Source organism: Kitasatospora sp. NPDC051164 (genome assembly GCF_044455625.1).
Classification (GTDB): domain Bacteria; phylum Actinomycetota; class Actinomycetes; order Streptomycetales; family Streptomycetaceae; genus Kitasatospora.
The window spans coordinates 27684-85354 of the sequence record NZ_JBITFB010000004.1 but is presented as its reverse complement, the minus strand read 5'-3'; the positions used below and the strand labels follow the sequence as shown (position 1 = coordinate 85354).

48 protein-coding genes, 1 pseudogene and 1 riboswitch (1 of these 50 only partly in view) are annotated in these 57671 nt (G+C 72.7%); of the genes and pseudogenes, 35 read left to right on the top strand and 14 right to left on the bottom strand.

Annotated elements, in window-relative coordinates; translation table 11 throughout:
* Positions 1-552 carry the start of a glycine oxidase ThiO gene (thiO, locus tag ACIBEC_RS07440; RefSeq protein ID WP_360492378.1) on the bottom strand. 627 nt of this gene lie to the left of the window's left edge, so 552 of the gene's 1179 nt are visible here — the first part of the coding sequence; its start codon is at positions 550-552; its stop codon lies off the left edge, out of view.
* A 3-nt stretch (positions 553-555) separates the two neighbouring features.
* A riboswitch (TPP riboswitch) is annotated at positions 556-668 on the bottom strand.
* Positions 669-809: 141 nt separating this feature from the next.
* Here thiO and ACIBEC_RS07435 point away from each other — a divergent pair.
* From ACIBEC_RS07435 to thiE, 3 genes are read left to right on the top strand one after another with little or no spacing between them, the layout of a single operon-like run.
* On the top strand, positions 810-2018 hold the full coding sequence (locus ACIBEC_RS07435) for an FAD-dependent oxidoreductase (RefSeq protein ID WP_360492375.1): 1209 nt from the start codon (positions 810-812) through the stop codon (positions 2016-2018).
* 42 nt (positions 2019-2060) lie between these two features.
* Entirely contained in the window at positions 2061-2426 is a 366-nt protein-coding gene (locus ACIBEC_RS07430) for an Rv2175c family DNA-binding protein (protein ID WP_360492372.1), read from the top strand.
* Positions 2426-3079 carry a thiamine phosphate synthase gene (gene thiE, locus ACIBEC_RS07425; RefSeq protein WP_360492370.1) on the top strand — a complete coding sequence of 218 codons (654 nt, stop codon included), beginning with the start codon at positions 2426-2428 and terminating at the stop codon, positions 3077-3079. The genes ACIBEC_RS07430 and thiE overlap by 1 nt, the downstream gene beginning before the upstream one ends.
* Before the next feature lie 112 nt (positions 3080-3191).
* Here thiE and ACIBEC_RS07420 read toward each other — a convergent pair whose 3' ends face one another.
* Entirely contained in the window at positions 3192-4331 is a 1140-nt protein-coding gene (locus ACIBEC_RS07420) for a polyprenyl synthetase family protein (protein WP_360492367.1), read from the bottom strand.
* Between the two features lie 163 nt (positions 4332-4494).
* Between ACIBEC_RS07420 and metF the strand changes: the two genes are divergently transcribed.
* Together metF and ACIBEC_RS07410 are read left to right on the top strand one after the other, a co-directional pair.
* Positions 4495-5409, top strand: a complete 915-nt coding sequence (gene metF, locus ACIBEC_RS07415) for a methylenetetrahydrofolate reductase [NAD(P)H] (protein ID WP_360492364.1) — start codon at positions 4495-4497, stop codon at positions 5407-5409.
* 217 nt (positions 5410-5626) lie between these two features.
* On the top strand, positions 5627-6514 hold the full coding sequence (locus ACIBEC_RS07410; protein WP_360492361.1) for a hypothetical protein: 888 nt from the start codon (positions 5627-5629) through the stop codon (positions 6512-6514).
* A gap of 62 nt (positions 6515-6576) precedes the next feature.
* Here ACIBEC_RS07410 and ACIBEC_RS07405 read toward each other — a convergent pair whose 3' ends face one another.
* Positions 6577-8070, bottom strand: coding sequence for an NAD(P)/FAD-dependent oxidoreductase (locus tag ACIBEC_RS07405; RefSeq protein WP_360492358.1), 1494 nt, complete (start codon positions 8068-8070; stop codon positions 6577-6579).
* 274 nt (positions 8071-8344) lie between these two features.
* Positions 8345-8965 (bottom strand): DUF4126 domain-containing protein, encoded by a 621-nt coding sequence (locus tag ACIBEC_RS07400; RefSeq protein ID WP_360492355.1) that lies wholly within the window; start codon positions 8963-8965, stop codon positions 8345-8347.
* Positions 8966-9528: 563 nt separating this feature from the next.
* Between ACIBEC_RS07400 and ACIBEC_RS07395 the strand changes: the two genes are divergently transcribed.
* From ACIBEC_RS07395 to ACIBEC_RS07385, 3 genes are all read left to right on the top strand, one after another.
* Positions 9529-10104, top strand: a complete 576-nt coding sequence (locus ACIBEC_RS07395; RefSeq protein ID WP_396287814.1) for an SAV_6107 family HEPN domain-containing protein — start codon at positions 9529-9531, stop codon at positions 10102-10104.
* A gap of 96 nt (positions 10105-10200) precedes the next feature.
* A complete protein-coding gene (locus ACIBEC_RS07390) occupies positions 10201-10953 on the top strand; it encodes a methyltransferase domain-containing protein (protein WP_360492350.1) in 753 nt (250 codons plus the stop codon).
* Between the two features lie 468 nt (positions 10954-11421).
* Positions 11422-11811, top strand: coding sequence for a DUF3040 domain-containing protein (locus ACIBEC_RS07385; RefSeq protein ID WP_360492347.1), 390 nt, complete (start codon positions 11422-11424; stop codon positions 11809-11811).
* 97 nt (positions 11812-11908) lie between these two features.
* Here ACIBEC_RS07385 and ACIBEC_RS07380 read toward each other — a convergent pair whose 3' ends face one another.
* The 4 genes from ACIBEC_RS07380 to ACIBEC_RS07365 all read right to left on the bottom strand — a co-directional run bounded on the left by ACIBEC_RS07380 (position 11909) and on the right by ACIBEC_RS07365 (position 17507).
* Positions 11909-14350, bottom strand: a complete 2442-nt coding sequence (locus ACIBEC_RS07380) for a DUF3488 and transglutaminase-like domain-containing protein (protein WP_360505355.1) — start codon at positions 14348-14350, stop codon at positions 11909-11911.
* Complete coding sequence (locus tag ACIBEC_RS07375; RefSeq protein WP_360505357.1) at positions 14347-15669, bottom strand: DUF58 domain-containing protein; 1323 nt, start codon at positions 15667-15669, stop codon at positions 14347-14349. Before ACIBEC_RS07375 ends, ACIBEC_RS07380 begins: the two co-directional genes overlap by 4 nt.
* Before the next feature lies 1 nt (position 15670).
* Positions 15671-16615 carry a MoxR family ATPase gene (locus ACIBEC_RS07370; protein ID WP_360505465.1) on the bottom strand — a complete coding sequence of 315 codons (945 nt, stop codon included), beginning with the start codon at positions 16613-16615 and terminating at the stop codon, positions 15671-15673.
* A gap of 349 nt (positions 16616-16964) precedes the next feature.
* On the bottom strand, positions 16965-17507 hold the full coding sequence (locus tag ACIBEC_RS07365; RefSeq protein ID WP_360505359.1) for a carbonic anhydrase: 543 nt from the start codon (positions 17505-17507) through the stop codon (positions 16965-16967).
* Positions 17508-18044: 537 nt separating this feature from the next.
* On the opposite strand from ACIBEC_RS07365, the gene rsmH reads away from it, so the two are divergent.
* The 16 genes from rsmH to ACIBEC_RS07285 all read left to right on the top strand — a co-directional run bounded on the left by rsmH (position 18045) and on the right by ACIBEC_RS07285 (position 36702).
* Positions 18045-19019 (top strand): 16S rRNA (cytosine(1402)-N(4))-methyltransferase RsmH, encoded by a 975-nt coding sequence (gene rsmH, locus ACIBEC_RS07360; protein WP_360505361.1) that lies wholly within the window; start codon positions 18045-18047, stop codon positions 19017-19019.
* A 155-nt stretch (positions 19020-19174) separates the two neighbouring features.
* Positions 19175-19702, top strand: a complete 528-nt coding sequence (locus ACIBEC_RS07355; protein ID WP_360505363.1) for a cell division protein FtsL — start codon at positions 19175-19177, stop codon at positions 19700-19702.
* A complete protein-coding gene (locus tag ACIBEC_RS07350) occupies positions 19699-21960 on the top strand; it encodes a penicillin-binding transpeptidase domain-containing protein (RefSeq protein ID WP_360505365.1) in 2262 nt (753 codons plus the stop codon). Before ACIBEC_RS07355 ends, ACIBEC_RS07350 begins: the two co-directional genes overlap by 4 nt.
* Positions 21961-22053: 93 nt before the next feature.
* On the top strand, positions 22054-23619 hold the full coding sequence (locus tag ACIBEC_RS07345; RefSeq protein ID WP_360505367.1) for a UDP-N-acetylmuramoyl-L-alanyl-D-glutamate--2,6-diaminopimelate ligase: 1566 nt from the start codon (positions 22054-22056) through the stop codon (positions 23617-23619).
* The gene (murF, locus tag ACIBEC_RS07340; RefSeq protein WP_360505369.1) at positions 23616-25019 is read left to right on the top strand and encodes a UDP-N-acetylmuramoyl-tripeptide--D-alanyl-D-alanine ligase; all 1404 of its coding nucleotides are present in this window, start codon (positions 23616-23618) and stop codon (positions 25017-25019) included. The genes ACIBEC_RS07345 and murF overlap by 4 nt, the downstream gene beginning before the upstream one ends.
* On the top strand, positions 25019-26080 hold the full coding sequence (gene mraY / locus ACIBEC_RS07335) for a phospho-N-acetylmuramoyl-pentapeptide-transferase (RefSeq protein WP_360505467.1): 1062 nt from the start codon (positions 25019-25021) through the stop codon (positions 26078-26080). The genes murF and mraY overlap by 1 nt, the downstream gene beginning before the upstream one ends.
* Positions 26077-27510 carry a UDP-N-acetylmuramoyl-L-alanine--D-glutamate ligase gene (murD, locus tag ACIBEC_RS07330; RefSeq protein WP_360505371.1) on the top strand — a complete coding sequence of 478 codons (1434 nt, stop codon included), beginning with the start codon at positions 26077-26079 and terminating at the stop codon, positions 27508-27510. The genes mraY and murD overlap by 4 nt, the downstream gene beginning before the upstream one ends.
* 106 nt (positions 27511-27616) lie before the next feature.
* Complete coding sequence (gene ftsW / locus ACIBEC_RS07325) at positions 27617-28921, top strand: putative lipid II flippase FtsW (protein WP_360505469.1); 1305 nt, start codon at positions 27617-27619, stop codon at positions 28919-28921.
* 6 nt (positions 28922-28927) lie between these two features.
* Complete coding sequence (gene murG / locus ACIBEC_RS07320; protein WP_030239918.1) at positions 28928-30034, top strand: undecaprenyldiphospho-muramoylpentapeptide beta-N-acetylglucosaminyltransferase; 1107 nt, start codon at positions 28928-28930, stop codon at positions 30032-30034.
* Positions 30027-30803 carry an FtsQ-type POTRA domain-containing protein gene (locus ACIBEC_RS07315; protein WP_360505373.1) on the top strand — a complete coding sequence of 259 codons (777 nt, stop codon included), beginning with the start codon at positions 30027-30029 and terminating at the stop codon, positions 30801-30803. Before murG ends, ACIBEC_RS07315 begins: the two co-directional genes overlap by 8 nt.
* Positions 30804-31166: 363 nt before the next feature.
* The gene (ftsZ, locus tag ACIBEC_RS07310) at positions 31167-32393 is read left to right on the top strand and encodes a cell division protein FtsZ (protein ID WP_360505375.1); all 1227 of its coding nucleotides are present in this window, start codon (positions 31167-31169) and stop codon (positions 32391-32393) included.
* Complete coding sequence (gene pgeF / locus ACIBEC_RS07305; RefSeq protein ID WP_360505377.1) at positions 32390-33121, top strand: peptidoglycan editing factor PgeF; 732 nt, start codon at positions 32390-32392, stop codon at positions 33119-33121. Before ftsZ ends, pgeF begins: the two co-directional genes overlap by 4 nt.
* Positions 33121-33930, top strand: a complete 810-nt coding sequence (locus tag ACIBEC_RS07300) for a YggS family pyridoxal phosphate-dependent enzyme (RefSeq protein WP_360505379.1) — start codon at positions 33121-33123, stop codon at positions 33928-33930. Before pgeF ends, ACIBEC_RS07300 begins: the two co-directional genes overlap by 1 nt.
* Positions 33931-34237: 307 nt before the next feature.
* The gene (locus ACIBEC_RS07295; RefSeq protein WP_360505471.1) at positions 34238-34852 is read left to right on the top strand and encodes a cell division protein SepF; all 615 of its coding nucleotides are present in this window, start codon (positions 34238-34240) and stop codon (positions 34850-34852) included.
* Positions 34853-34951: 99 nt separating this feature from the next.
* Positions 34952-35233, top strand: coding sequence for a YggT family protein (locus tag ACIBEC_RS07290; protein ID WP_030060143.1), 282 nt, complete (start codon positions 34952-34954; stop codon positions 35231-35233).
* Between the two features lie 59 nt (positions 35234-35292).
* Positions 35293-36702 carry a DivIVA domain-containing protein gene (locus tag ACIBEC_RS07285; protein WP_360505381.1) on the top strand — a complete coding sequence of 470 codons (1410 nt, stop codon included), beginning with the start codon at positions 35293-35295 and terminating at the stop codon, positions 36700-36702.
* Between the two features lie 185 nt (positions 36703-36887).
* Here the strand turns inward: ACIBEC_RS07285 and ileS are convergent, their stop codons facing one another.
* Positions 36888-40019, bottom strand: coding sequence for an isoleucine--tRNA ligase (gene ileS, locus ACIBEC_RS07280; protein WP_360505383.1), 3132 nt, complete (start codon positions 40017-40019; stop codon positions 36888-36890).
* A 677-nt stretch (positions 40020-40696) separates the two neighbouring features.
* Between ileS and ACIBEC_RS07275 the strand changes: the two genes are divergently transcribed.
* From ACIBEC_RS07275 to ACIBEC_RS07230, 10 genes are all read left to right on the top strand, one after another.
* Positions 40697-41161, top strand: a complete 465-nt coding sequence (locus ACIBEC_RS07275; protein WP_360505385.1) for a TraR/DksA family transcriptional regulator — start codon at positions 40697-40699, stop codon at positions 41159-41161.
* A gap of 172 nt (positions 41162-41333) precedes the next feature.
* Positions 41334-41969, top strand: a complete 636-nt coding sequence (gene lspA / locus ACIBEC_RS07270; RefSeq protein ID WP_396287813.1) for a signal peptidase II — start codon at positions 41334-41336, stop codon at positions 41967-41969.
* Between the two features lie 61 nt (positions 41970-42030).
* A complete protein-coding gene (locus ACIBEC_RS07265; protein ID WP_360505388.1) occupies positions 42031-42969 on the top strand; it encodes an RluA family pseudouridine synthase in 939 nt (312 codons plus the stop codon).
* A gap of 1 nt (position 42970) precedes the next feature.
* Entirely contained in the window at positions 42971-43444 is a 474-nt protein-coding gene (locus tag ACIBEC_RS07260; protein WP_360505390.1) for a GNAT family N-acetyltransferase, read from the top strand.
* Between the two features lie 210 nt (positions 43445-43654).
* Positions 43655-46432: an alpha/beta fold hydrolase gene (locus ACIBEC_RS07255; protein WP_360505392.1), complete on the top strand. Its 2778-nt coding sequence runs from the start codon at positions 43655-43657 to the stop codon at positions 46430-46432.
* On the top strand, positions 46429-47301 hold the full coding sequence (locus ACIBEC_RS07250) for an ABC transporter permease (protein WP_360505394.1): 873 nt from the start codon (positions 46429-46431) through the stop codon (positions 47299-47301). Before ACIBEC_RS07255 ends, ACIBEC_RS07250 begins: the two co-directional genes overlap by 4 nt.
* A 119-nt stretch (positions 47302-47420) precedes the next feature.
* Positions 47421-48008 (top strand): dienelactone hydrolase family protein, encoded by a 588-nt coding sequence (locus ACIBEC_RS07245; protein WP_360505396.1) that lies wholly within the window; start codon positions 47421-47423, stop codon positions 48006-48008.
* A gap of 517 nt (positions 48009-48525) precedes the next feature.
* A complete protein-coding gene (locus tag ACIBEC_RS07240; protein WP_360505398.1) occupies positions 48526-50253 on the top strand; it encodes a carbamoyltransferase C-terminal domain-containing protein in 1728 nt (575 codons plus the stop codon).
* A 129-nt stretch (positions 50254-50382) separates the two neighbouring features.
* A complete protein-coding gene (locus ACIBEC_RS07235) occupies positions 50383-51108 on the top strand; it encodes an HAD family phosphatase (RefSeq protein WP_360505400.1) in 726 nt (241 codons plus the stop codon).
* 157 nt (positions 51109-51265) lie between these two features.
* Complete coding sequence (locus ACIBEC_RS07230) at positions 51266-52408, top strand: MFS transporter (protein ID WP_360505402.1); 1143 nt, start codon at positions 51266-51268, stop codon at positions 52406-52408.
* Positions 52409-52495: 87 nt separating this feature from the next.
* Here the strand turns inward: ACIBEC_RS07230 and ACIBEC_RS07225 are convergent, their stop codons facing one another.
* From ACIBEC_RS07225 to ACIBEC_RS07210, 4 genes are all read right to left on the bottom strand, one after another.
* Positions 52496-53539, bottom strand: a complete 1044-nt coding sequence (locus tag ACIBEC_RS07225) for a hypothetical protein (protein ID WP_360505404.1) — start codon at positions 53537-53539, stop codon at positions 52496-52498.
* A 346-nt stretch (positions 53540-53885) separates the two neighbouring features.
* Positions 53886-54665, bottom strand: a complete 780-nt coding sequence (locus ACIBEC_RS07220) for a VOC family protein (RefSeq protein ID WP_360505406.1) — start codon at positions 54663-54665, stop codon at positions 53886-53888.
* Between the two features lie 158 nt (positions 54666-54823).
* Positions 54824-55306: a hypothetical protein gene (locus ACIBEC_RS07215; protein ID WP_360505408.1), complete on the bottom strand. Its 483-nt coding sequence runs from the start codon at positions 55304-55306 to the stop codon at positions 54824-54826.
* A 141-nt stretch (positions 55307-55447) separates the two neighbouring features.
* A complete protein-coding gene (locus ACIBEC_RS07210) occupies positions 55448-55651 on the bottom strand; it encodes an EF-hand domain-containing protein (RefSeq protein ID WP_360505410.1) in 204 nt (67 codons plus the stop codon).
* 499 nt (positions 55652-56150) lie between these two features.
* Here ACIBEC_RS07210 and ACIBEC_RS07205 point away from each other — a divergent pair, with 499 nt between their 5' ends.
* Entirely contained in the window at positions 56151-56816 is a 666-nt protein-coding gene (locus tag ACIBEC_RS07205) for an MOSC domain-containing protein (protein ID WP_360505412.1), read from the top strand.
* Between the two features lie 88 nt (positions 56817-56904).
* On the opposite strand, the pseudogene ACIBEC_RS07200 reads toward ACIBEC_RS07205, so the two are convergent.
* Positions 56905-57432: pseudogene (locus ACIBEC_RS07200) on the bottom strand (hypothetical protein); the annotation flags it as partial.
* Positions 57433-57671: the final 239 nt, after the last annotated feature.

The window sequence follows — 57671 nt, the reverse complement described above, 5'->3', positions numbered from 1 at the left end:
CAGCTCAACCGCCTCGGCGGCCCGGACGACGACGCCGGCGCGCTCCCCGGCCGACAGCAGCGCGGTGAGCATCCGCCGGCCGTCCACCTGGTGGTCGTCCGCGACGTGCAGGCCGCCGCGCACCCCGGGGGCGAGCATCGGCTCCAGCCTGCGGGCCTCCCGGCCGGTCAGCCAGGTCGAGTCCAGGCCCAGCCGCCGGTGGAATGCGTGCAGTTCGCGCAGTTCCTCGCGGTCGTCGGAGTCCAGCGCGACGGCGATCGTGCCGCACTGGCGGTAGCCGGTGTCCTGGCCGCCGCTCGCCTCCGTGAGTTCGGCGACGAAGTCCGCGTACCGCTCGTTGGAGGCCATGCCGAGGCGCAGCAGCGGCTCCTCGCCGTACTGGAGCTCGGTGACCGGGGCGAGCATCCCGGCCGCGACCTTGCCCGCCCCGCCGCCGGGGGTGGGGTCGACCACGACGGTCCGCAGCCCGCGCTGCGCCGCCCGCCAGGCGACGGCGAGGCCGATGATGCCCCCGCCGATCACCAGGACGTCGGGTGGGGCGCCTGATGGCATGCGTGTCAAAGCTGCTCTTCTCCCTTCGCCGGTATGACCCGGATCAGGTTCGGACGGTCGCAGGCCGTGCCAGCCCGCCTCTCAGCCCGGTTCGCCGGGCTCCCGTGATGGTGTCCCCACCATAACGCCGGGGCCCGGCCCGGCCGAAGGGCCGGACGAAGGGTGGACCGGGGGAGGCGGAAGGGGGCCGCTCGGCGCGAGGCCGCGCCTGAACGAAGGGTGGACGGCCCGGAAGCGGTGGCGTCGCGCTGAGTACAGTGACGGGCGTGGCAGAGCTGAGCGGGACGGATCAGGTGGTCGTCGTCGGGGCCGGGCTGGCCGGGGCGCAGTGCGCCCTGAAGCTGCGGCAGGGCGGTTGGCGGGGGCGGATCACGCTGGTCGGCGAGGAGCCGCACGCGCCGTACGACCGGCCACCGCTCTCCAAGGACGTGCTGCTCGGCAAGAGCGACAGCACCACCCTGGACATCGACTACGCGCACCTCGGCATCGAGGTCCGCACCGGGCGCCGGGCCACCGGCCTCACCCCCGGCGTGCTGCACACCGACGCCGGCGACCTCCCGTACGGCTCGCTGGTGATCGCCACCGGCGCCGTCCCGCGCGCCCTGCCCGGCGCCGAGCGGGCCCACCTGCTGCACACCCTGGACGACGCGCTGGCGCTGCGCGCGCTGCTGCGCCCCGGCCTGCGGCTGGTGCTGGTCGGCGCGGGCTGGATCGGCGCCGAGGTGTCCACCGCCGCCCGCGAGGCGGGCTGCGAGGTGACCGTGGTCGAGGCGGGCCCGGCGCCGCTGCCCGGCGCGCTGCCGACCGCGATCGGCTCGGCGATGGCCGCCTGGTACGCCGAGGCCGGCGTCGACCTGCGCTGCGGGGTCGGCGTGGCCGCCGTCGAGCCCGGCGCGGTGCTGCTGGCGGACGGCTCGCACCTGCCCGCCGACGAGGTGGTGGTCGGCATCGGCGCCCGGCCCGCGACCGAGTGGCTGGCTGGCTCCGGCGTCGAACTGGACGGGACCGGCGCCATCGTGGTGGACGCGAGGCTGCGCACCAGCCTGCCCGGTGTCTTCGCGGCCGGGGACTGCGTCAGCTACCCCTCGGCCCGGGCCGGCGGCCGGCTGGCCGTCCAGCACTGGGACCACGCGCTGCAGTCCGGCGAGGCGGCGGCCGCCGCCGTCCTCGGTGCGGACGCGCCGCCGTACGACCCGGTGCCGTACTTCTGGTCGGAGCAGTTCGGGCGGATGGTCCAGTACGTGGGCCGGCACGCCGAGGGCGACGAGCCGCTGTGGCGGGGCAGTCCGCAGGACGGCTCCTGGGCGGTGCTCTGGCTGCGCGACGGGGTGCCGAGCGCGCTGCTGACCGTGGACCGGCCGCGCGACCTCACCCAGGGCCGGAAGCTGATCGAACGCGGTACGGCGCTGGACCCGGCCCGCGCGGCGGACCCCTCGGTTCCGCTGAAGTCGGCGGTCGCCGGGTAGCGGCTGGTGCGCGGCGGGCCGCGGAGGTGGCAGTCTGGTGGCGTGAGTGAGATCGAAAGCAAGATTGAAGCCCTGGTCGCCGAGTGGATGTACCTCCCCGACATCTCCGAGCAGTGGGGGGTGCGCGTCACCGAGGTGCGCGACCTGGTCCGCAGCGGCGGCCTGATCGCCGTCCGGCGGGGCCCGAACAAGTCGCTGCAGGTCCCTGCGGCGTTCATCGACGGCCAGGGGCTGGTCAAGCACCTGTCCGGCACCCTGACCGTGCTGCGCGACTGCGGGTACAACGACGTGGAGATCCTGGAGTGGCTCTTCACCGAGGACCCGTCGCTGCCCGGCAGCCCGATCCAGGCACTGCGGGAGAACCGCGGCACCGAGGTCAAGCGCCGCGCCCAGGCGATGCTGATCTGATGGCGGCGGACACGCCGCGCGCCCGCCTGGCGGACGCGCGCCTCTACCTGTGCACCGACGCCCGCCGCGAGCAGGGCGACCTCGCCGAGTTCCTCGACGCGGCGCTGGCGGGCGGGGTGGACATCGTCCAGCTGCGTGACAAGGGCCTGGAGGCCAAGCAGGAGCTGGCGGCCCTGGAGGTCTTCGCCGACGCCTGCCGTCGGCACGGCAAGCTGCTGTCCGTCAACGACCGCGCCGACGTCGCCCACGCGGCCCGGCCGGACGTGCTGCACCTCGGCCAGGACGACCTGCCGGTGCCGGCCGCCCGGGCGATCCTCGGCGAGGACGTCCTGATCGGCCGGTCCTGCCACGCCGAGTCCGAGGTGGACGCGGCGGTCGCCGAACCCGGGGTGGACTACTTCTGCACCGGCCCGGTCTGGCCGACCCCGACCAAGCCGGGCCGCCCGGCGCCGGGCATCGGCCTGGTCTCGTACGCGGCGAAGCAGGCCACCGACCGGCCGTGGTTCGCCATCGGCGGGATCGACCTCGGCAACCTGGACGAGGTGCTGGCCGCCGGTGCCCGCCGGATCGTCGTGGTCCGGGCCATCACCGCCGCAGAGGACCCGCGGGCGGCCGCCGCCGAGCTGTCCCGCCGGGTGCGCGCGGCGCTCTGACCGCCGCCGAGGACCGCCTTTGAGGCCGTCGCCGTCCGCCAGTACTCGCGGACGGTGGCGGTCTCGGCCACTTTCTCAGTACTTGCGGACGGTTGCGGCCTCGGCCACGTCTTCAGTACTTGCGGATGGTGGCGGCCTCGGCCAGTGCCAGCAGCACCCCGCGGGCCCGTTCGTCCACCAGCGGGGCCGCCTGCAGCGCGGCCAGCGACTGCCGCATCAGCTCCTCGATCCGGTGCTCCACCAGCTCGGGCGCGCCGCTGTGGGCGACCAGTTCGCGCAGCCCGGCAACCTCCTCGGGTGCCAGGTCCGGCGCGCCGAGCCGCTCGTCCAGGTGCCGGGCGTCGGCGGTGGGCAGGCCGCGCATCGCGTGCGCGACCAGCAGGGTGCGCTTGCCCTCGCGCAGGTCGTCCCCGGCCGGCTTTCCGGTGACCGCCGGGTCCCCGAAGACGCCGAGCAGGTCGTCCCGCAGCTGGAAGGCCTCGCCCAGTGGCAGCCCGAACGCCCCGAGGGCCTCGACCAGCTCGGGTCCGGCCCCGGCCAGCAGTGCTCCGACCTGCAGCGGGCGTTCGATCGTGTACTTCGCGGACTTGTAGTGCAGCACCGTCTGCGCCCGGTCCAGCGCGCCCTCGTCCGTCGAGTCGCCGGCCACCGGCTCCAGCACGTCCAGGTACTGGCCGAGCATGACCTCGGTGCGCATCAGGTCGAACACCGGCTTGGCGGCCAGCACGGCGGCCGGCTCCAGGCCGGACCGCAGGAACAGCTCGTCGCACCAGATCAGCAGCAGGTCGCCGAGCAGCACCGCGGCCGAGGCGCCGTACTGCTCGCGGTCCCCGCGCCAGCCGCTGTCGCGGTGCAGTGCCTCGAAGCGGCGGTGGATCGAGGGCAGGCCGCGGCGGGTGTCGCTGCGGTCCATCAGGTCGTCGTGCACCAGGGCACTCGCCTGGAGCAGTTCCAGGGCGGCGGCCGCGTTGGCGATCCCGTCGCCCCCGTCGCCCCCGTCGCCCCCGTCGCCCCCCGGGCTGGCCGGGCCGCCGGCGGCCCGCCAACCCCAGTAGCAGAAGGCCGGGCGCAGCCGCTTGCCGCCGTCGAGCAGGAAGTCGCGCAGCGCGTCGGACGCGGGGACCAGCTGGGGCGAGATCTTGCCGAGCAGCGCGGACTGGCCGTCCATGAACGCGGCGAGCGCGGCGTTGACGCGTGTGCGGACGTCCTCCACGTCAATGGGGTTGGCCGGCCGGGTGCTGGACGAGGTCACGATGGGGCTCCGCTGGTTCTCTGGGGTGCAGCAAGCGTAGCTGGGCGGCTGGGAACGGGCGTGCGAGCGGCCCTGCGGGGTCAACCGGAATGCCGTCCACTAATTGTCTCAATCCGTGGAATCGGGTTGTCCGGCCTCCATGAGGGGCGGATAGCCTGCCAGCATGGCACTCGGTATCGCTTCCACGAGAACGGATCGCGCACTGACCGTCCGCGAACTCCTGGCGGCCGGCAAGCGCTCCTTCTCCTTCGAGTTCATGCCGCCGCGCACCGAGGTCGGTGAGCAGAAGCTCTGGGACGCCATCCGTCGACTCGAACCGCTCGACCCGAACTTCGTCTGCATGACGTACGGCGCGGGCGGCTCCTCGCGCGAGCGCACGGTCAACATGGTCGGCCGGATCGCCACCGAGACCACGCTGACCCCGGTCGCCCACCTGACCGCCGTCGACCACTCGATCGCGGAGCTGCGCAACATCATCGGCCAGTACGCCGACCAGGGCGTGCGGAACGTCCTCGCCGTCCGGGGTGACCCGCCGGGCGACCCGCTGGGCGAGTGGGTCAGCCACCCCGAGGGCGTCACCTACGCGTACGAGCTGGTGGAGCTGATCAAGGGCATCGGCGACTTCTGCGTCGGCGTCGCGGCTTCGCCGAACATGCACCCGCGTTCGAGCAACTGGGACGACGACATCCGGCACTTCGTGGCGAAGATCCGCTCCGGGGCCGACTACGCGATCACCCAGATGTTCTTCGAGGTGGACGACTACCTGCGGCTGCGCGACCGGGTGACCGCCGCCGGCTGCGAGACGCCGATCATCCCGGAGATCATGCCGGTCACCAACGCCAAGCAGCTGGAGCGTTTCCCGCAGCTCAGCGGCTCGCCCTTCCCCGCCGACCTGGAGGCCCGCCTGCGGGCGGCCATCGACGACCCGGCGGCGCTGCGGGCCGTCGGCATGGAGCACGCCACGGCGATGGCCGAACGGCTCCTGGCCGAGGGTGCGCCCGGTCTGCACTTCATCACGCTGAACCACTCGACGGCGACGCTGGAGATCTACCAGAACCTGGGGCTGCACAAGCGCTGAGCCGCAGCCCGCCGCCTGCGCGTGGTCCTGCCCGACTGCCGTGCTGACGTCGGGTGTTCACGAGTCCGTCACCGTTCCGACGGGGACGGGCTCGGTCGTGTGCGGCCGGTTCCGGGTGCGGTGGGAACGCAATGCGGTACCCCGGCCGTTGAACCGGTACAGTCGCCGGACACGCGCGGCGTGGACGCGCGGGCACGCGACTGGAGGTAGCGGGCGGATGGGCATCGGATACCTGCTGCTGTACGCCGCGTTGGCGGTGGTGGCGCTCTGGCTGGTCGCCGAGGTGCTGCTGCAGAACCGGGCGCCGTTGCACTGGCGGGCCCTGGCCCTGGTCGGCTTCCTGGGCGTGGCCGCCGGGATGAGCCTCGGGTCGGTCGTGGTGATCGGGGCCGGCGCGGTGCTGTTCGCGGTCGGCCAGACCTTCGTGACGCTCTCGGTCAAGCGCGGCTACCGGGACGGCTGGTCCCTGCGGAAGGCCGACGGCAGCTTGCCGGGCCCGCTCGCCAAGGTGCCGCTGCTCAGCGCCCTCACCGGCGGCGGGGCCGCGGTGGCGGCCGTCGCGGTCGCCAAGGAGCGGATCGGCGAGGTCAGCGCCGTCGAGGAGCCCCCGGCCGTCCAGCCGGTGCCCGAGGAGCTGCCGGAGGTCGAGCAGACCGCCGCCTTCGCGATGCAGGAGCTCGCCCAGGACGGCATCTACGCCCCCGCGTACTACGAGCAGCAGCCGCAGCAGCAGGCCCAGGACCCGTACGCCACCGCCTACCAGGGCGGCTACGACCAGCAGCAGTGGCAGACCCAGCAGCAGCCCGCCTTCGCCTACGACCAGTCCTACGGCGCCTACCCGCAGCAGCAGGACCCGCAGCAGATCCCGCAGCAGCAGGACCCGTACGGCGCCTACCCGCAGCAGCAGAGCCAGCAGCAGATGCCGCAGCAGGACCAGTACGCGGGCTACCAGCAGCACCAGCAGGCCTGGGACCCGAACGCCCAGCAGCAGCACCAGCAGCAGTGGCAGCCCCAGCCCGACCCGCAGACCCAGGGCATCCCGCCGCAGCCGGTCTACGACCAGAACTACGGCTACCAGCAGCAGAACACCTGGCACCAGGGCTGACGCGACCGGACAAGGCGAAAGGGGGCCGATATCGGCCCCCTTTCGCCTTGTCCGGGGCGCGCTTACGCCGGGCCCACCAGGTTGGCGGCGATGCAGGCCGACATGCCGACGCGGGCGAGCCCGCCGCCGGGGTGGGCGGTGCCGCCGATGAGGTACAGGCCGGGGACGGGGGACTCGTTGGCGGTCTTCAGCCAGTCGCCGTCGGTTCCGGCGAGGACGGGCAGGGCGACCGAGCCGCCCGGGGCGCCGGTCTCCCGGCGGGTGTCCTCCGGGGTGCGCACGACCCGCCACAGCACCCGCTCGCGCAGGCCCAGGCCGGCCGCGTCGACGTGGGCGAGCAGCCGGTCGGCGTAGCGCTCGGCGACACCGGGGGCGGTCCAGTCGACGACGCCCTGGGCCGGGACGGTCGCGGTCAGCACCACGCTCTCGTGCGCGTCGTCGGGGCGCAGCGCGGGGTCGTCCGGGCGCAGCACCTGCACGGTGGGGCGCTCGCAGAGCGGGGCCAGGCCGGTCAGGGCCCGCTCCTCGGCGGCGAGGTCGGCCGCGTGCACCACCGTGCGGTGCGCGGTGCCCTCCGGTCGGGGGCCGCGCAGCGCGAGCAGCACGCCGAACCGGGCGGGCGCCCCGGACGGCGTCCACGCCTCGGCGGGCTTCCCCGGCCACTCGGCCAGGCCGTGGCCGAACAGCGCGTCGGAGTCCATCGCCGAGAGCACCAGATCCGCGTCGATCCGGCCGTCCGCCGTCTCGACGCCGCGCGCCCGGCCGTCCTCCACCACGACCCGGGTGACGGGCGTGGCGAAGCGGAAGTCGACCCTGCGCAGCTCGCAGCGCCGGTACACCGCCTCCGCCAGGGCGCGCAGGCCGCCCCGGACGTACCAGACGCCGAAGGACTGCTCCATGTACGGCAGCACGGTGGCCCCGGCGGGGGCCAGGCCCGGGGCGAAGCCGTACCGGACCGCGGACTCGAACAGCAGGGCGGTCAGGCCGGGGTGGCCGTCCAGTTGGCGCGCCGCCACGTCGTGCAGGGTCCACGGGACGGCGCGGCGCAGCCGGGCCAGGCCGGTGCGCGGCGGGACGGGGTACGGGTCGGTGCCCAGGAACGCCCGGTCGGCCGGGAGCGGCTCCTCCAGCAGCGGGCGGCGGGTGGCCTCCCAGACCGTCCGGCCGTGGTTCATCACCGCACTCCAGCGGGCGCCCGAGCCGGCCCCGAAGGCCGCGTCCAGGGCCTGGCTGACGCCGCCGCGGGAGGCGTTGGGCAGGGCGACGGCGGTGCCGTCGGGGAACAGGTGCCGGCTCTCCGGATCGACCGGGGCCAGCTCGACCAGCTGTTCCAGCGGCTCCTTGCCGGTCTTCAGCGCGAGGTCGCGGTAGACGGCGGGGAGCGCGAGCAGCCCCGGCCCGGTGTCGAAGGCGAAGCCGTCGCGCTCGTAGCGGCCGACCATGCCCCCGTACGTGCCGCTCGCTTCGCAGACCGTCACCCGGTGGCCGAGGGTCGCCAGCCGGGAGGCCGCCGCGAGCCCGCTCATTCCTGCGCCGATGATGACGATCCGTGCCATGGCACCCGATCCTAGGGCCCGTCTTCGAACTCCCGTCTGCGGGGCGACGCTCCTCCAGCCTTCGGCCGGGAGGTACCCCCAGGGCACAAACGCACCTCGCTGCGTTGTCGTCGGTCGCCGATGTCCCCCAGCCTGGCGGCCGGGAGGTGCCCCCACCGCATGGACTTCCTCCTCCGCCTTGCGATGCACGCACCCCAACGCCGCCCCGCCCGCCCTCCGGGCGGACGACGGGAGTTCGAAGACAGCCCCTGGGGCCCGGCTTCGGGCCCGCCGGTCAGGCCCCCGGCTGCCCGGCGTACGCGCTCCCCACGGCCCGGGCGGCCTTGCGCTCGCGGCGGCGGGCCCGGAAGGCGCGGATCTTGCTGATCGCCAGCCAGACCAGCAGCAGGCCGACGGCCAGGACCACGGCGGCGATCGACGCGGCCAGCCAGGGGTGGAAGATCGCCAGGGTGACCAGGCCGGCCACCGAGAGGTCCTCCGCCATGCTGACCACGATGTTGCTGGCCGGCTCGGGAGAGGTGTTGACCGCCATCCGCAGCGAGGCCTTCACCAGGTGGCTGACCAGCGCCGTGGTCCCGCCCATCACACCGGCCGCGACCTCGCTCAGCGAGCCGGGGTCGTTGCTCGCGATCAGCACGCCCACGGTGGCCCCGGCGATCGGCCGGATCACGGTGTGCACGACGTCCCAGACGCTGTCCACGTACGGGATCTTGTCGGCCACCGCCTCCATCGCGAACAGCACGGCGGCCGCGATCAGCACGTCCGTGCGCTCCAGCGCGTGCGGCACCGACTGCGCGTCGGCGAACCGGCCCAGCAGCCCGAGCAGCAGCACCACCGCATAGGCGTTGATTCCGCTGGCCAGTCCGCTGGTGAAGATCAGCGGCAGGATCGTCATGGCCTCCCCCTCCTCGTGAACCCGGGCCGGTTCCGGTCGGCCCCGCCGTACCGTACCGGGACCCGGGACGCCGTGCGGACGTGCGTCGGTTCCGGCGCGGGGGGACTGAGTACGGATACTCAGATCCGCGGTTGAGTACGTGAGCGGATGGCCTGCGACCTGCGGAGACGGGAGAGTAGTGGCACCCGGGAGGAACGGCGCGTCGGGCGCCGCTCCACCCGGGTGGCGGATCCGTCCAACCCTCCGGCCGTGATGGCCAGGGGGACGACGGGGGAGATCCGCGACGGGGCTGGTCACGGTCCCCGCACCGCCGGCACGGGGCGGCGGAGCGGGCCGGGGGGAGACCGGCCACGGGGGAAGTTCGCCACCGCCGCCCACGGGGGGAACGGCGGAGCGACGGAAGACGGCGGCGGCGCGGACCGGGGGAGGGTCCGCGCCCGCCGCCGATCCGCGTGTCCGGGGCCAGGCGCCGGAGCGGACGGATTGTCAGTGGTGCCGTTCACGATGGAGGAGCACGGACCACCCGGTCCGCGCGCTGCCTCGGAACGGGGGAGACCATGACCATCAGCCACCCTGAGCCCGTCACCGCCCGCCTCCACTCCGCCGCCCTCCCCGTCACCCCGGGCCCGTCGGGCGCACGCCCCGCGGGCCGGGACGTCCACCCCGTGCCGCGCCGGACCGCCGCGCCGCCGGCCGCCCTCGACCTGCTCGCCGACGCCCACCGCACCCTCGCCCGGGCCCGCGCCTTGGAAGACCCGCTCGAGCGCTACGCCACCGCCCACCTGGCCGCGCTGCGCACGGTGGCGGCTGTCCTGGCCGTGCGCGGCCGCCCGGAGAAGAACCCGCGGCGGCGCAAGGCCATCCGTAGCGCCTGGGAGGTGCTGCCCGAGGTGGCCCCGGAGCTCGCCGAATGGGCGCTCTACTACGGCGCCGGCGCCCGCCGACGGGCCGCCGCGGAGGCCGGGATCCGGGGCGCCGCGTCGGCCCGCGACGCCGACGACCTGATCCGCAACACCGCCCTGTTCCTGCGTCTGGTCGCGCGGCTGCTGGGCCTGCGGGTGGTCCCGCCCGCGCCGCGGCTGCCGCTGGACGGCGACGAGCGGCCGGGGGTGGACGGCCCGCGCGCCCGGCGGGCATGAACGCCCGGCGGGCTTGAGCACCCGGCGGGCTTGAGCACCCGGCAGGCTTAAGGTGGAGGCATCCTGATCGAACTGCACGTGCCAAGGAGTCCCACCTTGTACCCGACGCGTCCCCGCAGTGCCCTGCGTACCGCCGTGGTGTGGGAGGTGGTGCGGGCAGCCCTGGAGAAGCGGGCGGCCGAGCTGGACCAGCCGGTGCTCGACGTGGTCGACACCGGCGGCGGCACCGGTAACTTCGCCGTGCCGGTGGCCAAGCTCGGCCACCGGGTGACCGTGGTCGACCCGAGCCCGGACGCGCTGTTCGCCCTGGAGCGCCGGGCCGCCGAGGCCGGCGTGACGGACCTGGTGCGCGCCGTCCAGGGCGACACCCAGACGCTGCCCGAGCTGGTCACCCCCGGCACCGTGGACGCCGTGCTCTGCCACGGTGTGCTCGAGGTCGTGGACGACCCGGCGGAGGCGCTGGGCAGCCTGGCCGGCACCCTGCGCAAGGGCGGCCTGGTCAGCCTGCTGGCCGCCAACCGCAACGGCGCCGTGCTGGCCCGCGCGCTGGCCGGCCACTTCAACGAGGCTCGGACGGTGCTCTCCGCGACCGACGGCCGCTGGGGCGAGCAGGACCCGATGCCGCGCCGCTTCACCGGCGAGGAGCTGGGTCGGCTGGCCGAGGCCGCGGGCCTGCGGGTGGAGTCGGTGCACGGCGTCCGGGTCTTCGCCGACCTGGTCCCCGGGGTGCTGGTGGACACCGAGCCGGGCGCGCTGGAGGCGTTGCTGAAGCTGGAGGAGGCCGCCGCCGAGCAGCCCGCCTTCCACGCCGTGGCGACCCAGCTGCACCTGCTGGCCACCCTGGCCTGAGCCGTCCGTCACCGGGCCTTCGCGGCCTTCGCGAAGCCTTCGCGAGACCTACCGCCGCCGTACGGTTCGCGCACCGTACGGCGGCGGTTCGCGTTCCGGTCGCCCGCCGGTTGTCCGGCCCGGCTGTCCGGCCGGTTTCCGCGCTCCGGCGGCGGAGCTCCCCAGGTCCGGACCGATTCCATCGGGTCGGGCACTTGTCCGGGGCGTGGCGCGTTGGCACGGGTGCGGCCGTGCCCGGTCGAAGTGGCCCGTCCCACGCGGCGCAGACCACTCCGTAACGGGCCTACGGACCGTATGATCTGGGTAAAGCCGGAAAGCATGACAGCCGGATGCGTGGGGCATATGGACGACACGGGCCGGGTCCCCCGCACAGGCGTCCGACCGTGTGCCCCAAGGCTGATTGGACTTGCCTCCCCGACCGGGGTGGGCGGACCGGTCGCACCCGCGACCGACGAGTAGGAGGACTCCGTGCCGCTCTCGGAGCACGAGCAGCGACTGCTCGACCAGATGGAGCGAGCGCTGTATGCCGAAGATCCCAAATTCGCGTCGGCGCTTGAGGGAACCGGGCTGCGCACTTACACCCGTCGGCGGGTCTACCTGGCCATCGCCGGATTCGTGGTGGGGATCGGCCTCTTGATGGGCGGCATGGTCGTACCGGATCAGATCTGGGTCAGCGTCGTGGGCTTCCTGGTCATGCTCGGGTGCGCGGTGTTCGCCGTGACGGGCTGGCGCCGCGGGCCCGCGACCCAGGGCTCCGGGCCCCGCCAGGCCGCCGCCCCGCGCCGCAAGGCCGGGATGATGGATCGGGTCGAGCAGCGCTGGCAGCGCCGTCGGGACGAGCAGACCGGCGGCTTCTGAGCCGTCGGGCCGTACGGCGCGACCGAGACCTAAGACGCCGGGGGCGGGCAGTCGATCGACTGCCCGCCCCCGGCGTCTGCCGTGTCCGGCCCGGAGCTCAGGACTCCTGAGTGTCCGACGGGGCGGCGTCCGGCCTGGGCCGCCGGGTGAAGACCCGCCGGAGCGGGGCGGTGGCCGCCTCGCCCGTCCGGGCCGCCCGGGTGCCGACGGCCGCCCGGGCCGCCCGCACCGCGTCGGAGGTCCGCCACCACAGCTGCGCCGAGGACGGCGGCAGCAGCAGCGCCCTGGTCCGCCCGGCCCGTCCGACGCTCGCCTGCAGGCCACGCCGGGCCGTGTGGACGTCGGCGGCCAGCGGTGCCGCGGTGGTCTGGCCGGGCGGGGCGTACAGCACCCGCTCGGTGGCCAGCGCCAGCCAGCCGGCGGCGGCCGCCGAGTCCGCGTCCAGGTCCGCCTTCTCGGTGATCCGTCGTGCGGCCGAGCGCGGGGTGCGTGACTCGTCCGGGGGAATTCCGAGGTCCCAGGCGGAGTCGACCAGCTCGTCCCAGGCGGCCAGCACCTGGGCGTCGGTCAGCTCCGCGGACCCGGTCCCGCCGGGGCGGCGCCGCCCGCCGCCGCCGAGCCGGCGACGGCGTACGGCCGTGCGCCAGAGCATCGGGACGAGCAGCAGTGCGATCACCGCCACCACCGCGGCGAGGGTGCCGAGCACCTGCCCGGACAGCAGCCAGGATTCTTCGGCGGTCTTGGCGGCGGTCCTGCCCTTCGGCCCGCAGTCGCCCAGCTGGCGCTGCTTGGCGGTGCAGTCCGAGGCGGCGGACGGCGCCGGGGCGGCCGACGCGGTCTGCGGGGCGGTGGTCGCGTGCTGGGTCGGCGCGGTGGTCGCGGCGCCGGACGTCTCGTTGTAGTGCGTCGCGATGCCGCGGCTCGGGGTCGGCTCGAAGCGCAGCCAGCCGTAGCCCGCGAAGTACAGCTCGGGCCAGGCGTGGTACATCCGGCCGCTCACCGAGTAGACGTTGCCGCCCTTGTTGTCGCCGGGGGTGAACCCGACGGCGACCCGGGCCGGGATCTTCAGCACCCGGGCCATCGCCGCCATGGTGGAGGCGAAGTGCACGCAGAAGCCCCGGCGGTCGCGCAGGAAGACCGCGATGGCGTTGCTGCCGGTGCCCGCGCTGACCGAGGTGTCGTACTTGAAGTCCGGGCCGGTGAACCAGTTCACCAGGGCCATCGCCCGGTCGTAGTCGTTCTGCGCGCCGCCGGTGATCGACCGGGCCTGGTCGGCGACCACGCCCGGCAGGTCGGACGGGACGACGGTGTAGTGGTCCCGGATGTCCTGCGGCGCGATGGGCGCCAGGCGCAGCTCGTTGGCGGTGGGCCGCAGGTCCAGGGCACTGGCGTGGTAGCGCAGCCCGCGGATCGCCTTGTCGTTGCTCGGGATGACGGTGCGGGTCAGCGGGTCGAGCTTCCAGTCCCCGCGGTTGGGGACCTGGACGGCGGCGGCCGGGTAGGGCAGCGGCAGCCAGCTGCTCTCCAGCCGGTCGCTGATCTGGAAGTCTGCCTCGACCCGGGGGACGTTGGCGTTGCGCAGGCCCTCGGGGGCGGGCAGCGATGCCGGGAGGTCGTTGACCGTGGTGCTGCCGAGCCGCCAGCTGGTGCCGTCGAACTGGTCCAGCGAGCCGGTCCGCAGGTAGATCTGGTCGGCCAGCTCGCTGTCCATGGTGTAGCTGAGCAGCTCGGCGTCGGTGGGCTTGGTGATCGCGGACTCCAGGCTGACCAGCGGGTCGAGGCTGGTCGCCACGCTCCCGCCGGTGCCCTTGCCGGAGCTTCCGCCGGAGCCGGAGTGCAGCAGCCCGGCGTCCCAGTGCGGGAGGACGACCGGGAGCAGTATCGCCACGGCCAGCGCCAGGACGCCGACCTGTCGGCCGCCCGGGCTGACCTTGGAGGAGCTCACGGTGCCGCGGGCGGTGCCGCGGAAGACCCGGCCCCAGCGGGAGACCCGGTCCTGGCCCTCGGCGAAGAGCAGCAGCAGGTAGCCGGCCGCGGCGGCCGCGAACCAGAGCCAGCTGCCGTGGTCCCCGGACAGGCCGTTGCCGATCGAGTAGAGGGCCAGCAACGGCAGCCCGGCCAGGGCCGAGTGCCGGTAGGTCACCGCGACGTTGTCCACCACGACGGCGATCAGGCCGACCGCCGAGACCAGGATCAGCCGCAGGCCGGCGGTGGGCGGCGCCGGGATCGCGTACTGCTGGATGTCGTCCAGACCGGTGGAGAAGACCTGGTCCAGGACCCGCAGCGAGGACGGCCCGGGCAGCGCACTCCCGGCGAAGCCGATGACCACCAGCAGGAGCAGCACCAGCAGCTGCCCGACCGGCACCGTCCAGCGGTACAGCGGGGAGCGGCGCAGGCCGGCGCCGACCCCGGCGACGACGGTGATCACCAGGACGGCGTGGGTGAGCCAGCTGCGCGAGGTCAGCAGCGGGAGCAGGCAGAACGAGGCGAGGGCGGTGGCCAGCGCCGCGTAGACGGTCAGTTTGGCCCGGGTGGTCACGCGCCGGCCTCTTCTCGGTTGGGGGCGGTCGTCTTGGCGCCTTCGGCGGCCCGCCACAGGTCCGGTACGGAGTCGCCGGCGCGCACCGGAATGACCGTCCAGCCGGCCTCGCGCAGCTGCCGGACCCGGGCCCGGACCTCGTCGCCGCCGGTGTTCGGGGCGAGCATCCGCAGGCCGGCCCAGGTGCCGGTGTCCAGCAGGAAGGCGATCGCCCCGCCGGTACGGCTGCGCAGACGGCCCAGCCGGGCGGTCTGCGTGTCGTCCAGCTCGCCGAGGACGGCGACCAGCAGGCCCTCGCCGCCGGTGCGCAGCGGCTCCTCGGCGCGGGAGAGCGTGCCGCCGTCGGACAGGTCGGCGACCGCGAGGGCGTCCAGGATCAGCCCGGAGGTGTCGGCGGCGTTGTTGTGGCCGCCCGCGCCGGGCCCGGGCACCGAGAGGCCGGTGTCGGTGAGCAGCTGGGTCTGGTAGCCGCGCTCCAGCAGGTGCGTGGCGACCGAGGCGGCGCAGCTGACCGCCCACTCGAAGGAGGAGGCGGGGCCGCTGCCCCGGTGGCCGATCTCGCGGGTGTCCAGCAGGACGGTGGCCCGGGCCCGCTGCGGCTGCTCCTCGCGGCGCACCATCAGCTCGCCGTACTTGGCGGTGGAGCGCCAGTGCACCCGGCGCAGGTCGTCGCCGGGCCGGTACTCGCGCAGGATCACGTCGTCGTCGCCGGCCAGCGCGAGGGTGCGGCTGTGGCTTTCGCCCTGGCCGAGCCACTCGCCGCTGAGCCGGACGAACGGCAGGGCCTGGACCTGGGGGACGACGGTGAGGACGTCGGAGGCGGTGAAGGCACGGGTCACCTCGCACATCCCGAACGGGTCGGACAGCCGCAGCTGCAGCGGCCCGAGCGGGTAGCGCCCGCGCAGGTCGGAGCGGACCCGGTAGGAGACCTCGCGGTGGCCGCGCGGCTCGACCCGGTCCAGCACGAAGCGCGGGCGCGGCCCGAGCACGTACGGGACCTTGTCCTCCAGGAGCAGCAGGCCGGTGGGCACCCGGGAGACGTTGTCGAGCCGCAGGTGGACCCGGGCCTCCTGGCCGGCGATCGCCCGGCGCGGGCTGAGCCGGCGGCCGCTGGCGACCCGGTACCGGGTGTTGGCGACAACCACCACGGCGACCAGCGGGAGCGCGGCGAGCAGCACGCCGACCCGCAGCAGCGCGTCCTGGTCGAGCAGGTAGGCGCAGACCACCGCGGTGAGCCCGGCGGCGAGGAAGGACCGGCCCCGGGTGGTGAGGCCGTGGAAGCCGGCCCGCAGCCCTGACGCCGAGTCGGACTGGACCACCTCAGCCCCTCCGGACGGCCGGGCCGCCCTGCGGGCGAGGCAGCGGCAGCCGGGCGACCAGGTCGGTCACGATCTGCTCGGAGGTGCGGCGGCTGAGCTGGGTCTCGGCGGTCGGCATCAGGCGGTGCGCGAGCACCGGGACGGCGAGGCGCTGGACGTCGTCCGGGGTGACGTAGTCGCGCCCGTCCAGCGCGGCGGCGGCGCGGGCGGCCCGGACCAGGTGCAGGGTGGCGCGCGGCGAGGCGCCCAGGCGCAGCTCGTGGCTGGTGCGGGTGGCGCCGACCAGGTCGACGGCGTAGCGGCGGACCGGGTCGGCGATGTGCACGGTGCGGACCAGGTCGACCAGCTTGAGGATGTCGGCGGCGTGCGCGACCGGCTGGAGGTCCTCCAGCGGGCTGGCGCCGGAGTGCACGTCCAGCATCGCGAGCTCGGCCTCGGGGCTGGGGTAGCCGATCGAGATCCGGGCCATGAAGCGGTCGCGCTGGGCCTCCGGGAGGGGGTAGGTGCCCTCCATCTCGACCGGGTTCTGGGTGGCCACGACCATGAACGGCGAGGGCAGCTCGTAGCTGGTGCCGTCGATGGTGACCTGGCGCTCCTCCATGGACTCCAGCAGCGCGGACTGGGTCTTGGGCGAGGCGCGGTTGATCTCGTCGCCGACCACGATCTGGGCGAAGATCGCGCCCGGGCGGAACTCGAAGTCGTGCCGCTGCTGGTCGTAGATGTTGGTGCCGGTGACGTCCGAGGGCAGCAGGTCGGGCGTGAACTGGATGCGGCGCACGGTGCAGTCGACCGAGCGGGCGAGCGCCTTGGCCAGCATGGTCTTGCCGACGCCGGGTACGTCCTCCAGCAGCAGGTGGCCCTCGGCGAGCAGCACGGTCAGGGCGATCCGGATGGCCTCCGGCTTGCCCTCGATCACGCTCTCGATGTTGGTGCGGATCCGGTCCACGACCGCGGCGAGCTCGGGGAGCCCGACCTGCTGGTACCCGTTCGCCCTCTGCTCGCCCCCCGCAGGACCACCGAGACCGGCCTGATCGTTGTAGCTCGTCACCCGTTTACGCTCCCTGGCACCCTGTGCCCGCCCCGTCCCGAGGCCGGACCCCACCCCATGCTTGACGCGGCCGTCCCGGGGACGGTTCCGATGGCGGATCCGGCGTCGGGGAGGCGGCCTGCGGCCCGGTCGCCCCAGGTGGTTCGGGGTCCGACCGGCAGCCGCATTCTCCCCCGCGCGATGGCCAGAAGTCACCATTCGGCCGACCCCGAATGCCGGTGGGGCGGGGGGCGGGGCCGGAGACCGCCTACCGGATCTCGCGCAGCAGGCCGGTGTGGACGTCGAAGACGAAGCCGCGGACGTCGTCCGTGTGCAGCAGGAAGGGCGAGGTGCGCACGCGCTGCATGGACTGGCGGACGTCGCCGTCCAGGTCGACGAAGGCCTCCACCGCCCACTGCGGGCGCTGGCCGACCTCCAGCTCCAGCTCGCGGCGGAAGTCCTCGGTGAGCCCGAGCAGGCCGCAGCCGGTGTGGTGGATGAGCGCGATCGAGCGGGTGCCAAGGGCGCGCTGGCTGATGGTCAGGGACCGGATGGTGTCGTCGGTGACGACGCCGCCGGCGTTGCGGATGACGTGCGCGTCGCCCAGTTCGAGGCCGAGCGCCGCGAACAGGTCGAGGCGGGCGTCCATGCAGGCCACCACGGCGATCTTCTGCACCGGGCGGGCGTCCATGCCGCCGTCCTGGAAGGTCACCGCGTACTCGCGGTTGGCCGCGACGAAGCGGTCGATGATGGTGGGTCCGGCGGGAGCGGCAGCGGCGTTCGGCGTGGGCCGGTCGGGGGTCACTGTCATGCCGGCGACGTTAGTGCGAATCCGGCGTCCGCGGTGGGGTGAAGAGCTACAGAACAGGAGGCTGTGATCGAGTGCATAGCCACAACGGGAGGGTTTGTCCGGGCTGGTCCCGGATGGGTCGTACGCGGGTCGTGGGGTGGGGGCGCGCGACGATGTCCGAAGGCCCCCGGATCGGGCCGCCGCGGGACCACCCCAACGGCCGCGACCTGCGGTGATCCGTTCCGCCGCCCGGGTGGTGCGCCGGAGCGGACCATTGACTGGCAGGGCCTGGGCGATAGAGTTTGCGGCGCAGTGGAGCACACCCGCCGGAGCCCGTCAACCGGGCCTTCCCGGCCGGTGCGGCCGGTCGACGCGGCCCGTGGCCTCCACCCGCTCCGTGCTCACCTGGCGCACCTTCCCCGGTGCCGGGCGGTCACGATCTTCCCCTCGAGCGGGCGGGGACCACGGGCCGCTTCGTCGTGCCGGGGGACGGTGGGCGAGAATGGTGGCAGCTCCCGGGCCTCGGGCTGCTCCGCACGAAGAAGGGCGCCACCGCGCATGACCACCAACGAACCGGGCCCCAAGCACGTTCCGGTGATGCTGCAGCGGTGCATGGACGCCCTGGCGCCGGCGATCTCGCGCCCCGGCGCCGTGGTGGTGGACGCCACCCTCGGCCTCGGCGGGCACAGCGAGGCGCTGCTCACCCAGTTCCCCGAGGTCCGGCTCGTCGCGGTGGACCGCGACCCGCAGGCACTGAAGCTCTCCGGCGAGCGGCTGGCCCCGTTCGGCGACCGGGCGACGCTGGTGCACGCCGTCTACGACGAGATCCCCGAGGTGCTGGAGCGCCTGGGCATCGACCGCGTGGACGGCGTCCTGTTCGACCTCGGCGTCTCCTCGATGCAGTTGGACGAGGCGGACCGCGGCTTCGCGTACGCACAGGACGCTCCGCTGGACATGCGGATGGACCAGACCCGGGGGATCAGCGCGGCGGAGGTGCTGAACACCTACAGCCACGGCGAGCTGGCCCGGATCCTCAAGTTCTACGGCGAGGAGCGGTTCGCCGGGAAGATCGCCTCGGTGATCCTCCGGGAGCGGGAGAAGGAACCGTTCACCAACAGCGCGCGTCTGGTCGATCTGGTGCGCAACGCCATTCCGGCGGCGACCCGCCGCACCGGCGGAAACCCGGCCAAGCGGACGTTCCAGGCGCTGCGGATCGAGGTCAACGGCGAGCTGGAGGTCCTGGACCGGGCGATCCCGGGGGCGCTGGACGCCCTCACGATCGGCGGCCGGATCGTCGTGATGTCCTACCAGTCGCTGGAGGACCGCCTGGTGAAGCAGTACTTCGCCGCCGGGGCGACCAACACCGCCCCGCCGGGGCTGCCGTTCATCCCGGAGGAGCACCAGCCCTGGCTCAAACTGATCACCCGCGGTGCCGAGCAGGCCACCGAGGAGGAGATCGAGGAGAACCGGCGCGCCGCGCCCGTACGGCTGCGGGTGGCGGAGAGGATCAGGGACCGAAGCAAGCGGGGCTGACGAACGGTCCGGCGGGGTCCGAAGGGCGGAGGAGAGCGGTGGGGCCGGTGGCCGGTGAGGTCCGGGCGGGGCGGGGAGGACTCCCCGGACAGGGGAGGGCACGCATCACGGTCCGGCCGGGGAAACGCCCGGTCCGGGGGCGCACGCCGTTCGCGGTGCTCGTCGTGGTGCTGCTGGCGGCGGGGCTGCTCGGGCTGCTGGCGCTGAACACCGCGCTCAACGAGGGCTCCTTCGAGCTGTCCCGGCTGCAGAAGCAGACCACCGTGGCGACCGACGAGCAGCAGAGCCTGCAGCACCAGATCGACCAGAGCTCGGCCCCGGACGCGCTGGCCAGGCGAGCCGCCGAGCTGGGCATGGTCCCGGCCGGGGGGATGGCCTTCCTGGACGTCCCGAACGGAGGCAAGGTGGTCGGCACGCCCGGCCCGGCGCAGGACAGCCCGCCGGTGAAGCGCTCCACGGCCGACCCCTGGCCGACCAAGCCCGTGCCGGGCGGCGCCCAGCCGAGCACCGGACCGTCGCCGGCCGCCCAGCCGCCGGCCCCGCCGGCTGTGCCGACGACACCGGCCGCACCGGCCGCACCGACCACCACGGCGACTCCGACGACGGCGGCCTCGGCCGGCGACTCGGTGATCCAGCTCAACCCGGCCTCGCCCGCCGCGCCGAACGGGGGCCCCGGCCGATGACCACGCCTCGTCAGCCCTCCGGTTCGGGCTCCGGCAACGGCCGCCGCCCGGTGCCTCGGTCCGCCGCGCCGCGCGGCCAGTCCGGCTCCGGTCGGCCGCAGCCCGCCAAGAGCCAGCCCACGCGCGGCCAGCCGGCCAAGGCCCCGTCCCCGAAGGCGCAGCCCCCGAAGGCCCCGTCCGCGAAGGCCCAGCCCCCGCGCGGCCAGTCGGCGGCCAAGGCCCAGCCCGCGAAGGTGCAGCCCGTCAAGGCCGCCGTGTCCCGCAGCGCCCCGCGCACGCCGCAACAGCGGCGTCCGGAGGGCCGGCCGCCGGCCCGCAGCCAGGCGGCGGTGCGGCCGCGCCCGAAGAGCCGGCTGCCGCAGCGCCCCAAGGCGCTCAAGCTGGCCGAGCCGAAGCGCCGGCTGCGGGTGATCACCGTGGTGATGTCGCTGGTGTTCTCGGTCTTCGCGGGCCGCCTGATCCAGCTCCAGCTGGTCGACTCGGACGCGCTGGCCGCCGACGCCAACACCAACCGCTACCTGAACATCCCGATCACCGCCGAGCGCGGCTCGATAACGTCCGCCGACGGGGTGGCGCTGGCCGCCACCGTCGACGCGTACGACATCACCGCCGACCCGGCGATGTTCACCCCGGAGGCGACCGGCATCCCGGACGCGCCGGAGCAGGCGGCCGCCCTGCTGTCGCCGATCCTCGGCGTGCCCAAGGAGAGGATCGCCGCCGACCTGCACACCCCCAAGTCCCGCTACAAGCGGCTCGCCGCCCAGCAGACCCCGGCCGCCAAGAACCAGATCAGCGACCTCAAGTCGAGCCTGGAGAAGCAGGCCGGCTCGCGGGGCTGCCAGGTCCAGAAGAAGCTGCTCGGCAAGCCCGCCGACCAGGGCGGGCGCACCCGGGTGGACAACGAGTGCGCCAACCCGCTGGCCGGGGTGTTCAACCGGGAGACCCAGAAGCGCGTCTACCCCGCCGACGGGCTGGCCGCCAACCTGGTCGGCTTCGTCAACGGCGAGGGTGCGGGCGCCGGGGGGCTGGAGCTGCAGTACCAGCAGCAGCTGGCCGGCAAGGACGGCCACAGCAGCTACGCCCAGGCCGGCGGACGGCTGGTGCCCACCGCCGGGGGCTCGATGGACCCGGCCGTGCCCGGCAGTGACGTGAAGCTGACCATCAACCGGGACATCCAGTGGGCCGCCCAGCGGGCGATCACCGACCAGGTGGCCAACTCCGGCGCGGAGAAGGGCTACGTGGTGGTCCAGGACGTGAAGACCGGCCAGGTCCTCGCGATGGCCACCGCGCCCGGCTTCAACCCGAACGACCTGAGCCTGTCCAAGCAGGCGCAGCTGGGCAACCCCGCCCTGGTCGACGCGTACGAGCCGGGCAGCACCGCCAAGCTGATGAGCCTGGCCGCCGTCCTGGACTCCGGCAAGGCCACCTGGGACACCAAGGTCACCGTCCCCAACCGGCTGGTCCGGGCCGGCCAGCAGTTCAAGGACGACGTCAACCACGACCCCTGGTACCTGACCCTGGCCGGAGTGCTGGCCAAGTCCTCCAACATCGGCACCATCGAGGCGATCGAGACCCTGGGTGACGGCAACCAGCTCCAGGCCAACAAGGTGCTGGACGGCTACATGCGCAAGTTCGGCGTCGCCCAGCCGACCGGCCTGAACTTCCCCGGGGAGACCCCGGGGATGCTCAAGAAGCCGGAGGACCTGGTCGCTTCGGAGAAGTACAACATCTCCTTCGGCCAGGGCCCGCTGCAAATGAACGCGCTGCAGGCCACCTCGGTCTACTCGACCATCGCCAACGGCGGGGTGCGGGTCGCGCCCAGCATCGTCCAGGGCGTCACCGGCCCGGACGGCAAGTACACCGCGACGCCGCCGGGGGAGCAGACCCGGGTGGTCAGCGACCAGACCGCCAAGACCCTCACCTCGATGCTGGAGTCGGTCGTCGACGACGAGCAGGGCACCGGCGGCAAGGCCGCCATCCCCGGCTACCGGGTCGCGGGCAAGACCGGCACCGCCGACCGGGGCGCCGCCAACGGCGTCGGCTACGACGGCTACACCGCCTCCTTCATCGGCTTCGCCCCCGCCGACGCCCCCCGCGTCACCGTCTCCTGTACTCTCCAGGGCCCGGTCAACGGCCACTTCGGCGGCCAGCTGTGCGGCCCGGTGTTCAAGCAGGTGATGGAGTTCACCCTGAAGACCCTGCAGGTCCCGCCGAGCGGCAGCCAGGCGCCCAACCTGCCCGTCGAGTGGAAGCCGTGAGCGAGCATGAGCGACGAGCGGGCCGGGTCGGCCGACGGTGCGGCGAAGGGCCGGTTTGGCCCTGGGCACCCTTCGGCGGATAGCCTTCCCGCCGTGCCGAAACCCGATCAAACCACCGTGAGTCCGCCCCGCCCGACCGGGACCGCCGCTCTGCCGCTGGCCGAGCTGGCCGTCCGGCTGGGTCTCGCGCCCGTCGAGGGCGGCGCCGTCACCGGCGTCACCCACGACTCCCGCGCGGTCCGCCCGGGCGATGTGTACGTGGCCTTCCCCGGCGCCAACCACCACGGCGCGGCCTTCGCGGCCAAGGCCGCGGAGTCCGGTGCGGTGGCCGTGCTCACCGACCCGGCGGGCGCCGACCTGGCGGCCGGCACCGGTCTGCCGCTGCTGGTCGTCGAGCGGCCGCGGGCCGTCATGGGCGAGCTCGCCGCGATCGTCTACGGCCGCCCCTCCGAGCGGCTGCTGATGATCGGGCTGACCGGCACCAACGGCAAGACCACCACGTCGTACCTGGTCGAGGGCGGCCTGCGCGGCGCCGGGCGCCACCCCGGCGTGATCGGCACCGTCGAGATGCGGGTCGGCGAGGAGCGGATCAAGAGCGAGCGCACCACCCCCGAGGCCACCGACCTGCACGCGATCCTCGGCGTGATGGCCGAGCGCGGCGCCGACGCGGTGACCATGGAGGTCTCCAGCCACGCCCTGGTCTTCGGCCGCACCGACGGCGTCGCGTACGACGTCGCGCTGTTCAACAACCTCACGCCCGAGCACCTCGACTTCCACCCGGACATGGAGGACTACTTCCAGGCGAAGGCCCGGCTCTTCCAGCCCGGCAAGTCCCGCCACGGCGTGGTCAACCTGGACGACGAGTACGGCCGCCGGCTCGCCACCGAGGCCAAGATCCCGGTGACCACCTTCTCCGCCACCGGCGCCGCGGACGCCGACTGGCGGGCCGTGGACGTCCGGCTCGGCCCGGTCGGCTCCACCTTCCGGGTGCTCGGCCCGGACGGCGCCGAGGCCGAGGCCGCCGTCCCGCTGCCCGGCCCGTTCAACGTCGCCAACGCGATCGCCGCGATCACCCTGCTGGTCGCCGCCGGGCTGCCGCTGGAGCAGGCCGTGGCCGGCGTCGCCGCGGTCCCCGGCGTGCCCGGCCGTCTGGAGCGGGTGGACGCCGGCCAGCCGTTCGTGGCCGTCGTGGACTACGCGCACAAGCCGGACGCCCTGCAGGCCGTCCTCGCCTCGCTGCGGGAGGTCACCAAGGGCCGGCTGCACGTCGTCGTCGGCTGCGGCGGCGACCGCGACCCGCACAAGCGCGGCCCGATGGGCGCCATCGCCGCCCGCCTCGCCGACACCGCCCTGCTGACCAGCGACAACCCGCGCAGCGAGGACCCGCTGGCGATCCTCGCCACTATGCTGACCGGCGCCGCCGCGGTGCCGGAGGCCGAGCGCGGGGCCGTCCTGGTCGTTCCCGACCGGGCCGAGGCGATCCAGCTGGCGGTCGCCCGCGCCCAGGCGGGGGACACCGTGCTGGTGGCCGGCAAGGGCCACGAGCTCGGCCAGTACGTACGAGACGAGATCCGCCCCTTCGACGACCGGGAGGTGCTGCGCGAGTCCATCGCGCGGACCACGGCCGTGCGGGGCGACCGAGGAGTAGAGCAGCAGTGATCGCACTGACCCTCGCCGAGGTGGCCGCCGCAGTCGGGGGCACCCTGGACGGCGCCGACCCGGACACCCTGGTCACCGGCCCGGTCGAGGTCGACTCGCGCAAGGTGAGCCCCGGCGGCCTGTTCGCAGCCTTCGTCGGCGAACACGTGGACGGCCACGACTACGCGACCACAGCCGTCGAGGCCGGCGCCGTCGCGGTGCTGGCCTCCCGCCCGGTCGGCGTGCCCGCCGTCCTGGTCGACAGTGTGGTGGAGGCGCTCGGCAGGCTGGCCCGTACCGTGGTCGCCCGCGCCGAGGGCACCGCCGTGGTCGCGCTGACCGGCTCGGCCGGCAAGACCAGCACCAAGGACATGATCGCGCAGCTGCTCCAGCGCCACGGTGCGACCGTCTACCCGCCCGGCTCGCTCAACAACGAGATCGGCCACCCGATGACCGCGCTGCGGGTCGAGGCCGGCACCCGGCACCTCGTCATGGAGATGGGCGCCCGGCACAAGGGCGACATCGAGTACCTCACCTCGATCACCCCGCCCCGGGTCGGCGTGGTCCTGAACGTCGGCACCGCCCACGTCGGCGAGTTCGGCTCCCAGGAGGCGATCGCCGAGGCCAAGGGCGAGCTCGTCGAGGCGCTGCCCGTCGACGGGACCGCGATCCTCAACGCGGACGACCGGCTGGTGCGCGCGATGGCCACCCGCACCAAGGCGAAGGTGGTCCTGTTCGGGGAGTCCCCGGACGCCCACGTCCGGGCGACCGACGTTCGCCTGGACGCCACCGGACGGCCGTCGTTCACGCTCACCACCCCGGCCGGTTCCGCGCCCGTGCAACTGCGCCTGTACGGTGAGCACCACGTCTCGAACGCCCTCGCCGCCGCCGCGGTGGCGGTGGAGCTCGGGATGTCCGTCGACGACACCGCCGCAGCCCTGGGCGAGGCGGGTGCGCTGTCCCGCTGGCGCATGGAGGTCGTCGACCGGGCCGATGGTGTCACCGTCGTCAACGACGCCTACAACGCGAACCCCGACTCGATGCGGGCCGCGCTGCGGGCGCTGGTCTCGATGGGGGGTCGCGGCCCGGAGCGCCGCCGCACCTGGGCGGTGCTCGGCGAGATGCGGGAGCTCGGCGAGGAGAGCCTGGCCGAGCACGACGCCATCGGGCGGCTCGCCGTCCGGCTGGACGTCACCAAGCTGGTGGCGGTCGGCGGACGCGAGGCGGCCTGCATGGAACTCGGCGCGAGGAACGAAGGTTCGTGGGGTGAGGAGTCGGTGCTGGTGTCCGACGCGGACGCGGCGGTCGAGTTGCTGCGCAGTCAGCTGCGGCCGGGGGATGTGGTCCTGGTGAAGGCATCCCGTTCGGTGGGGCTGGAGAAGGTGGCCGAGGCCCTCCTGACGGACGGTGCTGCCCGATGATGAAGCAGATCCTCATCTCCGGGATGATCGGCCTGATCCTCTCGCTGGCCGGCACGCCCGCCCTGATCAAGCTGCTCGCCCGGCAGGGCTACGGCCAGTACATCCGCGACGACGGCCCGAAGGCGCACCACAGCAAGAAGGGCACGCCCACCATGGGCGGCATCGCCTTCATCCTGGCGACCCTGATCGCGTACTTCGGCACCAAGGCGATAACGGGCGAGAGCCCGACCGCCTCCGGGCTGCTGGTGCTCTTCCTGACCACGGGCCTCGGCCTGGTCGGCTTCCTGGACGACTACATCAAGGTGGTCAAGCGCCGCTCGCTCGGCCTGCGGGCCAAGGCGAAGCTGGCCGGCCAGTCCATCGTCGGCCTTGCCTTCGCGATCCTGGCCCTGCAGTTCCACGACGACCGGGGGCTCAGCCCGGCCTCGCAGTCGCTGTCCTTCGTACGCGACTTCAAGTGGTCGATCGGCCCCGTGCTGTTCGTCATCTTCGCCTACTTCATGATCGCCGCGACCTCCAACGGCGTGAACCTGACGGACGGTCTGGACGGCCTCGCCACCGGCGCCTCCGTGATGGCCTTCGGCGCCTACACCTTCATCGGCGTCTGGGAGTACGGGCAGAGCTGCGCCTACACCGTCACCGCGACCGTCAGCTGCTACGACGTCCGCGACCCACTGGACCTCGCGGTGGTCGCGGCCGCCCTGATGGGCTCCTGCTTCGGCTTCCTGTGGTGGAACACCTCGCCCGCCAAGATCTTCATGGGTGACACCGGCTCGCTCGCCCTCGGCGGCGCCCTCGCCGGTCTGGCGATCTGCTCCCGCACCGAGCTGCTGCTCATCATGCTCGGCGGCCTCTTCATGGTCATCACCCTGTCGGTGATCATCCAGGTCGGCTCCTTCCGGATGACCGGCAAGCGCGTCTTCAAGATGGCACCACTGCAGCACCACTTCGAACTCAAGGGCTGGAGCGAAGTCCTGGTCGTGGTCCGCTTCTGGATCATCCAGGGCCTCTGCGTGGCCGTCGGCCTCGGCCTCTTCTACGCGGGATACCGGACCGGATGACCAACCCTGACTTCTCCGAACTGCCCGTCGTCGTCGCCGGACTCGGCGTCTCGGGCATCAGCGCCGCACGCGCCCTGCACGGCCTCGGCGCCCGCGTCACCGTCGTGGACGGCGGCGGCGGGCCGGGCCTGGCCGCCCGGGCCGCCGAGCTGGAGGCGCAGGGCATCACCGTGCGCCTCGGCGACGGCGCGAGCCTGCCCGAGGGCACCGAGCTGATCGTCACCTCGCCCGGCTGGGCCCCGGACAGCCCGCTGTTCGCCGCCGCCGAGGCGGCCGGGGTGCCGGTCTGGGGCGACGTCGAGCTCGCCTGGCGGCTGCGCAAGCCGCTGCCGGGCACCGGCGAGCCCGCCCCCTGGCTGGCCGTCACCGGCACCAACGGCAAGACCACCACCGTCCAGATGCTCGCCTCGATCCTCGCCGCCGCCGGCAAGCGCACCGCCGCCGTCGGCAACGTCGGGGTCTCGGTGCTGGACGCGGTGCTCGCCGAGGAGCCGTACGACGTGCTCGCCGTCGAGCTCTCCAGCTACCAGCTGCACTGGGCGCCCTCGCTGCGCCCGTACTCGGCCGCGGTGCTCAACCTGGCGCCCGACCACCTCGACTGGCACGGCTCGATGGAGGCGTACGCCGCCGACAAGGGCCGGATCTACGAGGGCAACGTCGTCGCCTGCGTGTACAACCTGGCCGACCCGGCCACCGAGGCGCTGGTCCGCGAGGCCGACGTCGAGGAGGGCTGCCGGGCGATCGGTTTCGGCCTCGGCGCCCCGGGCCCGTCGAACTTCGGCGTGGTGGACGGGCTGCTGGTGGACCGCGCCTTCATCGAGGACCGGGCCAAGAACGCGGCCGAGCTGGGCTCCGTCGAGGACGTCAACCCTCCTGCCCCGCACAACATCGCCAACGCGCTCGCCGCGGCGGCGCTGGCCCGGGCGTACGGCGTCGAGCCGAAGGCCGTCCGGGAGGGCCTGCGGGCCTTCCGCCCGGACGCCCACCGGATCGCCGAGGTCGGCGTGGTCCGCGAGGTCACCTACATCGACGACTCCAAGGCCACCAACACCCACGCGGCGGCCGCCTCGCTGGCCGCCTACCGGCCGATCGTCTGGATCGCCGGGGGCCTCGCCAAGGGCGCGACCTTCGACGACCTGGTGCAGGGCGCGGCCGAGCGGCTGCGCGCCGCGGTGCTGATCGGCCAGGACCGGGCGCTGATCCGCGAGGCGCTGGAGCGACACGCTCCGGATGTGCCGGTGATCGAGGCGGCCGAGGGCCAGACTGGCGCGGTGGCGATGGCCGGGGTCGTCCGCGCGGCCGCGTCGCTCGCCCAATCGGGTGACACCGTGCTGCTGGCCCCGGCCTGCGCCTCGATGGACATGTTCACCAATTACGGCGAGCGCGGCGACCTGTTCGCGGCGGCCGTCCGGGAGCTTGCGGACAGCTAGGGCACTGGGCCTCCGGCGAGAGCACAGAACGGGTAGGGGCGTGGCGGGGCAGGGCAGGGCGGAATCCGGCGTTGGCAAGCAGGACGCCGCCGAGCCGTGGCGAGTGATCTCCGCCACCACGACCAAGTACAAGTCGGCCGGTCCGCTGGCCCGCGTCCAGGCCTTCCGGGCCCGGCTCGGGTACTGGCTGGACCGGCCGCTCACGCCGTACCTGCTGGTCGTCGGCAGCACGCTGCTGCTGGTCGTGCTCGGCCTGATGATGGTCTTCTCGGCCTCGCAGATCCTCGCCCTGAACCAGCACCACGCGGCCCAGTACTACTTCCTCAAGCAGCTGATCGCGGCCATCCTCGGCCTGGTCCTGCTGATTGGCTTCGCCTCCGTCCCGGTGGCGGTGCTGCGGGTGATCGTCTACCCGGTGATGTTCGGGGTGATCGGCGCGCTCACGCTGGTCGCCGTGCCCGGCATCGGGGTGCGGATCAACGGCAACCAGAACTGGCTGGATTTCGGCTTCTTCCAGTTCCAGCCCTCCGAGTTCGCCAAGCTCGCGCTGGTGCTCTGGGGCGCCGACCTGCTCGCCCGCAAGCAGAAGGCCGGCACCCTGAACTCCTGGAAGCACCTGCTGGTACCGCTGGTGCCGGGTGCCCTGCTGCTGCTCGCGCTGATCATGTTCGGCGGCGATATGGGCACCTCGATGATCCTGGTGGCCATGGTGTTCGCGCTGCTGTGGATGGTCGGAGCACCACTGCGGCTGTTCGTGGCCACCGTCGGGGTCGCGGTGGTGGTCTGCACCGCGCTGGTCATCACCGTCCCGCACCGGGCGGAGCGACTGGGCTGCATCGGCGTCACCAAGCTCGACCCCGAGGGCGCCTGCTTCCAGGCCCTGCACGGCGTCTTCGCGTTCGCGAACGGCGGTGGCTTCGGCACCGGCCTCGGCGCCGGCGTGGAGAAATGGGGGCAGTTGCCCGAGGCGCACACCGACTTCATCTTCGCCGCGACCGGCGAGGAACTGGGCCTGGTGGGGACGCTGTCGGTGATCGGCCTCTTCGCGGCACTAGGCTACGCGGGTATCCGTGTGGCCATCGGCACGAAGGACCCCTTCGTCAGGTACGCCGCGGGAGCCGCCACCACCTGGATCATGGCGCAGGCCATGATCAACCTGGGGTCGGCGCTGGGACTGCTGCCCATTGCGGGCGTCCCGCTCCCGCTGTTCTCCTACGGCGGTTCCGCCATGCTGTCGGCCATGTCCGCGATCGGTGTGCTGCTGTGCCTGGCACGCAGTACCTCGGGCGCGAAGGCGGCCCTGGCCGCCCGGAACAAGAACTCCCGGATCAGGAAGCGACTGGCCCGGGTGCTGACACGACGACGAACCACAGCGCGCCCGGCCCCCGGGCCGGCACGCAGGGAGCGGTGAATTTCGGTGCATGTCGTACTCGCCGGCGGGGGGACCGCCGGTCACATCGAGCCGGCTATGGCCCTCGCGGACGCCCTCCGCAGGCACGACCCGTCCATCGGGATCACCGCCCTGGGCACCGAGCGCGGTCTGGAGACCCGGCTGGTGCCCGAGCGCGGCTACCAGCTGGAGCTCATCCCGGCCGTCCCTCTGCCGCGCAAGCCCACCCCGGAGCTGATCACCGTCCCCGGCCGGCTGCGTGGCACCGTCCGGGCCGCCCAGGAGATCATCGAGCGGGTCAACGCGGATGCCGTGGTCGGCTTCGGCGGCTACGTCGCGATGCCCGCCTACCTGGCCGCCAAGCGGGCCGGCGTGCCGATCGTGGTGCACGAGGCGAACGCCCGCCCGGGCCTGGCCAACAAGATCGGCGCCCGCTACAGCGACTTCGTGGCGGTCTCCACGCCCGACAGCAAGCTGCGCGACTCCCGGTACATCGGCATCCCGCTGCGCCGAACCATCGCGACCCTGGACCGCAACGCGGCCCGCCCGGAGGCCCGGCACTACTTCGGCCTCGACCAGCGGCTGCCCACCCTGCTGGTCTCCGGCGGCTCCCAGGGCGCTCGCCGGCTCAACGAGACGGTCACCGCGATCGCCCCGCGGCTGCAGCAGTACGGCGTGCAGATCCTGCACGCGGTCGGCCCCAAGAACGAGCTGCCGCAGGTCGCGGACGTCCCCGGGATGCCGCCGTACCGCCCGGTGCCGTACCTGGACCGGATGGACCTCGCCTACGCGGCGGCCGACATGATGCTCTGCCGGGCCGGTGCCATGACGGTGGCCGAGCTGGCGGCCGTCGGCCTGCCCGCCGCCTTCGTCCCGCTGCCGATCGGCAACGGCGAGCAGCGGTTGAACGCCCAGCCGATGGTCAAGGCCGGCGGCGGCCTGCTGGTGGACGACGCCGAGCTGACCCCGGACTGGGTGCTGCAGAACGTGCTGCCGGTGCTCACCGACCCGCAGCGGCTGTGGGACATGAGCCGGTCCGCGGCCGAGTTCGGCCGGCGGGACGCCGACGACCTGCTGGTCGGCATGGTCTACGAGGCGATCCAGGCCCACCGCGGCGGCCGCCGCCGTGGCTGACGGCCGGCTCGCCGACCCGCTCGAAGCGGAGCTGGAGGACGAGGAGTCCGCTCCTCGCCTCCGGCTCTCCCGGCGGGGCATCGTGGTGCTGAGCGTGCTCGGCGCCGCGGTCTTGGGCGGGCTGGCCTGGCTGGTGTTCTACTCGTCGGTGCTGGACGTTCGCAGCGTCGCCGTCCAGGGGACGACCGACGACAAGCTGACGGCGGCCCAGGTCCGCGACGCGATCGGCGGGCTCGGCGACGGCCCGCTGGCCCGGGTGGACCTGGACGACGTCCGGCACCGGGTGGAGGCGATCCCCCGGGTGTCGAAGGCCGAGGTGTGGCGGGGCTGGCCGCACACCCTGCAGGTGAAGGTCGCCCAGCGCAAGGCGGTGGCCGCCGTCAAGGGGGAGGACGGCCGGTTCACCCAGGTGGATGCCGGGGGCGTGAGCTTCGCCACCGAGGCGGCCCCGCCGCAGGGCGTGCCGGTGGTGGAGCTGCGGCTCAGTCAGCAGGCGAACGACGTGGACGGGGTGATCTCCCGTCCGCAGTTGGTCCAGGGCGCGGTGGCGGTGGCCGCCGGGTTGCCGCCGAACGTCGCCAAGCGGGCCGGGGCGGTGCTGGTGCACTCGTACGACGACATCGAGCTGCAGCTCAGCGGGGGTGCGACGGTGCGCTGGGGGAGTCCGGAACAGATCGACCGGAAGGCCCGGGTGCTGGTGGCGCTGCTGAACCAGAAGGGTACGAACTTCGATGTGACCGCTCCGGAGGCGCCGGCGGTGTCGGGATGATCCGGTAGGTTCTGTGCCTGAGGGAGGGGTTGACGCCTCGAAGTGTCGGCCTGAACCTTGGTGGTCACCCCGGTTTCCTATGCCGGCTGATGATCACATAGGCTCAAAAGAAAAGGGGAAGCTCGGCGTGTTCGTTGAAACACGTGCCAAGAGCCACCTAGTGTCCTGTGTCACCAGACTGTGCCACTTGGTGATGTGACGAAGGCACAGGACTAACCCTAAAGGTCAAGTTTAGGGTTGGGGTCGGCGGTCGGCATTTCGGACATTCAGTCAGAAACCAGGCTCCCTACCCATCGACATCCGTCGGAACGGACCCTCGCCGGGCCGGGCCGACCCGGAAATTCGAGGCGAGAGGCCTTCGACGTGGCAGCACCGCAGAACTACCTCGCAGTCATCAAGGTCGTCGGAATCGGCGGCGGTGGTGTCAACGCCATCAACCGGATGATCGAGGTCGGTCTCAAGGGCGTCGAGTTCATCGCGATCAACACCGATGCGCAGGCCCTCCTGATGAGCGACGCCGACGTCAAGCTCGATGTGGGCCGTGAACTCACCCGGGGCCTCGGCGCCGGCGCCAACCCCGAGGTCGGCCGCAAGGCCGCCGAGGACCACCGCGAGGAGATCGAGGAGGTCCTCAAGGGGGCCGACATGGTCTTCGTGACCGCCGGTGAAGGCGGTGGCACGGGCACGGGCGGCGCGCCCGTCGTCGCCAACATCGCGCGCTCCCTGGGCGCCCTGACCATCGGCGTGGTCACCCGCCCCTTCACCTTCGAGGGCCGGCGCCGGGCCAACCAGGCCGAGGACGGCATCGCGAGCCTGCGCGAAGAGGTCGACACCCTCATCGTGATCCCCAACGACCGGCTGCTGTCCATCTCGGACCGCCAGGTCAGCGTGCTCGACGCGTTCCGCTCGGCCGACCAGGTCCTGCTCTCCGGTGTCCAGGGCATCACCGACCTGATCACCACCCCGGGTCTGATCAACCTCGACTTCGCGGACGTCAAGTCCGTCATGTCGGAGGCCGGTTCGGCCCTCATGGGCATCGGCTCGGCCCGCGGTGAGGACCGCGCCAAGGCCGCCGCCGTGATGGCGATCTCCTCGCCGCTGCTGGAGGCCTCGATCGACGGCGCCCGCGGCGTTCTGCTCTCCATCTCGGGCGGCTCCGACCTCGGCCTGTTCGAGATCAACGAGTCGGCCCAGCTGGTCAGCGAGGCCGCCCACCCCGAGGCCAACATCATCTTCGGCGCGGTCATCGACGACGCGCTCGGCGACGAGGTCCGGGTCACCGTCATCGCGGCCGGCTTCGACGGCGGGCAGCCGCCGGCGATCGTCCGTGACCCGGTGGTCAAGTCCACCGCCTCGGACCGCCCGGCCACCCCGCCGGCCGCCCCGGACCGCCCGGCCAGCCGGCCGTCGTACGGGAGCATCGGCTCGGTGGCGTCCCGTACGGAGGAGACCCCGGCCGCGTCGACCCGGGCCGAGACCCCGGCCACCACGACCGCCGCCGCCCCGGTGCCGCCGCAGGTGCAGCCGGTCCGGCAGCCCTACGTGGAGAGCCCGGCCGAGGAACTCGACGTCCCGGACTTCCTTAAGTGATCGATCACGCGGTACACGCGGGTGCTCACTTCGCCTTCACCGACCGGTGGGGCGGGGTGAGCACTTCGCCATACGGGGAGCTCAACCTCGGCGGCGCCGTGGGGGACGACCCGGGGGCCGTCCGGGAGAACCGGGCGCTCGCCGCCCGGGAGCTGGGGATCGAACCGGCCGACGTGGTGTGGATGAACCAGGTGCACGGCGCCGAGGTCGCCGTGGTGACGGAGCGCCAGCCGCTGGGGGCGGCCCCGACGGTGGACGCGGTGGTCACCGACCGGCCGCTCGCCCTCGCGGTGCTGACCGCGGACTGCACGCCGGTGCTTCTGGCCGACCCGGTGGCCGGTGTGGTGGGCGCGGCCCACGCGGGCCGGCCCGGGCTGGCGGCCGGGGTGGTGCCTGCGGTGGTCCGGGCGATGGTCGAACTGGGGGCCGAGCCCGGGCGGATCACCGCCGCCACCGGGCCCGCGGTCTGTGGCAGCTGCTACGAGGTGCCGGCCGAGCTGCGCGCCGAGGTCGCCGCCGTGGTGCCGGAGGCCTTCGCCGAGACCTCCTGGGGGACCCCGGCCCTGGACGTGCCGGAGGGAGTCGCGGCCCAGCTGGCCGCGATGGGGGTCAAGGAGCCGGTGCGGTCACCGGTCTGCACCCTCGAATCCGCCGATCACTACTCCTACCGCCGCGAGCAGCGCACGGGTCGGCTCGCGAGCTACGTCTGGTTGGGCTCCGATCATTGATGACGAATGACATCTACGGACCGTTCCCGGGTGGTCCCGGCCCCTTCTCGCCCGGTCAGGACTGGCTGGGTGCGCTGACGGAGGGCCGACGGGCCCGGTACGAGGAGCTCGGGACCAACCTCGAGGTGGTCGAGCGCCGGATCGCGGCCGCCTGTGCGGCCGCCGGGCGCTCCCGGGACGAGGTCACCCTGATCGTCGTCACCAAGACCTACCCCGCCGAGGACACCGCGCTGCTGGCCGGACTGGGTGTGACGGATGTCGCGGAGAACCGCGACCAGGACGCCGCACCCAAGGCGGAGCAGTGCAGAAACCTTCCTCTTGACTGGCACTTCGTCGGACAGCTGCAGACCAACAAGGTGCGCTCGGTCGTCGGGTACGCGAACCACGTGCACTCGGTGGACCGGCTGCGGCTGGTCGAGTCGCTCTCCGCGGCGGTGCTCAAGTCGGAGCGCCCCGAGCTGGGCTGCCTGGTGCAGGTGGCGCTGGACAAGGCGCACGGCGAGGGCGCGCACCGGGCCGGGGTCGCGCCGGAGGACGTCGCGCGGCTGGCCGACGCCATCGCCGACACGCCCGGGCTGCGGCTTGACGGTGTGATGACCGTCGCTCCGCTGGCCGGACCGCTGGCCGGAGACCCGGCCCGGGCCTTCGATCGGCTGGCGGAAATCGCAACCGGCGTACGGACGGCCCATCCTGCTGCCACCATGGTCTCCGCAGGCATGAGCGGCGACCTTGAGCAGGCGATTGCCGCCGGAGCGACACATGTGCGCGTCGGAACGGCGGTACTCGGAGTGAGGTCACCCCTCAGGTAACGTCACCGGGTAAGTAGATCAGACTGCAGGACAAAATAGGACAGAATCTAGCAGCTCTTCGGAGCGCTAGCGAACCGTGGATCGCAGCTCCGCGGACCCCACTCCACGAACCCTGACAGGCCGTCGGCCTGACGCGCCGTCGTGGATGGACCGTGGAATCCGCAGGCAGGGCCATACGGCCCCGGCCGCCGGGAGACGGATCCGGTCCCACGGAGTGAGCGAAGCGAGCGACCATCGGACAGGGCGCGGCTTCGCGGAGTAGCCACCGGGCGCCAGCTCGGTGGCCATGAGCGGAGGAGACAGGAGCATGGCCGGCGCAATGCGCAAGATGGCGGTCTACCTCGGCCTCGTGGAGGACGAGACGTACGACGGCCAGGGGTACGACCCCGACGACGATTACGACGCGGACCCCGAGCCGATCCGGACGGGACAGCGGACCGAGGACATCCCCCGGCCGGCCGCCCCGGCCGCCGCCACGCCCGCCCCGGTCTCCTCGATCACTCCGCAGCCGGTGCCGGCGGCGGTGCCGATCCGACAGGAGACCCCGAGGATGGCCCCCGTGTCGTCCATCACACCCGAACGCCGCCACAACCTGGAGAAGAGCGCCCCGGTGATCATGCCCAAGGTAGTGAACGAACGAGAGCCCTACCGCATCACCACGCTGCACCCCCGGACCTACAACGAGGCCCGTACCATCGGGGAACAGTTCCGTGGCGGCACTCCTGTGATCATGAATCTGACCGAGATGGACGACACGGATGCGAAGCGGCTCGTAGACTTCGCCGCTGGACTCGTCTTCGGTCTGCACGGCAGTATCGAGCGCGTGACACAGAAGGTGTTCCTGCTGTCGCCTGCTAACGTCGATGTCACGGCGGAGGACAAGGCTCGGATCGCCGAGGGTGGGTTCTTCAACCAGAGCTGACCCGGCCACGACTTTACGTGTGGATCTGATCAACAGTGGGTTAGCGACAGGTGACGAGGGCGGGCCCGAGGGCTCGGGACCGGGGAGAGGGAAAACGCGATGGACATCGTGTGGGCGGTGCTCTACTACGCCCTGACCGTCTTCCTGGTGTTCCTGCTCGTGCGACTGGTCATGGACTGGGTCTTCCAGTTCGCGCGTTCGTGGCGGCCTGGCAAGGCCATGGTCCTGGTCCTGGAGGCCACGTACACTGTCACGGATCCGCCGCTCAAGCTTCTTCGGCGGCTCATTCCGCCGTTGCGTTTCGGGGGCGTGGCGCTCGACCTGTCCTTCTTCGTACTGATGATCATTGTGTATGTCCTGATCTCGCTTGTGCACCCCTAGTCGTAGGTGAGCGATGCGACAGGATGCCGGTGTGCCGACGATCACGTTGAGGTGAAGAGATGCCATTGACCCCCGAGGACGTTCGGAACAAGCAGTTCACGACCGTCCGCCTGCGTGAAGGCTATGACGAGGACGAGGTCGATGCCTTCCTCGACGAGGTCGAGGCGGAGCTGACGCGCCTCCTCCGGGAGAACGAGGACCTGCGCGCCAAGCTGGCCGCCGCGACTCGTGCCGCCGCGCAGAACCAGGCCAACCTGCGCAAGGAGCCGCCGCAGGACGCCCCCCGTCAGGGTGGCGCCCCCGTCCCGGCCGCCATATCCGGCCCGCCCATCCCCGGCCAGCAAGGCCCGGGTGGTCCGCAGCAGATGGGCCCCGGCGGCCCGCAGCAGCAGATGGGTCAGGGTGGTCCGCAGCAGATGGGCCCCGGTGGCCCGCAGCAGCAGATGGGCAACCAGCCGCTCGGCCTGCCCGCCGGCTCCGCCCCGCAGCTGCCGCCGGCCGGCGGCCAGCAGCAGCAGATGAACCAGACCATGGGCGGCCAGCAGCAGCTGGTCCAGCCGATGGGCGGTCAGATGCTCCAGCCCATGGGCGGCCCCGGTGGCCCGCAGCAGATGGGCAACCCGATGGGCCAGGGCATGGGCCAGGGCCAGGGTATGGGCCAGGGCATGGGCCAGGGCATGGGTCAGCAGCAGATGCAGCAGATGGGCGGCCCCATGGGCGGCCAGCAGCAGATGGGCAACCCGCAGCAGATGGGCGGCCCGCTCGGCGCCCCGATGCAGCAGCAGGGCCCCGGTGGCGACAGCGCGGCCCGCGTGCTGGCGCTCGCCCAGCAGACCGCCGACCAGGCGATCTCCGAGGCGCGTTCCGAGGCCAACAAGATCGTCGGCGAGGCGCGCAGCCGGGCCGAAGGCCTCGAGCGCGACGCCCGTGCCAAGGCCGACGCCCTGGAGCGGGACGCGCAGGAGAAGCACCGCGTCGCGATGGGCTCCCTGGAGTCCGCGCGGGCCACGCTGGAGCGCAAGGTCGAGGACCTGCGGGCGTTCGAGCGTGAGTACCGCACGCGTCTGAAGTCGTACCTGGAGACCCAGCTCCGTCAGCTGGAGTCGCAGGCCGACGACTCGCTCGCCCCGCCGCGGATCCCCGCCACCGCGTCGCTGCCGCCGGCAGCCTCGTCGATGGCGTCGGCCGGTGCCGGTGCGATGGGCAGCGGTGCGCCGAGCTTCGGTGGCAACCAGCCGTCCTTCGGGGGCAGCTCGCCGTCCTTCGGCGGGAACAGCTCCTTCGGCGGCAACACCTCGGCGCCGAGCTTCGGTGGACAGCCCAACGTCGGCAACAGCGGTGCTCCGCAGATGCAGCCGGCCGGGATGACCCAGCCGATGGCGGCCGTCCGGCCGCAGCCGCCGCAGCCGATGCAGCAGGCTCCGGCACCGATGCGGGGCTTCCTGATCGACGAGGACGGCGACAACTGAGGTTGTAGCAGGGCCTTCTGAGGGCGTCCCCTTTCTGACCTCCGGGTCGGGGAGGGGGCGCCCTCTTGTGTGGGCGGGTGGGGGTGGAGACGGGGCCGGGCCGGGGGTTCGGGGGAGGGGCGCGGGGTGGGTGTGGGTATGGCGAAGCCGCCGTCACCCGGGGGTGACGGCGGCTTCGCCGGGGGTCAGGCCTTGCGGAGTTGGAAGGCGAGGCCGAGCGAGTCGTCGGTGAAGGTCTCGGAGTCCCAGTCGGCTGCGCCGGCGGCGAAGTCGGTGGCGAGGACCTCCTCGGCGACGAGGGGGCCGTGTTCGGCGATGGCCTCGGCGGTCTCCTCGGTGGCGGCGCGCCAGCGCAGGACGATGCGGTCGGCGACGTCCAGGCCGGAGTTCTTGCGGGCCTCCTGGATCTGGCGGATGGCGTCCCGGGCGACGCCGAGGCGCTTGAGCTCCGGGGTGATGGCCAGGTCGAGGGCGACGGTGGCGCCGGACTCGTTGGCGACGGCCCAGCCCTCGCGCGGGGTCTCGGTGATGATCACCTCGTCCGGCGAAAGGGTGATCGTCTCGCCGTCGAGCTCGACTCGGGTCTCGCCGTCGGCGCGCAGCTCGGCGGCCAGGCGGGCGGCGTCGGTGGCGGCGACCGCCTTGGCGACGTCCTGCACGCCCTTGCCGAAACGCTTGCCCAGCGCGCGGAAGTTGGCCTTGGCGCTGGTGTCGACCAGCGAGCCCCCGACCTCCGCGAGCGACTCCAGGGTGGAGACGTTGAGCTCCTCGGCGATCTGCGCGCGCAGGTCGGCGGGCAGCTCCTCCCAGCCCTGGGCGGCGACCAGCGCGCGGGAGAGCGGCTGACGGGTCTTCACGCCGGACTCGGCGCGGGTGGCCCGGCCCAGCTCGACCAGGCGGCGGACCAGCGCCATGTGCCGGGACAGGTCCGTGTCGATCAGCGACTCGTCGGCCTGCGGCCAGGTGGCCAGGTGGACCGAGGCCGGGGCGTCCGGGACGACCGGGACGACCAGGTCCTGCCAGACCTGCTCGGTGATGAACGGGGTGAGCGGGGCCATCAGGCGGGTGACCGTCTCCAGCGCCTCGTGCAGGGTGGCCAGCGCTGCGGCGTCGCCCTGCCAGAAGCGGCGGCGGCCGCGGCGGACGTACCAGTTGGACAGGTCGTCGACGAAGCCGGAGAGCAGCTTGCCGGCGCGCTGGGTGTCGTACGCCTCGAAGGCCGCGTCGACCTCGCGGACCAGGGTGTTCAGCTCGGAGAGCACCCAGCGGTCCAGCTGCGGGCGGTCGGCCGGGGCCGGGTCGCTCGCGGAGGGCGCCCAGTTCGAGGTGCGGGCGTACAGGGCCTGGAAGGCGACGGTGTTCCAGTAGGTGAGGAGGGTCTTGCGGACCACCTCCTGGATGGTGCCGTGGCCGACCCGGCGGGCCGACCAGGGCGAGCCGCCGGCCGCCATGAACCAGCGGACGGCGTCGGCGCCGTGCTGGTCCATCAGCGGGATGGGCTGCAGGATGTTGCCCAGGTGCTTGGACATCTTGCGGCCGTCCTCGGCCAGGATGTGGCCCAGGCAGACGACGTTCTCGTAGCTGTTCTTGTCGAACACCAGGGTGCCGACCGCCATCAGCGTGTAGAACCAGCCGCGGGTCTGGTCGATCGCCTCGGAGATGAACTGCGCCGGGTAGCGCTTCTCGAACAGCTCCTTGTTCTGGTACGGGTAGCCGTACTGGGCGAAGGGCATCGAGCCCGAGTCGTACCAGGCGTCGATGACCTCGGGCACGCGGGTGGCGGTGCCGCCGCAGTCGCGGCAGGCGAAGGTCACCGCGTCGATGTACGGGCGGTGCGGGTCGAGGCCGCTCTGGTCGGTGCCGGTGAGCTCGGTCAGCTCGGCCAGCGAGCCGACGCAGGTGAGGTGGCCCTCCTCGCAGCGCCAGATCGGCAGCGGGGTGCCCCAGTAGCGGTTGCGGCTGAGTGCCCAGTCGATGTTGTTGTTCAGCCAGTCGCCGAAACGGCCGTGCTTGACCGTCTCAGGGAACCAGTTGGTGGCCTCGTTCTCGCGGATCAGCGCGTCCTTGACGGCGGTGGTCCGGATGTACCAGGACGGCTGCGCGTAGTAGAGCAGCGCGGTGTGGCAGCGCCAGCAGTGCGGGTAGCTGTGCTCGTACGGCAGGTGGCGGAAGAGCAGGCCGCGCTCCTTGAGGTCCGCGACCAGGGCCTCGTCGGCCTTCTTGAAGAACTGGCCGCCGACCAGCGGGACCTCGGGGGCGAAGGTGCCGTCGGCGAGCACCGGGTTGACCACCGGCAGGCCGTACTTGCGGCAGGTCGCGAGGTCGTCCGCGCCGAAGGCGGGGGACTGGTGGACGATGCCGGTGCCGTCCTCGGTGGTGACGTAGTCGGCGTTGAGGACGTAGTGCGCGTTCTCGATCTCGACCAGGTCGAAGGGGCGGCGGTAGGCCCAGCGCTCCATCTCGGCGCCGGTGAAGGACTCGCCGGTGGTCTCCCAGCCCTCGCCGAGGGCCTTGGCGACCAGCGGCTCGGCGACGACCAGCTTCTCGTTGCCGTCGGTGGCCACCACGTAGGTGACCTCGGGGTGGACGGCGGCGGCGGTGTTGGAGACCAGGGTCCACGGGGTGGTGGTCCACACCAGCAGGGCGGCCTGGCCGGCCAGCGGGCCGCTGATCAGCGGGAAGCGGACGAAGACCGAGGGGTCGACCACGGTCTCGTAGCCCTGGGCCAGCTCGTGGTCGGACAGGCCGGTGCCGCAGCGCGGACACCAGGGGGCGACCCGGTGGTCCTGGACCAGCAGGCCCTTGTCGAAGATCTGCCGGAGCGACCACCAGACGGACTGGACGTACGACGGGTCCATCGTCCGGTAGGCCGAGTCCAGGTCGACCCAGTACCCCATGCGGGTGGTCAGCTCGGCGAAGGCGTCGGTGTGGCGGGTCACCGAGTCGCGGCACTTGGCGTTGAACTCGGCGATGCCGTACGCCTCGATGTCCTGCTTGCCGGAGAAGCCGAGCTCCTTCTCGACGGCGAGCTCGACCGGGAGGCCGTGGCAGTCCCAGCCGGCCTTGCGGGCGACGTGGTAGCCCTTCATGGTCCGGTAGCGCGGGAAGACGTCCTTGAAGACGCGGGCCTCGATGTGGTGGGCGCCGGGCATGCCGTTGGCGGTCGGCGGGCCCTCGTAGAAGACCCACTCGGGGCGGCCCTCGGACTGTTCCAGACTGCGCTGGAAGATCTTGTTGTCCTGCCAGAACGACAGGATCTGGTGCTCCAGGGCAGGCAGGTCCACCTGCGCCGGGACGGGGTTGTAGGAGCTGCTCATCGCGGGCGTCTACCTCCGGCGGATGCTGGGACTGGATCCTCCGGAGGGACGAGACGGCCAGGCCGCCCCGCGGTACCACCCTCCTTGGCCGCGGTGCTGCGTTGCGGCCCTCTTGTTTGGGCTTGCTGCCGGGTCTAGTGGACCGCCGCGGGCTTCGCGGTGGCCGTTCTTCCGGCGGCTCCGGGGTGATCTTCCCGTCGTGCACACCCCCGGGCTCGCACCATCCCCGGGTCGCTCGTGGCTGCGTACGTCGGTACTCGTCCCATCTGCGCCTTGCAGGGCCAGTGTATCGGCCGGGCGAGTCGGTTTGTCCAAACCGTTTCGGGCGGGCGGCCTCCGGGGCGGGCAGCCGGGTTGGTGGCCGGGCTGGTGGCGGGGCTGGTCAGGGCGGTGGTCGGGGCGGTGGTTAGGCGGGGGCGATGTGGGCACAACCCTGTCAGCGCGAGGGGCGTGGCGGCTGGGGCGGCTGCCTGGGTGGGATCGTTACGAGGCGTCGGTATGTCATGTTGTGACCGGTTTTGATCGGGATTATCGTTCCGGCACTGGAAGCCGCCGGGAACCGGCGGCTCGATTCGTTCGTAGATGGGGTCGAAGCCATGGCTGAGAAGGGAACCGGCGCGGGTACCGCCACCAAGCGGGCACGCAAGGCCGTGGCGGTCGATCCAGGGGAGGGGACCGTGACCACTACCGCACCGAAGTCCAGCACCGACACCGTCACCGTGCCGCGTGGGGCCGAGTCCGTGGACCCGGCAACGCTGCCGGTCCGGCCCGGCGAGGACCCGTGGACCACCGAGGAGGTCCACGAGCTGCACAACGAGCTGATCGGCGAGCTGGAGCGGCTGCAGAACGAGATCGACGCCGCCGAGGCGGCCATCTCCGGTCTGATGCGCGACTCCAACGACGGTGCCGGCGACGACCAGGTCGACGCCGGGACGAAGAACATCTCGCGGGAGAGCGAGCTGGCGCTGGCCAACAACGCGCGCGACAGCCTCGCCCAGACCGAGCGCGCCCTGGGTCGGCTGGAGGGCGTCGGGTTCGGCACCTGCGAGTCCTGCGGAAAGGCCATCGGCAAGGCCCGGATGCAGGCCTTCCCACGGGCGACGCTCTGCGTGCAGTGCAAGGCCAAGCAGGAACGCCGCTGAACCGGCTGCCGAACCGGGCGACCGGAGCGACGCGGGGGGTCGGGCTTGCCGTACGCTCGACCCCGTAACGTCGCCTGACTCGTCTGTTCGTGGTTGCGGACGCGGTCGGGTCGGCACTGGCCCACCACCCTCCCCCTCCTACGCCGGGGGAGCTCCATCGGCAGCGGAGCGGATCATCAGTACGCAAGGTTCCCCCCAGACCCGGGACGACGCAGTCCCGTCCCCCGCCGATGGCGTGGAGGTGCCCGTGGCCGAGCCGTCCGAGGCGGTGTCCGTGGACGAACCGACGGTGGCGGAGAAGCCCAAGGGCCCGCGGCGGATCGGGGTACTGCTGGTCATCGCGGTCCTCGCCTTCCTGATCGACCTCGCCAGCAAGCTGCTGGTCGTCGCCAAGCTGGAGAACCACTCGGCGATCAAGGTGATCGGGGACGTCGTCACCTTCCAGGTGATCCGCAACTCGGGCGCGGCCTTCGGCATGGGCCAGGCCCTGACCGTCGTCTTCACGATGATCGCCTCCGCCGTCATCGTGGTGATCTGGCGGATCGCCCGCCGGCTGTACAGCCTGCCGTGGGCGATCGCGCTCGGACTGCTGCTCGGCGGGGCGCTCGGCAACCTCACCGACCGGCTGTTCCGCTGGCCCGGCGTCTTCCGCGGACACGTCGTGGACTTCATCTCCGTCCAGCACTTCGCGGTCTTCAACCTCGCCGACTCGGCGATCGTCTGCGGCGGGATCCTGGTCGTGCTGCTGTCCTTCCGGGGCAGCAACCCGGACGGGACCGTCCACCAGCAGGGTGGCAAGGAGGAGTAGCGCGGCGGCCGCCCGCCCGCCCCGGGAAGGGGCGGGCCGGGTTTCCGGCATACTCGTACGGGTGAGTACCGCAGCGCAGATCCGAAGCCTCCCCGTTCCCGACGGCCTGGAGGGCGAACGCCTCGACGCCGCCCTGGCCCGGATGTTCGGCTTCTCCCGGACCAAGGCCGCCGAGCTGGCCGCCGACGGCAAGGTGACGCTCGACGGCGCCGTGGCCGGAAAGTCGGACCGGGTGACCGGCGGTTCCTGGCTGGAGGTCGAGATCCCCGCCCCCGCCGCCCCGGTGCAGATCGTCGCCGAGCACGTCGAGGGCATGCGGATCGTCCACGACGACGAGGACATCGTGCTGGTCGACAAGCCGGTCGGCGTCGCCGCGCACCCCAGCCCGGGCTGGACCGGCCCCACCGTGATCGGCGGGCTCGCCGCGGCCGGGTACCGGATCTCCACCTCGGGCGCGGCCGAGCGACAGGGCATCGTGCACCGGCTGGACGTCGGCACCTCGGGCCTGATGGTCGTCGCCAAGTCCGAGCGCGCGTACACCGACCTCAAGCGGCAGTTCCACGACCGGATCACCGACAAGCGGTACCACACGCTGGTCCAGGGGCACCCGGACCCGATGAGCGGCACCGTGGACGCGCCGATCGGGCGGCACCCCAGCTCGGACTGGAAGTGGGCGGTGACCCAGGACGGCAAGGCGTCCGTCACGCACTACGACCTGATCGAGGCGTACCGGGCCGCGTCGCTGCTGGCGATCAAGCTGGAGACCGGGCGCACCCACCAGATCCGCGTCCACATGTCCGCGCTGCGGCACCCGTGCGTGGGCGACCTGACGTACGGGGCCGACCCGACGCTGGCCAAGCGGCTCGGGCTGACCCGGCAGTGGCTGCACGCGGTGTCGCTCGGCTTCGAGCACCCGTCGGACGGGCAGTGGGTCGAGTTCTCCAGCGAGTACCCCGCCGACCTGCAGGGCGCGCTGGACGTCATCGCGGCGGAGAGCTGACATGAGCACCGGCGTGGGGATCGCCATCCGGGTCGCCGAGGGTGACGCCGACCTGGCGCTCGTGCGGGCGGTCCGGCGGGAGGTGTTCATCGTCGAGCAGAACGTGCCGGAGGAGCTGGAGTACGACCGGTACGACGGGACCTCGGTGCACCTGCTGGCGGTGGGCGCCGACGGGGCCACGCTCGGCACCGGGCGGCTGATCTTCGGCGACCAGGCGCGGGAGCTGACCGGGGGCGTCGAGGGGCGGGTGCTGCTCGGGCGGCTCGCGGTGCTGCCGGCGGCCCGGGGGACCGGGCTGGGGGCGCAGCTCGTGCGGGCGATCGAGGCCGCGGGGGCGGAGCGCGGGGCCTCGGAGGTGGAGCTGCACGCGCAGGTCCACGCGCTCGGGTTCTACGAGCGGCTCGGGTACGTGGCGGAGGGACCGGTGTACGACGACGCCGGGATTCCGCACCGGACGATGACCCGGGTGCTGTAGGCGGCGCTGTAGGCCTTGCGTTTCGCGCGGTTCCCCGCGCCCCGTCGGGGCGCGGGGAATTCGTGTTCGGGGGTGGGCTTCGGGGGTGGGGGAGAGGCGAGGCGGAGCCGTACGCAACCCGGGCGTAGTGGGGTGAACCGGGCTCACGGCGGGCCGGCTTCAGGGGTGCTTATCAGGCGCCTACCCGGACGGCGGATACGATCAGCGGCCATGGAGTTCGGTGGGGCATGGCGTCGCTGGCGCGGCCGGGGTACGACGGTCAGGCGAAGGGTGCTGGCCGGTGCGGTCGCCCTGGTGGCGGTGGCCGGGGTGGGCACGGCGACAGTGGCGTCCGGCGGTGAGCAGACGGTCCGACAGGAGGACCGTTTCCTCAGCATGCCGGAGACGCCCGGCAGCACGCAGCAAGTCCAGCTGGACACCTCGTTCTTCACCGCCGGAAGCGGTCCGCGTCCGGCGGTGCTGCTCGCGCACGGCTTCGGCGGCTCCAAGGAGGGCGAGCGCGAACGCGCCCAGCAGCTCGCCCGGCAGGGGTACGCGGTGCTGACCTGGTCGGCGCGCGGGTTCGGCCGCTCGGGCGGCAAGATCGGCCTCAACGCGCCGGACCGCGAGGTCGAGGACGTCCGGCACCTGGTGGACTGGCTGGCCCAGCGACCCGAAGTGCAGCTCGACGGGCCAGGCGACCCGAAGGTCGGCATCACCGGCGCCTCGTACGGCGGGGCGATCTCGCTGCTGGCCTCCGCGTACGACCACCGGATCGACGCGGTGGCGACCCAGATCACCTGGTGGAACCTGGCGGACGCGCTGTTCCCGCAGGGCGTGCAGGGCTCGGCCGCGGCGGACGGCGTGTTCAAGAAGCTGTGGGCCGGGATCTTCTTCACCACCGGCTCGGCCGGGGACCTCGGGCCGTCCGGCGGTGCACCGCGCGAGGGCGGCGAGGCGAAGCCGATGGCGGACGGGCAGGCCGGATGCGGGCGGTTCCTGGAGTCGCTCTGCCAGATGTACGACCGGGTCGCCACCGCCGGGCACGCCGACCCGGAGGCCGTCGCGCTGCTGGACCGCTCCAGCCCGTCGTCTGTCGCCGCGCAGCTCAAGGCGCCCACGCTGGTGGTGCAGGGGCAGCAGGACTCGCTGTTCCCGCTCGACCAGGGCGACCGGATCGCGCAGGCGATCGCCGCGAACGGCGCGCCGGTGGCGGTGGACTGGTTCGCCGGCGGACACGACGGCGGGACGGACACCAGCGCGCGGGTCGACGACCGGGTGACGGCCTGGTTCGAGCACTACCTGCGAGGCCGCGGCAACGACATCGGGCCGGCGTTCCGGGTGACCCGGACCGGCGGGGTGGACTCCACCGGCTTCCAGGCCGTGCTGCGCGGGGCCACCGCCGACCGCTACCCCGGGCTCGGCGGGACGGGCTCGCGGGCCGTCGCGGTGACGGGCGGGGAGAAGACCATCGCCAACCCGCCCGGCGGGGCGCCGCCGGGGATCTCGACGCTGCCGGGCATCGGCGCCCTGAGCCAGGCCGCCTCGCTGGGCGCCGGGCTGTCGCTGGACTTCCCCGGGCAGAACGCCGCCTTCGACTCGCCGCCGCTGGACTCGCCGCTGCACCTGACCGGGCAGCCGACCGTGCCGGTGCGGGTGAAGGCGGACCGGCCGGACGCCGTACTGTTCGCGAAGCTGTACGACGTCGGGCCGGACGGCAAGGCGGTGCTGCCGCAGCAGCTCGCCGCGCCGCTGCGGGTCACCGGCGCGGACGCCGGGCGGACGGTCACCGTGGCGCTGCCGACGGTGGACCACACCTTCCCGGCCGGGCACCGGGTGCGGCTGGTGCTGGCGAGCACCGACCTCGCGTACGCCTCGCCCGTCGAGTCGGCCACCTACCAGGTCGCGCCGGCCGGGGTGATCACCGCGCCGACCGTCCAGGAGCTGGTCACCGAGGCGGCGCCGCTGCCCGCGCGGACCTGGCTGCTGCCGTTGGCCGCCGTGGTGGTGGCCGCGGGCCTGGTGCTGACGCCGCGGCTGCGGCGTCGGCGGGCGGCCGGCGGCCCGGAGTTCGATCCGGAGCTGGCCGCGGTGCCGCTGCGGATCAGCGGGCTGAGCAAGCGCTACAAGGGCTCCCAGGACCGCTACGCCGTACGGGAGTTGGGCTTCCGGGTGGACCAGGGGCAGGTGCTCGGGCTGCTCGGGCCGAACGGCGCGGGCAAGACCACCACGCTGCGGATGCTGATGGGCCTGATCCGGCCGGACGCCGGGGAGATCCGGATCTTCGGGCACCTGGTGCGGCCCGGGGCGCCGGTGCTGTCGCGGGTCGGGGCGTTCGTGGAGGGAGCGGGCTTCCTGCCGCACCTCACCGGGCGGGCCAACCTGCGGCTGTACTGGCAGGCGACCGGGCGGCCGGAGGCCGACGCGTGCTTCGAGGAGGCGCTGGCCATCGCGGGGCTCGGGGAGGCGCTGGACCGCGCGGTGCGGACGTACTCGCAGGGCATGCGGCAGCGGCTGGCGATCGCGCAGGCCATGCTCGGGATGCCGGACCTGCTGATCCTGGACGAGCCGACCAACGGGCTGGACCCGCCGCAGATCCGCGAGATGCGCGAGGTGATGATCCGGTACGCGGCGGGCGGGCGGACGGTGATCGTTTCGAGTCACCTGCTGTCCGAGGTCGAGCAGAGCTGTACGGATCTGGTCGTGATGGATCGAGGGAAGCTGGTGACGGCCGGTGCCGTCAGTGAGATCGTCGGGTCGTCGGAGCTGCTGATGATCGGCGTCGCCGCTTCGTACGACCCGGAGTCGGCGGCCGAGAAGGTGGCCGCGCTGGCCGGGGTCGGCTCGGCGGAGGCCGTCGAGGACGGGCTGCTGGTACGGCTCGACGGCCTGGCCGCGAGCGAACTGCTCGCGGAGCTGGTGCGGCTGGGGGTGCCGGTGCAGAGCGCCGGGCCGCAGCGGCGGTTGGAGGACGCGTTCCTGTCGTTGATCGGAGGTGGCGAGCGATGAGCCAGGTCTCGGAGGTCTCCGCAGTCTCGGCTGACCACGCGGAGGGGTACCGGGCGAGCCGGACGCTGCCGCTGCGGGTGGAGGCGATGCGCCAGCTGCGCCGGCGCCGCACCCTGGTGATCGGCGCGGTGCTGGCCGCCATGCCGTTCGTCCTCCTGGCCGCGTTCCAGATCGGCGGCACCCCGGGTCGACCCGACCGGACCACCTTCATCGAGCTGGCCACCGCCTCGGGCGCCAACTTCGCGGTCACCATGCTCTTCGTGGGCACCGGCTTCATGCTGGTGATCCCGGTCGCGCTGTTCTGCGGGGACACCGTCGCCTCGGAGGCCAGCTGGTCCTCGCTGCGGTACCTGCTGGCCGCGCCCGTGCCTCGGGCCCGGCTGCTGGCCCGCAAGTTCGCGGTCGGGCTGGCGTTCTCGGCGGTCGCCGTGGTCATGCTGCCCGCGATCGGACTGGTTGTCGGGACCGCCGCCTACGGGTGGGGCGACCTCAAGCTGCCCGCCGGGGCCAGCCTGCCAGCCGGCGAGGCGCTGCCCAGGATCGCCATCGCGGTGGCCTTCGTCTTCCTGAGCGAGATCGTGATCGCGGCCCTCGCGTTCTGGCTGTCCACGGCGACGGACGCGCCGCTGGGCGCGGTCGGCGGCGCGGTGTTCGCGTCGATCATCACCGGGGTGCTGGACGCCGTCACCGCGCTCGGCGACCTGCGGGAATGGCTGCCGGCGCACTGGCAGTACGCGTGGGCGGACGCGCTGCAGCCGCAACTGGAATGGGGCGGGATGGTGCAGGGCGTCTCGCTGTCGCTCTCGTACGCGGCGGTGCTGCTGGCGCTCGCGTTCCGGGGGTTCGCGCGCAAGGACGTGGTGTCGTAGGGGCCGGGTGGTCTCTGGGGACCGGACGGTGTCATGGGGCCCGGTGGTGTCGTGGCGGCGGGTGGGACATGGGGGATCATGGGTGGGTAGCTGACCTCTGCAGGTGAAGGACCCCGACCGTGGCCCAGATCGTCCTCTTCCACTCCGCCTACGGGCTGCGCCCCGCCGTGCACGCCGCCGCCGACCGGCTGCGCGCCGCCGGACACACCGTGCACACGCCGGACCTGTTCGACGGACGGACCTTCGACTCGGTCGAGGAGGCGCAGGAGTTCCAGGAGGAGATCGGCGGCCGCGACGAACTGCTGAAGCGAGCGGTGACGGCCGCCGCCCCGGTGTCCGAGGGCGGGCTGGTGTACGCGGGCTTCTCGCTCGGCGGCGCCGTCGCGCAGAACCTGGCGCTGGCCGACGAGAAGGCGCGCGGGCTGCTGCTCCTGCACGGCACCTCGGACCTGCGGGAGGACGCCGCCACGTCGATCCCCGTCCAGCTGCACATCGCGGAGCCGGACCCCTTCGAGCCGGAGGACTGGCTGAACGCCTGGTACCTGCGGATGCGGCGGGCCGGGGCGGAGGTCGAGGTGCACCGCTACCGGGGGGCCGGGCACCTGTTCACCGACCCGGAGCTGCCGGACTACGACGAGCAGGCGGCGGAGCGGGCCTGGGCGGCGTCGCTGGACTTCCTGGTGGAGGTGGACGGGCAGGAGGACTGACGGGCAGCAGGGCTGACGGGGGCCGCCAGTAGGTCGCGGGTCCGGGAAGGCCAGGTCGAAGCGAAGGCTTCGGTCTGGCCTTCGGCATTTCCAGGGGTGGAGACCGCCGACGTCGCGTGGGGCTGATGAGGCGTCATGTGACCGGTGGAGCGGGAGTGGTGGGGCGCCGGGGGGACGGTCGGGAGGCGGCGGAAGTGCCGGTCGCGCACCGGTTCGCGGGTCGGAAAGCCTGTTTCCGGACAGCTACCCACAGTGATCAGCAGGGTTGTGGTCCAGACCTCTTGTCGAGCATATGTCACTCTGCCAGCACGGATGATCGAGCTACGAACTGTTGTTAACCAAACGGCCGTCCCGGCGTCACCGTCCGACGGGTGGTCAGGTTGACCGGATTTCCCACGGCGTCGTTGATCTCTCGGGAAACCACTCCATAGAGTCGCGGTGCACTCCACCTCACCAGCTCGCCGAATCCGCGGAAATGCCGGCGAGCCATTCCCGCGACTAATCATTGGGGCGGCACATGCTTGTTCTCGGAATCACCAACAACGACCTGGCCGGCGCCTGCCTGGTTCAGGACGGAACGGTCGTCGCGGCCGTCAGCGAGGAGCGCTTCTCCCGGATCAAGGACCACAAGGCCTGGCCGGAGCAGTCGATCGACTACGTCCTGAAGGAGGCCGGGGTCACCCTTTCCGATGTCGACCGGGTGGCCTACGGGTGGCAGGCGGGATTCAGCGCCGAAAAGCACCTGCTGCTCTATGTGGACCGCATTTCGGAGGAGGCCGGGCTGCGCCCCGAGGCGCTTCCGCACCTCCGCAAGCGGATATCCGACGAAATTCAGAACGACCGCGAGAAGCGCGGCGAGTTCGATGCCTTCATCGAGGCGAACGGGCTGCGCGGCAAGGTGGTCCACATCGACCACCACGAGTCGCACGGGCTGGGCGCCTACCTCTGCTCCCCGTTCGACGACGCCCTCGTGGTCACCTGCGACGGCCGCGGGGACTTCCAGTCCCTGACCGTCACGCACTACTTCCCCGGCGGCGAGGAGGTGCTCCAGCGCGAGACCTCGATCGACAGCCTCGGCTACTTCTACGGCCGGATCACCAAGCTGCTCGGCTTCCGCCCCAACCGCCACGAGGGCAAGATCACCGGCCTGGCCGCCAACGGCGACCCGGAGAAGCTCCTCCCGCTGATGCGGCGGATGATCGACGTCGAGGAGAACGGCGCGATCCGCGCCCGCTGCGGCGACTGGTACCAGCCGTCCTACGAGGGCTACTCCGAGGCGCTGCTGGCCGAGATCGCCACCCACGAGCCGGCCGACGTCGCGGCCGCCGCCCAGCGGCACGTGGAGGACCTGCTGACCGCCGTGGTGGCGCGGCACATCGGCCGGGTGCCCAGCGGCAACGTCTGCCTGTCCGGCGGCGTGTTCGCCAACGTCAAGCTCAACCAGCGGATCTTCGAGACCGAGGGCGTGCGGAACATCTACGTGCTGCCGCCGATGGGCGACGGCGGGCTGCCGCTGCAGACCGCCGTGATCGTGGCCCACCGGGAGACCGGCGAGCGCCCGCGAGTGCCCTCGATGGCGCTCGGGCCGGACGCCGCGATCTCCGAGGGCCGGCTGGAGGAGATCCTGCGGGACTACCCCGAGCTGCGCTACCGGCGGATCGGCGAGTCCATGCAGGAGGTGCTGCTGGGCGCGCTGGAGGCGGACCAGGTCATCGGCACCTACCGCGGCCGGATGGAGTTCGGCCCGCGTGCCCTCGGCCGGCGCAGCGTCATCTACGGCACCGCCGACGTGACCATGAACGACTGGCTCAACAAGCGGCTGAACCGTACCGAGTTCATGCCCTTCGCGCCGATCACCGCCGAGGACCTGGCGGCGGACTGCTACGTGGGCTGGGAGCCCGAGCAGCCGTCGGCGCTGTTCATGACGATCACCTACGACTGCCACGAGACGTTCGCCAAGGCCTGCCCGGCGGTGGTGCACGTCGACAACACCGCCCGCCCGCAGATCGTCCGGGCCCAGGACGACCCGTTCCTGCACGAGCTGCTGATGGCCTGGTACGACCGCAGCGGCCAGGCGGCGTTGGTGAACACCTCGTTCAACAAGCACGAGGAGCCGATCGTCGGATCGCACCGCGACGCGCTGGACCCGCTGGCCGACGAGGTGATCGACCTGCTGCTCGTCGACGACGTGTACCTGGTCTGGAAGGACTCCGCCAACACCTTCATGGCGCGGCAGTCCGGCTAGGCCGGTGGCTCGATCGGCCGGGGGGTCAGTCGTGAGGTCAGCCGTGAGGTCTAGTCCAGTTGACCGCCTGGCCGACGAGCATTGAACTATCGTCAGACCGTATGGCATGAACGCCGAGTGAGGAGACCGATGCAGCCGCACGCCGGAACGCGGTACGAGGTCGAGGCCGTCGTCTTCGACATGGACGGGGTCCTGATCGACTCCAGGCCCGTGATCGAGGAGGCGTGGCGGTCGGTGGCCCGGCGCCACGGCCGGGTCCTGGCCGACCCGGAGATCGAGGAGTACGTCCACGGGCGGACCGGCGACCAGACGGTGCGGCTGATCTTCCCCGACCACTCGGACGCCGACCGGAAGGCGATCTGGGCCGAGGTCGACACCGTCGAGGAAGAGGCCCCGTACCGGTCCGTCCCCGGCGCCGACGGGCTCGCCGCCCGCCTCCGGGACGCCGGTGTGCCGATCGGCCTGGCCACCAGTAGCTGGACCCGGAAGATCGACAACGCGCTGGGCGGGCTCGACCTGCTCGACGTCTTCCGGGTGCGGGTCACCCGGGACGACGTCGAGCGGGGCAAGCCGCACCCGGACCCGTACCTGGCGGCCTGCCGGGGGCTCGGGATCCGGCCGCAGCGCGCGCTGGTCTTCGAGGACTCGGTCAGCGGGGTGCGCTCGGCGGTCGCGGCGGGGGCGGTGTGCGTCGGGATCGGCGGGCCGGCTCTCGTCGAGGCCGGCGCGGTGGTCGCCGTACCGGACTTCACTGCGCTGGTGGTGGCGGACGGCGACGGCGGCGGGGCGATCACGCTGACCGACCCGGACGGGCGGGTCACCGTGGTGCTCGCCGTCGGGCCCAACGGTGGCTGAGGCGCGCCGGGCCGCGTCGAACCCGGCGCTCGTGGACTCGATACCGCGGGCGCCGGGGGCCTCGGCCGATCAGGCTGAGGATGTTGAGCACGTTGAGGACGTTGAGCGCGTCGAACGGGCTGAAGCGGCTGACCGGGCTGAACCGGCGGCGCCGGTGATGGCCAGGTCGGCGGCGGTCTCGGCGTTCTGCGTCTTCCTCGTCCTGGGCGTGCTCACCGCCTCGCTCGGCGCTTCGCTCCCCTTCCTGCGGGAGCGCTTCGGCGCCGAGCACGAGGTCGGGCGGGTGGTCTCCGCGTACAACCTCGGCGCGCTCGCGGCGACCGTCTGCATCGGGCTGCTGGGGCGGCGGCTGAACGTCCGGGCGGCGCCGCCCGTCCTGCTCGCGGTCTTCGCGGCGGGCGCGGCCGGGATGGCGGCCAGCCCCGGCTGGACCGCCTACCTCGGCTGCGCGGCCGTCACCGGCATCGGGTACGGCGGGCTGGCGCTCACCCTCAACACCGCGTTCGCGCGCGGGTTCGCCGGGAAAAGCGTGGTGATGGTCAACCGGCTGAACGCGGTCTTCGGAATCGGCGCCATGCTGGGCCCGCTGGCCGCGGGGGCCGTCGGGCACACGGACATCCGGCTGCTCGCCCTGGCGGCGGCGGTGTGCGCGCTGCCGTGCTTCCTGGTCGGACGGGCGGGGGCGGTGCTCGCCACCCCCGAAGCCGCGTCGGGCGGGCAGCCGTCGCAGGGCGGGCAGGCGTCGCAGGGCGGACAACGCGCGCGGATCGGGCTGGAGTTGCTCCCGTTCCTGCTGGTGGGCCTGGTCTACGCGGGCATGGAGACCAGCATCGGCACCTGGCAGTCGACCCAGCTGGTGCGCGACGGCTGGAGCACGCAGGCCGCGACGACGGCGGCCTCGGGGTTCTGGGCCGGGATGGCCATCGGGCGCCTGGTCCTCCCGCAGCTGACCAGGCGGCTGTCGGGCCGCACCACCCTGCCCGGGTACCTGGCGGCCGGGGTCGGCGCGCTGGCGCTGGCCGCCGTGCCGCACCTCGCGGTGGTGGCCTACCCGCTGGCCGGGCTGGCGCTCGCGCCGGTGCTGCCGACCCTGATCGCCTGGGTCTGCGGCGTGGCGGAGGTGCCGCAGCAGGCGACCTCCGTGCTGACGCTCTGCTGCATGCTCGGCAACGCCGTCGTGCCGGCGGTGGTGGGGGCGCTCAGCGGGTCGGGCGGGGCGGCGGTGATTCCGCTGGTCCTGGCCGGGGCGTGCCTGCTCTGCCTCGGGCTCGCGGGGTGGCTGCGGTCTGCTCGGCAGTAGGCGGGAGTGCTGCGGTCGCGGTTGTTGCGCAGGAAGTCGGATGGGCCGACTTCCTGCGCATAATCCGGGGCGGGGTCGGGCCCGGGATCAGCCGTAGTAGTTGTGAATGTTGTAGATGATGTTGGCCCGGAAGTAGTGGCCCTGGATGTCGTAGAAGTTGCCACCCCGGATGGTCATGCCGACACCGTCGGGCTCGGAGTCCACGCGCGGGGCCGACGGACTGGCGACGTTGTTACCGCGCGGCACACCCTGGGGGGCCGTCGCCTCCGCGGCGTACGTCAGGCTCTCGGAGGTCAGGATCTGGCCGGTGTTGGCGTCGCGCCAGGCCTCGACCATCAGACCGTCACGGCCGTTGTACGCGATCGACGGGGCGGCGTTGGTGTTGGTGTTCCTGATCTGCTGCCAGTTGTTGTCCCACTGCCAATAGCGGACGTTCAGGCCCTGGCGGTAGATGCGGTTGTCGGTGCCGCGGTGGAGGACGGTCAGGCGGTTGTCGGGCGAGGTCGAGGCGGCGGCCGCGGACTCCGTCCGGGCGCCGCCCGGCAGTTCGGACCAGGGGCTGAAGTTCCTGTTGACGCCCATGGTGCCCTGGTAGATGCGCTCGTTGGCGCCGACGACGATGAAGTGCAGCAGGTCCGGGGAGGCCGCGATGGCCGGGCTCAGGGTCGCGCGGCCGGCCGAACCGGAGCCGCCGATGTTCTGCGTGCGGTACTGGATGGCCGAATTCCAGCGCCAGCGCCGGTGGTTGGAATCACCGGGGTTGGCGAGGTTCTGGCCCCAGATGTCGCCGTTCTGCCCGGTGTGCCAGATCCAGAGCTCGCCGCGGTACACGGTGATCGCGGGCGCGGCGTAGGTGACGCCGCCGATGCGGTTGAACGGGCCGCCGTCGACGTTGAACCAGATGGCGTTGTCCTCGCCGCGGATGGCCTCGACGTTGCTTCCCAGGTAGTACGCCATCGCGGGGGAGTCGGAGGTGCTGCCGTTGTGGTCCGCCTCCTGCCAGGGCGTGACCGCGCCGGCCGGGGCCGTGCTCGCGAAGACGGCGGCCAGCGCGGTGAGGAGGACGGCCACCATGGTGGCGAGCCGGGAGAGCCTGCGGCGGTGGAGGGGGGTCTGCGGTAGCGAGGTCAATTCTGCTGCCCTTCTCGTACCTGGGCCGGGGCATAGGTGTGGCTCAGGATTGGTGACGTGGTGTGACTCGGATCCGGTGAGGTGCCCGCTCGGGTGTGATCCGGCTGAGCTGAGGGAAAAGGGCGTGGTGGGCCTTTGGTGGCGCCGGCGACCTCCCGGGATGCCGATTCTAGCGGCAGAAGTGTGCGGCGTGTGTCAGTTTTGGTGTGCGCCTGAAGGTGTGAGCGAGTGTGAGTTGATGTGTGGGTAGGTGTGAGTCGGGGTGGCCGGAGAACGAGAACCGCCCGACCGGACGGTTCCGGGCGGGCGGCGGTGGGCTCGGTGGGCTCGGTGGCGGCTCGAAGGGCTACATCGGGGTGGGCTTGATCATGGCGAAGGCCGCGCCCTGGGGGTCGGTGACGACGGTCATCCGGCCGGCCACCATGTCGAACGGCGGGGCGAGGACGGTACCTCCGCCCTTGATCAGGGCGTCCACGGTGGAGTCGACGTCGTCGACCGCGAAGTAGGTCAGCCAGTGCGCCGGGGTGCCGGGCGGGTCGTTGGCGAGAAGGGTGGCGCCGCCGACCGCGCGGCCGCCGACCCGCAGTTCCCAGTACGAGTCCGCGCCGTCCAGCGGCTCGATCTCGATGCCGAACGCCGCGCCGTAGAAGGCGGTCGCGGCCTGGATGTCGCTGGTGTGCAGCTCGTTCCAGGTCAGCGCGCCGGCCTCGTTGACCACCCGGGCGCCGGAGAACTCGCCCGGCTGCCAGGCGCCGAACACCGCGCCCTGCCGGTCGGCGGCGATCAGCATCCGGCCCAGGTTGCCGACGTCCACGACCGGGACGAGCAGGGTGCCGCCGGCGGCGACGATCGCGTCCTGGGTGGCCTGGGCGTCGGTGGTCGCCAGGTAGCTGTTCCAGACGGTCGGCGGCTCCGGCATCCCCTCGGGGGCCATCGCCGGGCCGATGCCGGCCACGGCCTTGCCGTCGAGCTCGCAGACCGCGTAGCCGCCGAACTCGGCCGGGCCGGGCCGACCCTGCCAGCCGAGGAGGTCCCGGTAGAAGTCCAGCGCGGCCTGCTGGTCCTTCGCCATCAGATCGACCCAGCATGGAGTGCCGGCCGCGTACGGGGTGGTGACTTCAGGCATTTTGACCCTTTCTGGTGGGTTTGCTGCCGGTCACGATTTCGTCGCGGGAGGTGAATCGCCACTCGACACGCCGCCGTGGCCGTGGGGGCGGTGGACGGCCTCCGGCCTGCGTAGGAGGACCGGCCGACTTCCTGCGCAGGCCGGAGGCCAACGGGCCCTCACAGGTTCTGGTGGCCGACGGTGCGGTGTTGGGTGTCGTACTCGTCGAGGGTGTTCATGTGCGAGGCGGCGGGGACGGGGATGGCGTAGCCGGTGAAGGCGGTGCCGGGGACGGTGGCGGTGGCGACGGTGGTGGGTGCGGCGTTGCCGAAGGTCATGGTGGCGCCGGCGACGTTCGCGGCGGGCTGGACGAGGAAGAGCCTGGCGCCGTTGGGCAGGTTGTGCTCGCCGTACATGCCGCTGGGGCTGGTGTCGGTGGGGCTCCTGACGCCGGCGCAGTCGCCGTACGGGCTGGTGGCCCGGTCGTTGTAGGCGTTCCGGAGGCAGACCAGGCCACCGGTGCTCCTCCCACCGGGTGAGTAGCCGGCAGGGGCGGTCGTACGGTACAGCGCCTCCCGCTTGGGGGCGCGTCTGCGGCGGGGTGTGCCGTCAGGAGGGCGGGCGCGAGTGGCGCCGCACGTGCGTGGCTCAGTGCGGGGCAAGCTGCTCGCGGTGCTGCGGGAAGTGCGCGATGAGGTGGACCAGTTGTGGACGGACTGATCGTGGGCGGAAATGGCTGAGCCGGTCGCCCCGACTGTCCACGGAATTCCGGGATAGCGGGGCGACCGGCCGAGAAAGGACGATTACCGGATGACCGCGGCAAATTCCTCGAAGCTGATCTGCTCGTCGTCGTTCTCGTCAGCGATCTTGAAGAGCGCCTCGGCGTTGGCCTCGCTCACCTTGGGGTTCTTCTGGAGGTGGGTCTTGAGCTCCATGGCGCTGATGAAGCCGTCGCCGTCGGTGTCGATCTCGTCGAACTGGGCCTTCTTGTGGGCGTCGCCGCTCATGGGATTCCTTTCGTAGGGGTGTTTTCCCGCCACATGGGAGCATAGAGGAGAAATGTGCAATTCGACTGCGATCGATTTTCTGCGATTTAATGACTTTCGATTTCGGGGTTGCGTTATCGCCGGCGGCCGGTGTCGACGGTCGATCGGTGGAGCGGCGTGCGCCCAGGTCGGCACCCGGGGCGCGATCCGGTGGGTGCAAGCGCCGGCCTCAACTCGCCTTCACCCGAAGGAGTGGCGTGTCGGCGAGGTGGTTGACGAATGGTGGCGGCCGAGGTCTTCGGGGGCCTTCGATGGGCGTGACGGCCGCGTGCCCCGCGGCGGACACGTGACGAGGGCGGTTGGGGGCCGTACTCGGTGTAGAGCTGGATCACCTGGGCGGTCACGTCGTCGGTGACAGGGCGGCGAGCCGGACGGCCATGTCGATGCCGGAGGAGGCCCCGGCCGTGGTGATGATCCGGTCCTGCCCACGGACCTTGGCTGTTCGCCGTACGGTCGAAGCATGGACGCACGTGCGCGACTGCTCTCCGTCAACGTCGGCAGGCCCCGGCCGAACCCGTGGAAGAAGGGCATCGGGCTGACCGGCATCGACAAGCACCCGGTGGACGGCCCGGTCGCGGTGGCCGCGCCCGGGCCGAAGGGAACCGGCGCGGTCGGCCTGGCCGGAGACCGGGTGTACGACCTGCGAAACCACGGCGGCGACGACCAGGCGGTGTACGCCTACGCCCGAGAGGACCTCGACGGCTGGCAGGAGGAGCTGGGCCGGGACCTGGGCAACGGCTCGTTCGGAGAGAACCTGACCACCAGCGGCCTGGACGTGAACGGCGCACTGATCGGCGAGCGCTGGCGGATCGGCCCGGACGTGGTCCTGGAGGTGTCCTGTGCGCGCATCCCCTGCGGCACCTTCCAGGGCTGGCTGGCGCGCGAAGGCTGGATCCGGCGCTTCACCGAGGCGGCCCTGCCCGGCGCCTACCTGCGGGTGATCGCGCCGGGCGAACTGCGTACTGGGGATGCGGTGGAGGTGGTACACCGCCCGGACCACGACGTCACGGTGGCCCGGTCGTTCCGCGCGGTGACGACCGAACCGCGGCTGATGCCAAGCCTGTTGGCGGCGGAGGCGCTGCCGGAGGAGATCAAGGAGCTGGTGCGCCGGCGGACCCGGGCCTAGTGCCGCTCCGTGTTCGGGCAGGCATGAAGCGGAGCCAGGGCGGGCTCTCGATTGCCGGGGCGGGCCGGGGCGGGGCGGGACGGCGGTCCTAGAGATCGAGTTGGTACTCGAAGGTCGTGTGCGTTGGCGCATAGCCGAACGCGTCGTTGATGTGCCGCATGTACGGATTGTTGTCGGCGGTGTCGGTGAGCAGGCCGCCGAGGTCCAGGTCCCACGTCACCGTGCCGAAGTCGGTGCTGCCCATCGGCATGTCGTCCACGGCGTGACGCGCCGCGACGAACGTCTCGGCGAGGCCGTCAGGGACCGTGCCCTCCCACGACGTCAACCGATAGCCCGGGATGCGGCTGCTCGGTGATCCCGGCAAGAGCGGCGAAGTCCACCTCGGCCAGCGGCAGCCGGGTGAAGGTCAGCGTCAGGACCCGGCGGAAGCCCCGGGCCGGCAGGAACCGGTCGCCGGGAGAACCATCCTCGGCCTGGGTGACGACACAGCGCCGGCCGTCCTGGCGTGCGGCGGCGACCGCCGCGTCCGGGAGCCGACGCGGTTGCGCCGCTCGGCCGGATGGACCTGGAGGTCCAACTCGGCTAGGTGCTCCTGCCCGGTCCCGGTGAACTCTCGTGTCCCCGTAAACGATCATCGGGGATCGTACGCGACGCTACCTCGGGGACCGCTGGTTCACGCGTCAGGAAGGTCGGCGGCATCTTCATCTGACGGCATCCGCACGGTCGGTGGGGCGGGGTGGGTCGTGGCGGAGGGGTGGTGGTCGCGGGGGGATAGGGGGGGGGGGGGGGTGAGCGGCGGCGGGGGGGGGGGTTGGTGGGGGGGGGGGGGTTTAGAGCGGGCTGGATGTCGGGGTG

Bases quoted from the DNA above. Each gene is read 5' to 3' on its own strand.
- thiE (WP_360492370.1), top strand. From the start codon at position 2,426: ATGGCGGCGGACACGCCGCGCGCCCGCCTGGCGGACGCGCGCCTCTAC.
- metF (WP_360492364.1), top strand. From the start codon at position 4,495: ATGGCACTCGGTATCGCTTCCACGAGAACGGATCGCGCACTGACCGTC.
- ACIBEC_RS07410 (WP_360492361.1), top strand. From the start codon at position 5,627: ATGGGCATCGGATACCTGCTGCTGTACGCCGCGTTGGCGGTGGTGGCG.
- ACIBEC_RS07405 (WP_360492358.1), bottom strand. From the start codon at position 8,070: ATGGCACGGATCGTCATCATCGGCGCAGGAATGAGCGGGCTCGCGGCG.
- ACIBEC_RS07400 (WP_360492355.1), bottom strand. From the start codon at position 8,965: ATGACGATCCTGCCGCTGATCTTCACCAGCGGACTGGCCAGCGGAATC.
- ACIBEC_RS07365 (WP_360505359.1), bottom strand. From the start codon at position 17,507: ATGACAGTGACCCCCGACCGGCCCACGCCGAACGCCGCTGCCGCTCCC.
- rsmH (WP_360505361.1), top strand. From the start codon at position 18,045: ATGACCACCAACGAACCGGGCCCCAAGCACGTTCCGGTGATGCTGCAG.
- ACIBEC_RS07350 (WP_360505365.1), top strand. From the start codon at position 19,699: ATGACCACGCCTCGTCAGCCCTCCGGTTCGGGCTCCGGCAACGGCCGC.
- mraY (WP_360505467.1), top strand. From the start codon at position 25,019: ATGAAGCAGATCCTCATCTCCGGGATGATCGGCCTGATCCTCTCGCTG.
- murD (WP_360505371.1), top strand. From the start codon at position 26,077: ATGACCAACCCTGACTTCTCCGAACTGCCCGTCGTCGTCGCCGGACTC.
- ACIBEC_RS07300 (WP_360505379.1), top strand. From the start codon at position 33,121: ATGACGAATGACATCTACGGACCGTTCCCGGGTGGTCCCGGCCCCTTC.
- ACIBEC_RS07295 (WP_360505471.1), top strand. From the start codon at position 34,238: ATGGCCGGCGCAATGCGCAAGATGGCGGTCTACCTCGGCCTCGTGGAG.
- ACIBEC_RS07290 (WP_030060143.1), top strand. From the start codon at position 34,952: ATGGACATCGTGTGGGCGGTGCTCTACTACGCCCTGACCGTCTTCCTG.
- ACIBEC_RS07285 (WP_360505381.1), top strand. From the start codon at position 35,293: ATGCCATTGACCCCCGAGGACGTTCGGAACAAGCAGTTCACGACCGTC.
- ileS (WP_360505383.1), bottom strand. From the start codon at position 40,019: ATGAGCAGCTCCTACAACCCCGTCCCGGCGCAGGTGGACCTGCCTGCC.
- ACIBEC_RS07260 (WP_360505390.1), top strand. From the start codon at position 42,971: ATGAGCACCGGCGTGGGGATCGCCATCCGGGTCGCCGAGGGTGACGCC.
- ACIBEC_RS07255 (WP_360505392.1), top strand. From the start codon at position 43,655: ATGGAGTTCGGTGGGGCATGGCGTCGCTGGCGCGGCCGGGGTACGACG.
- ACIBEC_RS07250 (WP_360505394.1), top strand. From the start codon at position 46,429: ATGAGCCAGGTCTCGGAGGTCTCCGCAGTCTCGGCTGACCACGCGGAG.
- ACIBEC_RS07240 (WP_360505398.1), top strand. From the start codon at position 48,526: ATGCTTGTTCTCGGAATCACCAACAACGACCTGGCCGGCGCCTGCCTG.
- ACIBEC_RS07235 (WP_360505400.1), top strand. From the start codon at position 50,383: ATGCAGCCGCACGCCGGAACGCGGTACGAGGTCGAGGCCGTCGTCTTC.
- ACIBEC_RS07230 (WP_360505402.1), top strand. From the start codon at position 51,266: ATGGCCAGGTCGGCGGCGGTCTCGGCGTTCTGCGTCTTCCTCGTCCTG.
- ACIBEC_RS07220 (WP_360505406.1), bottom strand. From the start codon at position 54,665: ATGCCTGAAGTCACCACCCCGTACGCGGCCGGCACTCCATGCTGGGTC.
- ACIBEC_RS07210 (WP_360505410.1), bottom strand. From the start codon at position 55,651: ATGAGCGGCGACGCCCACAAGAAGGCCCAGTTCGACGAGATCGACACC.
- ACIBEC_RS07205 (WP_360505412.1), top strand. From the start codon at position 56,151: ATGGACGCACGTGCGCGACTGCTCTCCGTCAACGTCGGCAGGCCCCGG.